The organism is Agriterribacter humi, assembly GCF_009192765.1.
GTDB classification, from domain to species: Bacteria; Bacteroidota; Bacteroidia; order Chitinophagales; family Chitinophagaceae; genus Agriterribacter; species Agriterribacter humi.
Genome location: NZ_VOHQ01000011.1, coordinates 115343 through 173013 on the forward strand (window position 1 = coordinate 115343; position 57671 = coordinate 173013).

The window sequence follows — 57671 nt, forward strand, 5'->3', positions numbered from 1 at the left end:
TCGCCCGTCATTGGCACTATGTCGGCTGCAATGGCAGTTGCTACCAAATCGAGATAATTAAAGCATTCTTTTTCTTCAAGCCCTAAATACGAGGTTAATGCACAAATGAGTTTAAACCCTACCCCGCAACCGCATAATTCTTTGTACGGGTATGGGCAATCTTTTTGTTTGGGATTTAATATGGCAGTTGCCGGCGGAAGTTCCTCATCGGGCAAATGATGATCACAAATAATAAAATCAATACCCACAGACCTGGCATACCGTACAAGTGCTACCGATTTAATGCCACAATCCAGAGCTATAATAAGTGTAATATTATTTTCAAGAGCAAAGTCAATACCTTCTTTGGAAACCCCGTAACCCTCACGATAGCGATGGGGGATATAAAACCGGATGTTTTCCGGAATGTATACTTTTTGCAGAAACCGAAACATGCATGATACTGCCGTAGTGCCGTCTACATCATAATCTCCAAATACAAGGATGTTTTCTTTGTTTTCAAAAGCAGTAAGTATCCTTTGCACCGCCTTAGCCATATCTTTCATTAGCATGGGGTTATGCAGATCAGACAGTTGCGGGCGGAAATAATTTTTAGCCTGATCGTAGGTTTCAATTCCTCTTTGAGACAGTATTTTACAAAGCGCCGGATGTATGGTAAGCGCACTGGATAATTGCTTCACTTTATTTTCCGGCGCCTCAAGTATGTGCCATCGTTTTTCCATTGGTGTTTGTTTGGCTAATGCTTTCTGTCTGTTGTGTAATTTACCATTTCTTCCAATGCATTGCGAATTTCTGATGGAGGAAATTCATGCAAAACCGAAAGTGCCTTTTCCCTGTATTCAAGCATTTTTTGCTCTCCATATTCAATTCCACCCGTTTGCTTTACGTTTTCTATCACATAATTCACTTTCTCTTTTCTGCGGTTCTGGTTCTTTATTATGTATATGAGTTCTCTCCGTTTTGAAGGTGCGGCATGATTTAGTGTATATATTAAAGGAAGCGTAAGTTTCTTTTCTTTTATATCGTTGCCGGTTGGCTTACCAATGCTGTCGGTTCCATAATCAAAAAGATCATCTTTTATTTGGAAAGCTATGCCTGTATATTCTCCAAATTGCCTGAGTTTTTCTGTAATATCTTCATTTTGAGATCCGGACCAGCCTCCTGCGGCACAGGCAGATGCCAGTAAAGAAGCTGTTTTTGTTTTGATAATTTCAAAATAAATATCCTCATTCAGGTTCAGCCCCCGCGCCTTTTCAATTTGTAGAAGTTCTCCTTCGCTCATTTGACGCACTGCATCGGAAAGAATATGCAGTATGCGATAATCTTGTCCGTTCAGTGATAAGAGCAGCCCTTTGCTGAGCAAATAATCGCCCACAAGAACAGAAACCTTGGTTTTCCATAAAGCATATGTAGAAAAAAATCCCCTTCTTTCATACGATTCATCCACAACATCATCATGTACAAGGGTAGCGGTGTGTAACAATTCTACCAGGGAAGCTGCCCGGTAAGTTGAATCATTGATCCCCCCCGCAAGCTTGGCTGAAAGTAAAACAAACATGGGCCTGAGTTGCTTTCCCTTCCGCTTTACAATGTATTGCATTATCCTGTCGAGCAAAGGAACATTGCTTTTTACTGATGCCTTGAATTTTGATTCGAAGATTGCCAGTTCATCCGATATAATTCTCTTTGCTGTATTCATCTGTATAAAAAAGGCATAAATGTTGCAACTAATACGTTCAGTTTGCTGTCTGATGTAAAACACTGCAAGTTAACTGTGTAATTTATTATTTCTAAAAAATTTGGTATTTGACACTCAATCAATACTTTTGCATATAACCTTTTTGTAAGATCACCGTATTCACTCACTAATATTTTAGACATTATGGCAACCAAAAGGATTTTCTTTCTACTGGGGATTTTTACTTTGCTAACCACATACCTGTTTGCCCAGGAAACCACGGGAAGCTACGACTGGAGAGATTCTTCTTTAATTCCTTCCAAAAGACTGGGGCAGCATAACGAGTTTTTGAACAACCAGTATAATTTTCCTGCAAAGCCAAGAAACCAGTGGGAACTGGGGTTAAAAGTAGGTACATTTAATATATTGGGAGATGTGGCATCGCAGTTTCCTACACCAGGGTTTGGCGTACATGTAAGAAAAGCGCTGGGTTACCTGTTTTCTGTACGCGCTGAATACGTGTATGGTATGGCAAGAGGTGTAAACTGGAAAGAAAGAACCAGCGGCTTTGCTGATCATTGGCGTGATGCCGGCTATGGCGCCGGGCAAACCGTTTTCGATAATTATAAAGCCAATGTGCAGGACCTGTCATTACAGGGAGTATTCACTTTTAATAACATCCGTTTTCATAAAGGTAAAACCGGTTTTGTTGTATATGCACTCGCAGGTATAGGCGCCACAGTATATGAAACGAAAACCAACGTTGTATCAGATGCTGGTACAGCATACAATTTCAGTACGATTGGGGTTAACAATGTTTACAAAGAAAGGAGACAAACCATTAAGGACGTTAAAAACCTGTTGGATGCCGGAAGCTACAATACACTTGCCGAAAATGAAGGCAATGCAAGAGCGAAACTTTTTGGCAAAACTCTCCGTTTTTCCAGAACAGTGGGTGCAGGTGTTGCCATTAAACTAAGCGACAGGTTAAACCTGGCTATAGAAGACAGGTTAACTTTTACAGGCGATGACCTGCTGGATGGCGTTCGCTGGCAAAATACAGGGACTCCGGGTAACCCTACTACAGGCAGGGTGCTTTCACCCAGCAATGATATGTATAATTATGCCAGTTTAGGGTTAAATATCAATATAGGCTCTAAGTCTGTTCAGCCTTTGTGGTGGCTCAATCCATTGGATTATGCTTACAGCGAGCTAAACTCTCCCAAGCATATGAAAATACCCAAACCGGTATTGGATGATGCTGATGGAGATGGTGTTTCTGACCAGTTTGATATGGAACCCAATACGCCTGCCGGTGCATCGGTTGATACACATGGTGTGAGCCGGGATACAGATGGCGATGGCGTACCTGACTATAAGGATAAAGAATTGATAACACCTACAGTTTGTCAACCTGTTGATGCTGATGGCGTAGGCAAATGCCCTTGCCCTGATGAGTCATGCTTCGAGGGATATGTTGCTAAAAGAGGCGGCAGCGATTGCGGAATAGGCGATTTACCCAGTATTTCTTTTAATGCCAAAGTCTTTAAGATTTCACAAGATGCCGAAGCTGTGCTGGCTAATGTAGCAGACAGGCTTCGTCAGAACCCCAATTGCAGGGTAGTAGTAACAAGCTATACTTGTGAACCTTCTAAGTCTTCACAGCAATTGAGCTGGGATAGGGTAAATGTGGTGATCAACTACCTTGTTGAAAAACAAGGTATCAGTTCCGACCGCTTAATATTCAAATATGGTGAAACTGGTGGAGATTGTAATACTGTAGATCTCAGATCAGCAGATGTGAGTGATGAAGGTCCTAATACGGTTCCTGCACCACATCCCAACCTGAGAAGAAGGGGTTAATGAGTTGATTTTCAATAGTTAATCATAAATTTTAAAAAACTGGCTCAGCAACAAGCTGTAGCCAGTTTTTTTATCAATACCTTAACGTGTTGCTAAATATCAGAAGTTTATATTTATTCTCTCAGATTGTATTATAAAACAATTATTTTTGCCCGCCTTTTATGAGAATAATCAAATACCTTTTTTTGCTGGTTGGTGCAGTTTGCGTCCTTTCGTCCTGCTCTAAGTTTTCTAAAGTAATGAAAAGCAAGGACTATGAGTATAAGCTCCGGATGGCTGATCAATACTTTGTGAAGAAGAAATATCGCTTTGCGCAGCAGTTGTACGAGGATTTGTTTCCTGTGTTCAAGGGCTCTAACAAATTTGAAGACATTCATTATAAGTTTGCTTATTGCGCCTATTATCTGAAAGATTATATCAGTGCCGAAAACCTTTTTAAAAGTTTTCTTGAATATTTCCCCAATAGTGCTAAAGCGGAAGAAGTGGATTTTATGCATGCATTCTGCTACTTTAAACAATCGCCCAGGCCGGAATTGGACCAAACCAATACTATAAAAGCCATGGGACAAATGCAAACATTTATCAATACACACCCGGGATCTGAACGCAATAAGGAAGCTCAGGAGATTATTGCACAATGTTATAACAAGATGATAACCAAGGACTATAGCAGTGCAGAATTGTATTATAACCTGGGTCAGTACAAAGCAGCAGCTATTTCTTTTTCCACACTGCTCAATAGTTATCCTGATGCACCCAATGCAGATGAGTTTAAGCTTTGGGTAGTAAAGTCTTATTATAAATATGCCTCTATGAGCATACCGGATAAGCAAAATGAGCGTTATGGACAGGCAATAGAGGAGGCCCAGGATTTCCAGGACAGGTTTCCGGAAAGTAAACTATTGAAAGAAGCTGAACGTTACTTAACTTTGTCGCAAAACAATTTAAAAACTATTTCTCAATGAGCAGATTAAGAAAACAATGGGGAGCAAATACTACTGCCAATGTAGTAGAAACGAAGAATGTGGTTGACATTAAGAATAAGACGGGTAATTTATATGAATCTATTGCTATTATCGGCAAAAGAGCCAACCAGATCAATATAGCGCTTAAAGAAGAGCTCCATAATAAATTGGAGGAATTTGCCAGCCATACAGACAGCCTGGAAGAAATTCACGAGAATAAAGAACAAATAGAAATCTCTAAGGCTTATGAAAGGATGCCTAACCCTGCATTGCTGGCAACCCAGGAGTTTTTTGATGATAAAATTTATCATCGTAAAAGCGATAACGACCTGTTCAGTTAAAATTTTTACGGGCTATATCTTTTAAACTCTTTTGCGGCAATTAATACCTGCCGCTTTTGTATTTTTAGGGATAGGCTTTATTCAGATTCCTTATTACAAGAAAAGTTTAAAATGCTAAAGGGGAAAAAAATTGTACTGGGTATCACAGGAAGCATTGCTGCTTACAAAGCTGTGCTCCTGGTAAGAAGTCTTATTAAAGAAGGCGCCGAAGTAAAGGTGATCATGACACCGGCTGCAAAAGATTTTATATCACCGCTAACCTTGTCAACGCTTTCAAAGAACCCTGTACTGATTGACATCTTTAAAGAAGATACCTGGGCCAATCACGTAATGCTGGGCCGCTGGGCCGATATGATGCTGGTAGCCCCGTTGAGTTGTAATACCCTTGCCAAAATGGCTGCAGGGCTTTGCGATAATTTATTATTGTCTGTTTACCTTTCGGCAACTTGCCCCGTAATGCTTGCGCCTGCCATGGATGAAGATATGTGGAAGCACCCGTCTACCCGGCAAAACCTCCAAACCCTTGCGTCTTATGGCAATAGTATTGTACCTGTAACCAATGGCGAACTGGCAAGTGGCTTATTTGGCGAAGGAAGAATGGCTGAGCCGGAAACGATCGTAGAACACCTGCTTCAGCATTTCAAAAATGGCGGAAGGCTAAATGGCAAAAAAGTATTGGTTACAGCCGGTCCAACCTATGAGCATATTGACCCCGTACGTTTTATTGGCAATCATTCCAGTGGAAAAATGGGAGTAGCCATAGCCAGGGAATTTTTAAACAGGGGGGCAGATGTTACTTTAGTATTGGGCCCGGCGCCCGGCGCATTACCATTAGACGGGTTAAATGTAATGCGGGTGCAAACCGCCGGTGAAATGTATGATGCATGCCACCAGGTTTTCGGGGAAACAGATATAGCCATTATGGCCGCTGCGGTAGCGGATTACTCACCCGTTTCTGTAGCCAGTGAAAAAATAAAGAAGAAAGAAGAAAGCTGGTCGGTAGCGCTGAAAAAAACACCTGATATTTTAAAAAGTCTCGGACAGAAGAAAAAAGAGAACCAGGTATTGGCCGGCTTTGCGCTCGAAACCAATAATGAACGCGAAAACGCATTAGCCAAACTACAGCAAAAGAATGCGGACATTATTGTGCTGAACTCATTGCGCGATAAAGATGCAGGTTTTGGAAAGGATACAAACAAGGTGACTATTTTTGACAGAAAAGGCAGAGAAAAAAACTTTGACCTGAAATCCAAAACCGCTGTAGCTAAGGATATTGTTGATTATATAATTGAATACATCCATGCATAAGATTTCAATTTTATTGGTGGGATTGCTGCTGTCCTGCTGCGTTTCAGCACAGGAGTTGAATGCTAAAGTGTCTGTAATGGCCGGACAAATTAAAAGCTCGGTTGATAAAAAAGCATTTCAAACTTTGCAAACGGCATTAACAAACTTTCTCAACAACAGAAAATGGACGAATGATACTTATCAGCAACAGGAAAAAATCGTTTGTAATTTTCTTTTAAATCTCACCCAGGATGTTGAGCCTAATGTGTACAGGGCTGTATTAACCATACAAGCGGGCAGGCCGGTATACAACAGCGGTTATGTTTCACCGCTTATCAACTTCCAGGATAATGATGTAACCTTTAAGTATATCGAATTTCAGCAGGTGGAATTTAATGAGAGCAATGTAATGGGTACAGACCCGGCTGCCGCTAATCTTACAGCCATATTTGCATATTATGTTTACATGATACTTGGGCTGGATTACGACTCTTTTTCACCAAGAGGCGGCGATCCGTACTTTAAAAAAGCACAGAATATAGTAACCAACGCCCCCGATGGCCGTAATATTACCGGCTGGAAAGCCTTTGACGGGCAGCGCAACAGGTATTGGCTGTCTGAAAATTTCAACAACAGTAAATATTCATTGCTGCATGATGCTTATTATGCCTATTACCGGTTGGGTATGGATAAAATGTATGAAGATGAAAATGAAGCACGGCAGCAGATCCTTAACGGGCTTAATCATTTAAATACGCTAAGTACAGATAATCGCAATCTTATGGCGCTCCAGTTTTTCTTCCTGGGAAGAAGTGAGGAATTGTCGAAGCTATTTAAAAAATCACCGCCACAGGAAAGAGTAAGAGCCTCGGATTTGCTGCAAAGACTAGATATTTCAAATGCCGGCCAATATAAACAGGAATTAAAATGAGAAAGGGTTTATATATAGTGCTGGCAGCTGGTTTTTTGTTAACAGGCTGTTCGCAGAACAAAATACCGGCTGGTATTATACAGCCACATGAAATGGGGAATATGCTATTTGAAATAACGATGGCGGAAGAGTTTGTAAATTCCTTTGTAGCGAAGGATTCTTCTAAAAATAAAGAAGCAGAGATTCAGAAAGAATACCAGAAGATTTTTTTATTGCATGAGGTAACAGAAGCGCAATTTAAAGAGAGCTATGATTTTTACAGGTCGCATACCGGCATTTTTAAAACACTGATGGACTCTTTAAATGCCAGGGCTCAGCGGAAAAGAAATGAAGTATACCAAATGCCCAATTGATTGGTGTGTTAATTACAGTGCAGTAGTGAAGATGAAGATTTTTTAAAACTGCATGGTGGTACATTCAGCAATCCATCATACAAAGAAAATTTTTTACGAATGTTTACAAGCAAGGATGATCTTAAGCTGGGATATGGCGTTGATATGGAAATAGGAAAGTTTTTGACTGACCGCAAAGTGCCTGCTGATAATTTATACTGGAAAAACAGGCTATTGTATATTATACCTATGCCAGGCTATTTGTTTATACCCCTGTATATGGATCTGCAACTGAGATTGGGGCTTCCCAAGTCCGGATTGCTATCGGAACCACACCTGCAGTTGCTGGAAAACATATTGCACAGCGCGGCAAAACTCGAGCATAAAGAAATTAATTTTGAAGAACATATTGCGGAATGTATTGCCTTAACAAAGCCGCATTGTAAGAATCCATCCTTCCTGCAGGATCTTATTTATTATTTTTCCGGTGAAAAAGAAAAAGCCGGTGTAGCACTGGGCACGCCATTCAAATCCCTGGCCCGCGCCGACGCCTACCTGTTTAGCCTGTGTTATTTTGAGTTTGATGATACATTAAAAAAGAAGCTGGTGGATGCCTGGTATGCTTTGATCACATATTATCTTATTGTTGACGACCTGGAAGATATTCAGCCGGATTTTGAACAGCAGGAAGAAAATGCGGTATTAGAAGCGGGCTTATCTGATCAGGGCGCAAAAGCAATAGAAGCCCTTATTCACCAAAGCTACCACGTAATGAATGCCGTAAACCCGGTAATTGCCAACCGCATTGACCATAAAAGACAATTCATGAATGTAAAGGGGATTATTGATGCTTTTCTGCAAAAGAAGCAGCAACTTAAGGCTTAGGGCTGCTTTTCCTGTTCAGGAGTACTGCGTCACCGTCAAATTTATCTGGGACTTTACCCCACAATTTTTTACTGCCTTCTTTTAAATCGCCCAATTTATCTTCCGCAAATTCAAACACCTTAAACCTTTCTTATTTTTGTGTCTATATGTTTACCAATTGTACGGAGAAGGAAAGATTCATTTTTAAAAAGATAGCCCATGCTGCGGAATCGCTGAATATGGATTGCTATATTATAGGTGGATTTGTACGCGATAAACTCATTAAGCGCAAAACCAGCGATGCCGACATTGTTTGCGTAGGCGATGGCATAGCCCTGGCACACCAAGTTGCGGCCCAGTTTTCTCCATCGCCCAAAGTTTCTTTTTTTAAAAATTACGGAACAGCACATATCCGGATAGACGGACTTGATATAGAGTTTGTAGGCGCCAGGCGCGAAAGCTATCGCTATCATTCCAGGAACCCCGAAGTAGCGCCCGGTACCCTGCATGATGATCAGAACAGGAGAGACTTTACGATTAATGCGCTGGCTGTAAGCTTAAATAAAGACAGCTATGGTAATCTTATTGATCCTTTTGAGGGAGCAACCGATATGAAAAATAAGGTCATCAAAACACCGCTTGATCCCGCTCAAACCTTTAGTGATGATCCTTTGCGTATGATGAGGGCGATCCGTTTTGCTTCCCAGTTACAATTTACTATTGACGATGGTACATGGCAGGGAATCAGGGATAATGTGGAACGCATACACATTATATCGCAGGAACGTATAACCGATGAACTGAATAAAATATTACTGAGTAAAGAGCCTTCAGTTGGATTGGATTTACTGTACAGGGCCGGGTTAATGCACCTGGTCTTCCCCCAAATGGTTGACCTTGCCGGGGCAGAATACATAGACGGGCTGGGGCACAAAGATAATTTTTATCACACACTCCGGGTCGTGGACAATATTTCTGCGCACACAGATGATCTGTGGTTGAGATGGGCCGCAGTGTTGCATGATATTGGCAAGCCGGCGACAAAAAAATTTGAGGAAGGGCATGGCTGGACATTTCATGGGCACGAAGTGGTGGGAGGAAGAATGGTTCCCAAAATATTTACCAGGCTGCGTCTTCCGCAGGATAATAAAATGCGCTTCGTAAAGAAAATGGTGGAATTGCATTTGCGTCCTATCAGTCTTACCAAAGAAAATATTACAGACTCTGCCATACGCCGCCTTTTATTTGATGCGGGCGACGATATAGAAGCGTTGATGACTTTATGTAAAGCGGATATCACTTCAAAAAACAAACAAAAAGTAAAACGGTATCTCGACAATTTTGAAATGGTGCGGCAGCGTTTGCATGAAGTGGAGGAAAAGGACAGGATACGCAACTGGCAACCACCTATCACCGGCGAAATGATCATGGATATTTTTGGTATTGCTCCCTGTAAGAAAGTAGGCGATATTAAAAGCGCAATAAAAGATGCGATATTGGATGGTGAAATTGAAAATAATTATGACGCGGCATATGATTACATGCTTAAAAAAGCTATGGAGTTAAATCTTGCACCCGTAAAGTAAATGCGCATGGGAAAAGGGTTATACATTAACTCGGGGAATTATGCTACTTTTGACAAATTTTATACGATATTCAACACCTAAAAGATACACATGGCTATTTTAAAATTCAGGGCATATTTTGAAGAAGATGACAGTATTTACAGAGATATTGCCGTAAAGCACACACAATCTTTTTTGGATTTGCACTTTATTATTTTAAAAAGTTTTGAATTTGATAATAAACACCAGGCTACCTTTTACCGGAGCAATGATAAATGGCTGCGCGGACGTGAAATAAGCATTGAAAAATATGATAAGGCATACAAAGCAGAACCGCTTATTATGTCGGTAACCACCGTTGGTTCTGAAATACGCAATCCCAATGAAAAATTCATTTATGTGTATGACTTTACCCGGAACTGGACTTTTCTGGTAGAGCTGATCAGTGTGTCTAAGGATGAAAATCCTAAATTAACCTATCCTGCCATTATCCGCAGTGAAGGGATAGCCCCCAGCCAGTATGGAACGAAAAGCATACTCGGCGACCGGTTTGTAGATGTGGAAGAAAAATACGATCTTACTAAAGGAGTAGAAGGCTTTAGTGAAGAAGGTGGTGTTGCTGATGATGATGCCGCTGATGACACTACGCCGGAAGAAGAAAGCGGAGCAGACGATAAGGAAGAAGTATGATTGTGTATAACGCTCTTGCCACTTACAATTTATCTCTTACCACTTCTTTTGATGTCCGATAAAACCTGCATAATAATCGTTGGTCCTACGGCAGCAGGTAAAACAGAACTGTCTCTGCAATTAGCGGAATATTTTGATACAGCCATTATTTCTGCAGATTCGCGGCAATGCTACCGGGAGCTTGATATTGGTGTCGCCAAACCAGGTGCTGCTGACTTGCAAAAAATCAAACATTATTTCATCAGTTCGCATAGCATACACGAAGTGGTAAATGCAGGCGTGTTTGAAACCTATGCTTTACAAGCTGTACATGAAATTTTTGACAAGCATGATAGCGCTATTATGGCAGGAGGCACCGGGCTGTATATAAAAGTGTTTTGTTCCGGAATGGATGCTATACCGGAAGTTAAAGAAGAAGTGAGGCAATTGGTGCGAAAGCAATACCATGCGCTTGGCATAAGCTGGTTGCAGGAAATGCTGCAGCAGCATGACCCGTTATTTTATACAAAAGGGGAAATACAGAACCCTCAAAGAATGATGAGAGCGCTGGAAATAAAATTGTCATCGGGCACATCTATTTTAAAATGGCATTCATTACCACAAAAGCAAAGAGATTTTTCAATTATCAAAATAGGCGTTGAACTTCCCCGTAAAGAGATATACCACAATATCAATAAAAGGGTAGACGCAATGATGGAGCAGGGATTATTAGAAGAAGTAAAAAGCCTTTACCCTTACCGAAATATCAACGCCTTGCAAACTGTGGGATATAATGAACTGTTCGATTATATAGATGGTAAACTTACACTACAGGAAGCGGTTGATACCATTAAGAAAAATACCAGGCATTATGCAAAAAGACAGATCACGTGGTTTAAAAGAGATGAAACCATTCATTGGTTTGCTCCGGGTAATAAAATTGATATTATAGATTTTATTGAAAAACAGGTACATTAGTCGACAGGCATTGCCCGTAGCACTGATATCTTATCTTTGACCGCTAAAATGCTATCATGGCAGATACAATAAACGAAGTAAAACATTTTTTTGAGCAGTGGGCGAAGCAACCGGTGCGCGAATTGTTTACACTCAAACAGGCCGGCAGCAACCGGCAATATTTCCGGGCGGCAACGGGCGCCAAATCTTTCATTATTACCAGCAATCCCAATAATATTTCCGAAAACAATGCTTTTATAGCTTTTGCCAAACATTTTTACAGCAAACAGCTTGCCGTACCCGAAATACTTTTTGCCAACGGGGAGAAAACGATGTATATACAAACAGACTTTGGCGATATTTCCCTGTTTGATGTAATTAAGCAGGAAGGCTATAGTGCAAGGGTAAAGGAATTATACCGTAAGGCATTTGCGCAACTGGCAAGATTGCAGGTGCAGGGTGGGGAAGGATTAGACTACAACAATTGCATAGCCACAAAATCTTTTGATAAGCAGGCCATTTATTCCGATCTTTTATATTTCCTCTATTATTTTGTGCGGGCACTTGATTTGCCCTACGATAAAAATTTATTACTGAACGATTTTGAATTACTGAGCAGCTATCTCATGCAGGAAGAGGCTAAATATTTCATGCACCGCGATTGCCAGAGCCGCAATGTAATGATCAAGGATGACCGGGTATATTTTATAGATTTCCAGGGTGGCATGCAGGGCGCATTGCAGTACGATGCCGCTTCCATGCTGTGGCAGGCGAGAGCTGCATTGCCGCACGAATGGAAAGAAGAACTGGTGGGCTACTATTTTGAAAAAGTAAACGAATTATTGGATAACAGGCTGAATAAAAAAGACTTTTTAGACAGCTACGATGGGTTTGTGCTGATAAGAATGTTGCAAACGCTTGGCGCCTATGGTTTCAGGGGGCTTTTCGAAAGAAAGCAGCATTTTATTACCAGCATTCCCTTTGCATTGAAACAGTTGCGCTGGTTTTTGGAAAATAAAAAAATACCGATCCGTCTGCCCGAACTGCAAAAAGTATTATGGCATATTGTAGACGATTCGATTATTGAGCGGTATGAAACGGTAAAAGCGGCTCCCGACACTTCGCTGGTGGTGTACATCAACAGCTTCTCCTATCGCAATGGCATACCCGCAAATGATACCGAAAATGGAGGCGGCTTTGTTTTTGATTGCCGCGGCATTTTTAATCCGGGTCGTTTTGAGGAGTTTAAAAAGCTTACGGGCCGCGATAAGGAAGTGCAGGAATTTTTGCTGCACAAAAGCGAAATGCCTTCATTTTTGCAATATGTGTATGGCATAGTGGATATTTCTGTAAGCGATTATATCCGGCGCAATTTCAGCAGCCTGGTAGTGAACTTTGGCTGCACCGGCGGGCAACACCGCAGCGTGTTTGCAGCCGACAGCCTGGCCAAACACCTGCAGGAGAAATTTGGCGTAAAAGTAACCGTGCGTCATTTGGTGCAGGATGAAAAGAATTGGGTGAACGGGTGAGGGGATGAATGGTGAGAAGTGAAAGGTGAAAGGGGAGAAGTGGTTTGTTCAAGGTACAGGTTACAAATTGCAGGGATAAAGTTGCTCACGCTTTTAAAGCAATGATTTTGGTTAATTATGATGCATAATACCAGCGAAAATTTGATACAGTCAAAAAACGGTTTAACTACCGCTATGATCTTTGCCGCTGGTTTGGGTACAAGGTTGAAACCCTGGACAGACCATCATCCCAAAGCATTGGTCTTAGTGAACGGCAAGCCCTTGCTGCAGCGCAATATTGAATACCTGCAGGGATTTGGCATTACGAAGCTGATCATTAACGTACATCATTTTGCTGACCAGGTGATTGACTTTTTAAAAGCGCATGATTATTTCAACTGTAATATCACTGTTTCGCATGAAAAAGAAGAGCCATTAGAAACCGGTGGCGGATTAAAAAAAGCCGCATGGTTTTTACAGCCGCATGATCCCTTTTTTGTGATCAATGCCGATATTTTAACCAGCCTGGATATCAATGCCATGCTGCAATTTCACCGCCTGCATAAACCATTGGTTACGCTGGCTGTAACCAACAGAAAAGCTTCCCGCTCTTTTTTGTTTAATGATAGCGATCAATTGTGCGGATGGCGGAACAATGTTTCAGCACAGGAAAAGATTTCCATTCATGCAACGCCTATTATACCCAAAGCATTCAGTGGTATCCATATTATTGATCCGGCCATTTTTGAATTAATTACTGAAGAAGGAAAATTTTCTTTGGTGGATCTGTATCTCCGCTTGTCACAACATTATTCGATCATGGGCTTTGACCATTCCGGCGATGTATTGATTGATGTGGGCAAACCGGAAGCCATTGAACAGGCAGAACACTATTTCCATTAATTTTGGGGTATGGGTATGAGGTATCGGGTATCAGCTTTCAGATTCAGTGATGAGTGGTAAGCAGCCAGTGGTAAGTAATTACTTACGTATACCCTATTGCCCTACACCTTATGCCTTACCCTGTATAACCTGTAACTTGAAACCTCGCCTCATGCATCCTCCATTAAAACATAGTATATCCGCACAAACCTTATGGTTGAGCGCAGATCGTTCTATTTTCTGGGAAGAACAAAAATCGCTTATTCTTGCCGATCTGCACCTGGGTAAAACAGGGCATTTCCGCAAGTCGGGCATTGGCGTGCCACAAACGGTTTTTAAGGAAGATATGCAGCGCCTGGTTAACCTCGTTCAATTTTTCAAGCCGGAACAACTGGTCATCGTTGGCGATATGTTTCACAGTGAATGTAATAAGGAGCTGGAATTGTTCTGCAGGTGGAGAAGCGATTTCTCTTCCCTTGCCGTTCAGCTTATTAAAGGCAATCATGATATTTTGAAAGAGCAATGGTATGAAAACGTTGCTATTACACTTCACCAGGCCAAATTGGCAATGGGGGAATTTGTTTTTTGTCATGATTATAGTGGCATGCATAAACAGGATCTCATGGAAAAATATATTTTCTCCGGGCATCTTCATCCCGGCGTTTATATAAAGGGACTAGCAAAGCAGGGTTTGCGGTTACCCTGTTTTCACTTTGCTGCAAACTGCTGCACCCTGCCAGCATTTAGCCGGTTTACGGGCGTAGCCAGCATACAAAAGGCAAGGCACGACAAAGTTTTTGCCATAGTGGATGATAAGGTAATGTTGATTTGAGATCTCTTAGCAGTGGCTATCTGGTATAAGGAGATTCCGCAATGGGATATAGGACCTGCCTGCGGACAGGTTTCAAATGGAGCTATTATAGCAACCTAATAAGATGATGGATCTGCTGCATAAAAAATAAAGCCGGTTGATGTACAACCGGCTTTATCTTTGATGGATGGAAATTCCTGTTTGAGGCAGGAGTTTTTGGCGAAGTATTAAACAACCTCTTGTTTTTTTGAATACTGCATTTGTTTTACCTATCTGCTTAGAACTGTTGCTATTTGCTTGATGTAAAGATGCTTCAGCAATCCCATTTATGAAACTTTATTCGCCAGCAAGCCTCATTCCTTCGATCTTAGTATGATTTTTTACGATAAATGATATGCTATTGCAGGGTATAGGCCACTACGTTGTTTTTAAAGAAGGTAGGTACATACACTGTTTTGGTTGCAGGATCGTAACCAATATCGGCCGAATTGATCTTTTGCTCCCTGGTATCCAATAAATGATCTTTTTTGCCATCGGCGTACACATACCATATAGAGCCTGCCCAGCACGATACAATAAAATCTCCATTGCCTACAGCTTCAATACCATCTGTTCCTCCTTCCATGCCATCGGCAATTAATGTTAAAGCGCCTGTTTTTTCCGCCCTGTATAATCCACCTGAATTGGTTAAATACAGGTCGGATCCCACCACCAGTACGCCATTGGGGCCTTTCAGGTTTTCCTGTACTACGGTTGACTTTCCATTTTCAATACGGTGTATTTTTTTGGTTTGCGAGTCCGAAACATAGATCGCTCCTTTGGAGTCAATGCTAACGTCATTCAAACCCTTCGCTCCTTCCACCGCAATCCTTTGTATGATTTTTCCTTTTGCGATATCAATAACCACAACTGCATCCACATCGGCTACATACAATTTACCCGCATGGATGCCCATGCCTTTGGGTGCATTTAAGCCGGTAACCCATTCCGATGCGATGATCTTGCCATCTAATCCTACTTTGCCTATAGAGCCTTTCCCATCTTTTCCCCATGGTTCTCCGTCAATATTGGCGGTATACAACACTTTATTGGCGCCATCAAACCTTACAGATTCGGGCACCTTTAAAAGGGTATCGGTTTCCCATTTTTTTACCAACTGTTTTTCCTGCGACTGTGCTGTGCCGTACAGCAGGATGAAGCTGAAAAGAACGGCGCATAATAAAGAAGGTTTCATGTTCAGAATGGTTTATAGTTTATGAATACATTGTCTTACGGTAAAGATAGCAGTGCAGAATCTTTATCAAATATAAAAAATAAAGCATTGGCAGGTCCGGAATTATTGTCTTAAGAGGGCTCAAATCTTAAATCTCAAACCAGCCTTCCGGCAGGGTAGGTTTCAGATCATCAATCCTTATGCTTTCGTCAGTTCATTATTCACCATTCTCCATATTCCCAGCGGGTTGGCGTCTTTCAGTTCATCGGGCAACAGGTTGTTTGGCCAGTTTTGAAAGCACAAAGGCCGTGCAAACCTTTTAATGCCATCGGCCCCAACAGAAGTAAACCTGGGATCGGTAGTTGCAGGGAAGGGACCGCCGTGCTGCATGCTCAGGCATACTTCCACACCGGTAGGTACACCATTTACAATAATCCTGCCGCAACTGTTTTTGATTTTTTCTACCAATGGGGTATAATGGCGCATATCTGTTTCCGTTGCCATCAGTGTAGAAGTTAACTGTCCTTCCATTCGGGTGGCTATGGCTAACATTTCATTCATATCCCTGCACCGTATTACAAGCGAATAAGGTCCAAACACTTCCTCGTGCAGTACGGGATTATTTAAAAAGGCTTGCCCTGTAGCCGAAGCAATGGTGGGAATGCCCTGGTTTTCATCGGGCTGTTGTTTTGCAACCGCAATGGTGTCCACATGTTCCTGCATCAGTGCTTTGTTGCGGTTGGTTACAAAGGCTTTGGCAATACCGGGGTGCAGCATGGTAGAAGGAGCGATTTGTTCAATCTCGTTACCCAGCGTTGTTATAAATTTTTGAAGTTCTTCGTTATCAATGCCAATGATGAGTCCGGGGTTGGTGCAGAACTGGCCGGTACTGAGGGTAATGGAGCCGGCATACAGTTTGGCCAATTCAACAGGTGATTGCTTTAATTTTTCGGGGAAAAGATAAACCGGGTTAATGCTGCCCATTTCTGCAAAAACCGGTATAGGTTCTTTACGCTGCGCTGCCCAGTCGAACAGGGCCTTGCCACCCCCATAAGAGCCGGTGAAGCCCACCGCTTTGGTATAAGGGTGCATCACCAAAGATTTCCCCACTTCAAAGCCCGCACCATGTACATGAGCAAATATACCCCGGGGCATGTTGCATTCGCGGGCAACTTTTATAATAGCATCCGCTACCATTTCAGATGTTTGCGCATGGGCGGGATGGGCTTTTACAATAACCGGGCAGCCGGCAGCCAACGCACTGGCAGTGTCGCCTCCCGCGGTAGAATAGGCAAAAGGAAAATTACTGGCGCCAAAAACCACAACCGGCCCTAAGGGTACAAGCATTTTCCGCAGATCAGGCTTTGGCGGGTTGCGTTCGGGAATCGCAGTATCAATGCGTGCCTCCAGCCAGTTGCCCTGTTCACAGGCATCTGCATAACTATTCAGCTGAAATATCGTTCTGGTTAATTCATTCATTAACCTGGCTTCCGGAAGATGGGTTTCTTTCATGGCTACGGCAACAATCACTTCACTTATGGAACCGAGTGCTGTAGCTATGGCATGCATAAAGCCGGCTCTTTGCCGAAGCGAAAATGTTCTATAGGTTTCAAATGCGTTCCATGATTGTTCCATTACGGCATTGATCTCTTCTGTTGTAGCATCTTTAAATGTATTCATGATAATAGCTTATTGAATGATGCGGATAAAGTTTCCTGCCTCAAATTTCGGTATTCTTTAATGATAATCACCAACATCTAAATTCTGTATCTTCGCCGCCATGGAAAAAAGCGCAAAGAAACCGGTTGTAATGAGTGGTATCCGTCCTACCGGGATATTGCACCTGGGCAGTTATTTTGGCGCACTGCAGAATTATGTGCGCATGCAAAATGAATATGAATGCTATTTTATGGTGGCCGACCTGCATTCACTCACCACCCATCCCGATACCAAAAGTTTAAGGTCGAACGTACTGCATGTAATATCGGAATACTTAGCCTGCGGGCTCGATCCGGATAAGGCTGCATTGTATTGCCAGAGTGCGGTACACGAAACTTCTGAACTGTATTTGTACCTGAATACCCTGGCCTATAAAGGCGAACTGGAAAAAACCACTACTTTTAAAGATAAGGCCCGGCTGCAGCCACAAAATATTAATGCGGCATTGCTTACTTACCCCTCCTTAATGGCAGCCGATATATTATTGCACCGTGCATTGTACGTGCCGGTGGGTAAAGATCAGGAGCAACATCTTGAGATGGCAAGGAATTTTGCCAGCCGGTTCAATCATCGCTATGGAGAGATTTTTCCCGAACCAGTGGCCTTTAATTTCGGACAGGAACTTGTTAAAGTACCCAGCCTTGATGGTACGGGTAAAATGAGCAAGAGTGAAAATCAAAATGCCACTTTATACCTTTCAGATGACGACGATCTCATCCAGAAAAAAATAATGAAGGCGAAGACCGATGAAGGCCCGAAAGCGCCTCACTCACCCATGCCTAACTATATTGAAAATATATTTCAACTGCTGGCACTTACCAGTACCCGTGATGTGTATGAAAAATTTGAATCTGGCTATAATAACTGTACGATTCGTTATGGCGATTTGAAAAAACAATTAGCGGAGGACATGATACGGTTCATTACCCCCATTCGCGAAAAGGCGCAAGATATACGCAATAATGAAACTTATATGAAAGAAGTAATGGAAAAGGGCGCTGCCAAAGCAGCAGAAAGCGCTAAAAGAACCATGCAACTGACGCGTGAAGCTATAGGGATAAAATATTTTTAAGAAAAACACTGTACGGGGATTTAAAGCAGTTAAATTTATTTATCTTGAACATGCACTTTTATCTGCTATCCCACATTTCAAATTTTGAACACAATCGTAATGGCGAAAACTAAGAAACCCAAACATATTGCAGTAGCAGGAAATATCGGCGCCGGAAAAACTACCCTCACGGAAATGCTGAGCAAGCATTACCGCTGGATACCACAGTTCGAAGATGTGGATCATAATCCGTATCTGTACGATTTTTATGAAGACATGCCCCGATGGAGCTTTAATCTCCAGATCTATTTTTTAAATACCAGGCTCAGGAACCTGCTTGAAATACAAAAAGGAAACGAAACGGTTATACAGGACAGAACTATATATGAAGACGCGCATATATTCGCTCCTAATCTTCATGAGATGGGCCTGATGAGCAAACGCGATTTTGAAAATTATTTCGGTTTTTTTGAAACGCTCAAAACCATGGTCAATCCGCCTGACCTGCTTATATACCTGCAGGCATCTGTGCCTACACTGGTGGGACAAATACAAAAACGCGGAAGGGAGTATGAGGAAAATATACGATTGGATTACCTAAAGCGCCTGAATGAATTTTATAATAAATGGATTGACGGCTACAAGGAAGGCGCACTGCTGGTAATTGATATTGATAAAAACAAGTTCCCCGAAGATGAAGAGCACCTGGGAGAGATCATACATAAAATTGACACGCAGTTGTATGGATTGTTTTGACCTCACCCCCGCCCGACTAAACATCGTTCGGGCGGGCCCATTGGAACGTTTCATCCGGACGGACTCTTTCCCTCTCCGTCATTGCGATCCGCCGCGGCGGAGAAGCAAGAGGGACGGTGCTATGGAATGATACCAAACAATAGATTCTTCCATTTCAAGTATTCAAGAAAGTTACTCACCTGACTGCCGACTGCTGATCGCTCCTGATACCTCCTGCTGACAGTGCCACTTTTTTCGTATTTTTGCAGGCTAATTTGTAAATTATTATGAGCCGTAAAGGAAAAGTTCTGGTGGCAATGAGTGGCGGTATAGACAGTACTGTTGCGGCGCTTATGCTCCATGATGAAGGGTACGAAGTAGTGGGCATTACCATGAAAACATGGGACTATGCCAGCGCGGGCAGCAGTAAAAAAGAAACCGGTTGCTGCAATGTAGACAGCTTTAACGATGCCCGGATGGCGGCGGTAGAACATGGCTTTCCTCATTTTATTCTGGATATAAGAAGCGAGTTCGGAGACGCCGTAATAGAAAATTTTGTGGAAGAATACCTCGCAGGGCGCACCCCCAACCCCTGTGTAATGTGCAATACCCATATTAAATGGCGGGCGCTTTTAAAAAGAGCCGATGCATTGGATTGCGAGTATATCGCTACCGGGCACTATGGTAATATTCACCGGCATTCCAACGGACGATACTATATCAGCAAAGGCGCAGATGAAACCAAAGACCAGAGCTATGTATTGTGGGGCTTGCAGCAGGATCTGTTAAGCCGTACCATGCTGCCGCTGGGTAAATACCGTAAAACAGAGATCAGGCAAATGGCCTTGGATTATGGCTATCCCGAACTGGCTAAGAAAAGTGAAAGCTATGAAATTTGCTTTGTGCCCGATAATGATTACCGCGGCTTTCTGAAACGAAAAGTGGATGGACTGGAGGAAAGGGTAAACGGGGGAAATTTTGTGGATGCAACCGGAAAGATCATTGGCCAGCACAAAGGCTATCCCTTTTATACTATCGGTCAGCGAAAGGGACTGGACATTGCATTGGGAAAACCTGCCTATGTAACACAGATCATACCCGAAACCAATACCGTTGTTTTGGGTGATGAGGAAGGACTGAACCGCCGGGAAATGCTGGTGGGCAAGCTCAACTGGTTAAAGTATGATGGCATTACCGATGGAATGGAAGCCATAACCAAGATCAGGTATAAAGACAGCGGAGCCCTTTCTGCTTTACAAAACCACGAAAAAGGGATACAGGTTGGCTTTTATGATCATGTAAAAGGTATTGCTCCCGGCCAAAGCGCCGTATTTTACGAAGGTGAAGATGTAATTGGCGGGGGAGTGATTTTGAGAGGTGAGAGGTGAAAAGTAAGAGGGTAAAAACAAACACTGATCTCATCATCCGTAGTTTTAGCTCATAGCTGACCGCTGAAAGCTGATAGCCAGCCGGCAATAAAAAGAAAATCAAAACGTTAGCAATCGGAAAGCTTCTTTCCGATTTTTATTTTTAACAGGTATATATGCAACCTTATGCTTTTTTGGATTGCCTGTATTAAAGCTTTTTTCTAATCTTTGTGTATGAGCAAAAGCCGCAAATATTTTTTTCTTATCCTGGCGCTGCCTGTTTTTTTAAGCCTGCAGTTTTGCAAAAAGCAAAAAGACCAATTTTCTGTGACACCGGTTAGTGATTATTACCCTACCCAGGTTGGAAAATATATTGTTTACCAAATGGATTCTACTGTATTTACCAATTTTGAAACAACTAAGGAAATTCACAGTTACCAGGTAAAAGATATGATAGATGCTGAGATAACAGATAATATGGATCGTCCCAGTTACCGTATTCGCAGAATGATCAGGGATTCAGCAGGTGTAAAGCCATGGACAGATATTGCTACGTTTATGGTAACCCCGCTGGCTAACTCGATAGAATACGTTGAAAATAATCTGCGTTACATAAAATTAAAAGCACCTGTAAAAGAAAATTACTTCTGGCAGGGCAACAGCTATATTAATGCAGAGGGGGCTTTAAGCTACCTGAATCTGTGGGAGTACAATTATATCAATGTAGATCAGCCGTATAATATTAATAATATCCTTATTGAAAATACGGTAACTGTTTTACATATTGATGAATCTACAGGCGACCCATTATCATCTCCCAACAATATTGCCTCAAAAAATTATAGCATGGAGGTATATGGAAAAGATATAGGCCTTATTTATAAAGATCTTATTCATTGGCTGTACCAAAAAAATAATACGCTGGGTAACTGCCGGGTAATAGTTGAAGGGCAACCCGATACACCCTGTCCGTATGACGTAAACTGCGATTCGCTTGCCCAAACAATGAGTGGGTACATGAAATGCGATACAGTAGCCAGCCGGTATTCCTATGATGGCTATGGTATTAAGCTAAAGATGATTGAACATAACTAATGCACATCACCTTGTTTCTATGAAAACAATAGCGCCTTTATTGCTTTTTTTTCTCGCATTCGCATTGAATGATGCTTATGCACAATCTTCAAGGTATATTATTGTTTTAAACAACAAGGACAACAACCCTTATACACTTAACAACCCTTCGCAATATTTATCACCTAAAGCCATAGAAAGAAGAACAAGGCAACAGGTTGCCATTGACAGCTCCGACCTTCCCGTTAACCCGGCTTATCTCGACAGCATTCGCCATGCGGGAACGCTGAGCATTCTTAATGTTTCCAAATGGCTGAACCAGGTATTAATACAAACCACCGATCCATCCGCATTACAAAACATAAACAGGTTTTCCTTTGTACAGTCTGTTTCGGGTATCGCACCAAGGGTTTCGGGTTGGGAAAAGGATAAAGAAGATAAATTCAGCGAAATGATCTTTCCTGTAAAACGGAGCCATATGGTACAGGGAGGCAACGATTATTATAGTTACGGCAATATGTATGCGCAGGTAAATATTCATGAAGGAGAATTCTTACACAACAAAGGTTTCCGGGGTGAAGGCATGACCATTGCCATTTTGGATGCAGGCTTTTATCATTACGATACCAACCCCGCGTTCGACAGCGTGCGGCTGAATAACCAGGTGTTGGGCACCTGGGATTTTGTGGCCAATAAAACCAGTGTAACAGAAGAGCATACACATGGAATGGTTTGCTTTTCAACCATAGCGGCAAACCGGCCGGGACTGTTGGTGGGCACAGCGCCCAAAGCAAAATTTTACCTGTTCCGCACAGAAGACGTTGCCTCAGAATATCCGGTGGAAGAACAAAACTGGGTAGCCGCAGCCGAAAGGGCCGATAGCCTGGGTGTTGATCTTATTACATCTTCTCTGGGGTACAATACTTTTACCAATCCTTCCTTAAACCATAGCTATTCCGATATGAATGGCGCGTCTACTATTATTACAAAAGGCGCGGAAATGGCAGCAAAGAAAGGAATATTTGTTACCAACAGTGCAGGTAATTCCGGCACCGATAGCTGGCATTACCTTATAGCCCCTGCTGATGGCGAACATGTGCTTGCCATTGGCGCTGTAAATGCCGGTAAACAGGTAGCTGGCTTTTCAAGCTACGGACCTTCGTACGATGGAAGAATAAAACCCAATGTAGCTTCTGTGGGCTGGGGAACCGTAATTGCAGGTACAGATGGTAATCCTGCCAGTGCCAGTGGCACTTCGGTAGCCAATCCCAACCTGGCAGGTTTAATTACATGCCTGTGGCAGGCATTCCCGGAGTTCAGCAATGCAACCATCTTCGATGCTGTACAAAGAAGTGCGGATAAATATAATAACCCTGATGACCGCGTGGGATACGGTATCCCTAATATGCGTGTAGCATATGAGATATTGGAGAAGAAAAGGCAATTGCAAAATGCTGACCGTATTTTGAACAACGACTGGCTGAAAGCATACCCTGTTCCCTTTGTAAACGATTTTACTGTATTGCTAAAGCCAAAAGTGAATGGCAAAATTTCTTTTTCATTATACGATGCTACAGGTAAAAAACTATTGGTAAAAACAACAGATGCACAACCCGGCGTAGTTCAGTTTTTATCATTCAGCAGCCTGGCTTACCTGCAGCAGGGCGTTTACTGGCTCCATTACTCCGATGGAAAAAATGATCGTATTGTGCCGTTGATGAAGTAGAGGAGGTCTCAGGGTTACAGGGTTCAGGTTGCAAGGGAATTTCCTTACTAACAGCAGAATGATATCCTTTGCCCAAAGCTGATCACTGATAGTTCGATCTCAAATCTTAAATCTCAAATGCATGTTGGCAATGTTAGCAGCGCTGCGAACAAGGTATCGGCCTTCTTATCATATCCTTTCAGCACTTCCATCTTTAATAACTGCAGATTGAATCTTTCTTTTATTTCATCCACCATTGCTTCATTCTCCCTTTTAAAAACGGAACACGTAATATACAGCAAATGGCCGCCAGGCTTTAATGAAGGAATTACATTGGAAAGAATTTTCTTTTGAAGCGCTGTGTAATGATCCAGGTTTTCTTCCTTCCAGTGATACAGTTGTTCCGGTGTTCTTGCCCATGTGCCGCTTCCGGAGCAGGGCGCATCGCATATAATAAGATCAAAAAGTGAGGGGTGAGGGGCGAGGGGTGAATGGTGAGTAGTGAATGGTGAGGGATGAATGGCCAAGGGCGAATGGGTAAGATCGGCTACTTTGGCGGTGTATGTTTTTATACCGGCAGCGGCAAAACGCTTCTCCAGGTTGATGAGTATTGATTTTCGTATATCCGATACCGTAAGGTGAATGTTTTTTAGTGTATCTTTTGCCAGTATGGATTTTCCGCCGCTGGCTGCACAACAGTCCCATACGTTAAGCTGATGATCGCCCTGCAGTGGTTTCAAAAAGTTGGCCACTTGTTGCGAGCTGTAATCCTGTACCACGGCTTCCCTGTCTGCTTCAATCACTGCATCCAGCTTTGTGGTGTTGCTAAAAGCAATACAATTTTCATTGATGAGCCTGTACTGTATTTTACCCGCATCTAACTTTTGCTGCACTGTTGCTTTATACCCGGGCCGGATACGGATAAACAGGTCGGGCTGCACAAAAAAAGAATGGCAAAAAAGAGAATGATCTATTCCCCCGCTCAGTTCTGATTGCCATGGAAATACAAAGAGCGGTGAGCAGTGGGTGGTGAAGGGTGAAGGGTGAATGGTGAGTTGTGAGGTACGCTCGGTATTAAACTTTTTATTTAATACTTCACATTTCTCTTCTATAGAAAGATGCACCTTTTCATTCCACGCCGGCTTTAACTGCTGCAGCATTTCATTAGGTTCTGAACTGCATAAAAATAACCCGGCCAATATATGGGCATGTAAGGTGTCGTTGTCCGCGGATATATTGGACGCATGTATTGGACGCATTTCAGATTGCCACATGGTTTTCGTTACTGTGGGCGGTGAAGACACCGCCCACGGCGGACCGCCCCGGTTGGTGTCCCCACCAACCGGTGACAATTTGAACTTTCCCACTGAAGGTAAATGCACCCTGAACATTTTTCCCGTGCGGTAATAGCAATAGCACAAATGACTGATCTGCTTCCTGTCTTTCGATCCGTATTTTTTATCTGCAGCAAAAAAGTTTTTCAGGAAAGCAGCAAGGGGCTGATCACCATTGTAGCGCTTGATAATACCTGCGGAGGTGTTGAGGTAAGAATGATATCTGCTCACACTGCAAAAGTGAATAATTAAATGCGAAAGAGAAGGTTATTGATAAAAATAGGCGTAATTCATCTTTTCCTGCGTTACGGGATTATTGTACACACCCTTCACAGGCTTATTCAGATCATTGTATTCGTAACTCATATTCCAGGAATGATCCGGTTCCGCAATATCGCTTACACCCGTGAGGCAATGGGGTGAGTTAAATCCGTCCATGATAAATCCGTTTAAAAGCGCTTCATCACCAAAGTTCATAGGCGAAAGTTTATCATTGTATTGAAAACTGATAGTCTGAGGTGGGTTCAGCACACCATAATCGGCAAACTGTATCGTCATCACCGAAATATTTTCCTTTTCATCATAGGTGTAGCCGGTAACTTGCTCATCGGCGTACACATTGCTATTGGACGCTTTCCTGAGTACTTTAACCTGTGCTATGCGTTCTTTGTTGTTATACGTGTAAATAATACTGTCTCTTTCTCCGGTACTGTTTGAAAAAGTTCTGATGCCATGCGTGTATTGCCCGCTTCCGGTAAAATGCAGGTTCAGCGTTGCGCTTTCCTTCAGCAGGAGGTTGCCGCCTTCGTCATAAATATCCTCAATTTGAACCAAACGTTCTATAACACCTTTACTGTTGCGATAGTAAACAATTTCCTGTTCTATATAAGATTCGTCCGCTTCCCCTTCGAGCTTGCTTTTTATATTCAACAGCTTTTTATGATTATCGTATGCCAGCGTAATCACACCGGTATATGTAGCACCCGCAGGCTGCATCGTTACCTTAACCAGCAGCGGACCTTTGTCGTCAATGTCAGCCCTCTTTTTTTCAAAAGATTCTTCTTTGCTGCAGGAAATAAAAACAAAGATGCCTGTCAGCAGTACGAGTAGTGATTTAGGGTTCATATAAAGAAGCAGGGTTTACAGTTTTATAATTCCAGCAGCGTTTTAACGGGATCTTTTCCAAATAACAACAGTTCCGGATTTTCCAGCAATTCTTTTACTCTTACCAAAAAACTTACCGATTCCCTTCCATCAATAATACGGTGATCATAGCTTAACGCAACATACATCATGGGTTTTATGACCACCTGCCCGTTTATGGCCATGGGGCGCTCCTGTATTTTATGCATGCCCAATATGGCCGCCTGGGGTAGATTAATAATTGGCGTGCTCATCAATGAACCAAATACACCACCATTGGTAATGGTAAACGTTCCACCCTGCAATTCATCCATGCTTAATTTATTATCACGGGCTTTATTGGCCAGTTCTATCACTTTCTTTTCAATATCGGCCATGCCCAGGCTTTCTACATTTCGTATAACCGGAACAGTTAGCCCGCGTGGCGTACTTACGGCAATGCTGATATCTGCATAATCATGATACACAAGTTCTTCGCCGTCTATATTGGCGTTTACGGCCGGCCATTCAGACAATGCGATAGCACATGCTTTTGCAAAAAAGCTCATAAATCCCAAACCTACGCCGTGTATTTCCTTAAACTTATCCTTAAATGCCTTCCGGATTTCCATGATGCGGGTCATATCCACTTCATTGAACGTGGTAAGCATGGCAGTGGTATTTTTTGATTCTACCAGCCGCCTGCTGATCGTTTTACGAAGGCTTGTCATTTTTTGGTTACGCACATTACGGGTAAACAGTTCCTGCCCATCGAAAGCTTTTTTGCCCGGGTTGGCCAAGGCGGCCAATACATCGCCTTTTACAATTCTGCCGGCAGTTCCACTGGCCGTTATACTTTTGGGATCAATTTTTTTATCGGCTATAATTGCAGCCGCTACGGGTGTAGCTTTTACATCAGCCGAATGAGTTGCCGCACGCGCGCTAACCGCAGCCTGGGCAGCGGGTTTTGGTTCGGCAACAGCCGGTTGGTGTGCCGCTGCTTTTTGTTCAGCGGGTACGGCAATATCCGTGTCAATTGTGGCTATAACATCCCCTATTTTAACGGTATCTCCTTCCTTTGCCGAAGCCGACAACTTGCCGGCTTCTTCTGCATTGAGCTCAAAAGTGGCCTTTTCACTTTCCAGTTCAGCAATCACTTCATCACGCCTTACCAGGTCGCCATCTTTTTTTGCCCACTTCAATAAGGTAACCTCACTTATAGACTCTCCCACCACAGGCACTTTCACCTGTATTTTGCCCTTGCCAGCCGCTTTGGCTTCTTCAGCAGGTTTTATAACTGCAGGCGCTGCTTTATCTTCAGCTTTACCATTCGTTGCAGGAGCAGGGGCTTCTGCAACTGCCGGTTTAGCCACCGTTTCATCTATTTTAGCCAACACAGAGCCAATGGCAATGGTATCGCCTTCGTTTACCTGTGTTTTTAATACCCCTGCTTTTTCAGCATTCACTTCAAATGTAGCTTTTTCACTTTCCAGCTCCGCAATCACTTCATCCCTTTCAACATATGCACCATCGGGCTTAACCCATTTTAATAAAGTAACTTCGCTTATAGATTCTCCTACTACCGGAACCTTGATGTCAATCATGTTTTTTCAGTTTATGCTGATTTATCCTGTTATAAAGTTAAATGGAAAATGCTGTTTCAATAATTTCCGCCTGCTCCTGTGCATGTATTTTAGTAAACCCCGATGCAGGTGAGGCACTGCTTTCCCTGCTGATTACCCCATAATTCATTTCAGGCAGCCCCATTTGCCTTAAACCGGTATTAAGATTCATTTGCAGAAAGGAGGCGGCGCCCATATTCAGCGGCTCTTCCTGGACCCAATACCATATGGCTTTATTGTACTTACCATACAAAGCAGATAATTGCTTGTAAGGTAATGGATATAATTGTTCTACCCTTACGAGTGCCACATCTTTTCTGCTGTCTTTTTGTTGTTTGGCGGAAAGATCAAAATAAATTTTGCCCGAGCAAAAAATAACTTTTTTTACTGCAGCAGCATCTCCTGTAAAAGCATCATCTATAACTTCCCTGAACCTACCGCTGGTAAATTCATCAGCAGGTGAATAACTGCCCGGGTGACGCAGATTGGCTTTAGGAGAAAAGACGATCAATGGCTTGCGGAAGGGCCATGCCACCTGCCTGCGCAAAGCATGAAAGAAATTAGCGGCTGTAGAAATATTGGTAACTACCATATTTAGCTCGGCACACATTTGTAAAAACCTTTCCATCCTGCCAGAGCTATGCTCCGGACCCTGCCCTTCATAGCCATGAGGCAATAGCATGGTTATGCCATTCATCCTGTTCCATTTTTCTTCGCCCGATGAAATGAACTGGTCAATCATAGGTTGCGCCACATTACAAAAATCTCCAAACTGAGCTTCCCATACCACCAGTGCATTTGGGTTAGCCAGTCCAAAGCCATATTCAAACCCTAATACGCCATATTCACTTAAAAAAGAATTGAAGATCCTGTATTTTCCTTTTGCGCCAGGTATGGTGCTAAGCCGGTTATAAGGTTCATCTGTATTTTCGTCCTGCAAAACTGCATGCCTGTGAGAGAAGGTGCCCCTGCATATATCCTGCCCGCTCATACGCACATCTTTGCCATCGAGCAATATACTTCCATAAGCCAGTAATTCACCCGTAGCCCAGTCTAATTTTTTTTCTTTATCGAATAGCTTTATTTTTTCGTTGATTATTTTCTCCACTTTGCGAAGCGGGGTAAAATTATCCGGCCATTTCATCATCGCATCAAAGACGGCAGTAAAATTTTCACCGGTGATGGCGGTAACAGGCGACTGTTCAAAATCCTCATCTGTAGCTTTCCTCAACTGCTTCCACCACTTGTCTGGCTGCTGGTAAGTATACGGCAATGGGTTTTGCTTCACCTCATCTAAGCGATCCTGCAAATCGTCCCAAAACTTTTTTTCCATACCCTTCGCCAGTTCCTGCGCTTCGGGCTCCCCATGTTCCAGCAGGTATTTTATGTATACTTCCCTTGGGTTAGGATGCTTGTCAATTAAGGCATACAGGGTGGGTTGTGTAAATTTAGGGTCATCGCCCTCATTGTGACCATGTTTGCGGTAACACACCATGTCTATAAATACATCAGACTGAAATTCTTTGCGGTACCGCGCAGCTATTTCGGAGCACTTTACTACAGCTTCGGGGTCGTCGCCATTTACATGCAATACGGGCGCCTGTACCATAGCTGCCAGTGATGTACAGTAATCTGAACTGCGTGCATCATCAAAATCGGTAGTAAATCCAATCTGGTTGTTGATCACAAAATGAATGGTGCCCCCGGTGTTATACCCTTCTAATTTGCACATCTGCAATACCTCATACACAATGCCTTGTCCCGCTATAGAGGCATCTCCATGTATAAGAATGGGCAATACTTTTTCATAATCAGCTTCATGCAAAATATTGGCTCTTCCCCTGGCAAAGCCTACCACCACCGGATCTACAGCTTCAAGATGTGACGGGTTCGGCATGAGCTTTACATACATCACTTTATCACCAGGCGTTTTTACCTCGCTGCCAAACCCGAGGTGATATTTCACATCCCCGCTTCCCATCGTTTGGTCAACCTTGCCCGTGCCCTCAAATTCACTAAATATCTGCTCATAGGTTTTACCCATTATATTGGCTAAAATATTCAGGCGACCGCGGTGCGCCATGCCTATCACTACTTCCTGCACACCAAATTCAGCAGCCTTGTTGATAATAGCGTCTAATGCCGGAATAGTGGTTTCACCCCCTTCTAATGAAAACCTTTTTTGACCTATGTATTTGGTGTGAAGGAACTTTTCAAACATCACACCCTGGTTGATCTTCTCTAATATTCTTTCTTTTTGTTTGAGTGAAAGCGGCTGAATGAAATTCCTTTCCATTTCAGTAGTCAGCCAGTCTACTTTTTTTTGATCGCTGATGTATTTGAATTCTATGCCCACATGCCCTGCATAGCAGGCCTGCAAATGCTCCAGTATTTTTCGCAAAGAAGTGGTACCCAGTCCAATAAGGTTGCCGGCAAAAAAATGCTTATCCATGTCTTCTTCACTGAATCCAAAGAAACCAAGATTAAGATTAGCACCCCTGTCTTTTCGTTTGCGTATCGGATTGGTGTTGGCAATAAGATGCCCTTTATTGCGGTAGCCCAGGATAAGCCGGTAGGCCCCCAATTCCTTTTTCCAGTTCACCCCATCGGTAGTGGTGTAAGGCTGTGCCTGTTTATCTGTGGCTCCATATTCGGCGGCTCCATTTACCGCAGTTTTATTATTGGCAATGGCAAAATCGAATCCCTCAAAAAACTTTTTAAAATCCGGATCTACGCTTTCCGGGTTCTTCACAAAGTCATTATATAAATTTTCTATGTATGCGGGATCTGAGCTGGTTATATACGAAAAATCCTTCATGAGGTTATCTTTTGAAAACAGACACAAACCTACGTGATTTTGGTGATATGATGACTTAAAACAACCGTCAAAAGCAGGCGGTTATATGCTAATTTTGTATTTTTTGAATTGGCATAACGACATATAATTATCATTCATTTTACTTGCTTCAAAAAATGCCAGAATGGTGCCCATGAACACATTAAAACCACTTTTTGATATATAAAATTTGGATTTGAATGTATATCCGCCTACCTTTGCCGTCCAAAATTTTTTAAAAATGGCTAATCATAAAGCTACGAAAAAGGATATGCGGCAGGCCGCAAAACGCAGGGACAGGAACCGTTATTATGGTAAAACCACCCGTAATGCCATACGCGACCTGAAAGTAATCACCGATAAAAAGGGAGCCAAAGAGGAATTTCCTTCCGTAGAAGGCATGATAGATAAGTTGGCTAAACGTGGTATTATACATAAAAACAAGGCCGCCAATCTTAAAAGCAAGTTAGCCAAAAGAGTAAATGCCCTTGCAACAGCCTAAATAGTTTGATCATATATCTTTGACTGCATTCTGTAAAAAGAATGCATTTTTTTTGCCCGCTCTTAAAATCGGCTTCTCCAGGTCCACAGATTGTATCTTGCGGGGAAATTATTTCTCTCCTAAAAATGAATGGTCTTGAAAAAAAATCTCCTCCCTGTACTGCTTTGTTTTTTTTATCTCCAAAGTACAGCCCAGGATATCTTTAAAGGGTATGAGCATCTTTTTACGCCACCCCTGCATTACACGGCTTATCAAATTAATGATGCATTGCATATTGATGGAAAAATGGATGAAAAGGATTGGGGGAAAGCGCCCTGGTCGGTATATTTTTCCGATATTGAAGGAGATAAAAAACCTCGTCCTGCTTTTAAAACGCGTTTTAAAATGCTATGGGATAGGAGCCATCTGTATATTGCTGCTGAACTGGAAGAGCCGCATATATGGGCTACACTAACGCAGCACGACCAGGTTATATTCCACGATAATGATTTTGAAGTATTTATTGATGCCGATGGCGACACCCATGATTATTTTGAAATAGAGATCAATGCCCTGAATACTATTTTCGATCTTTTTTTATCGAGACCTTACCGCAACAGAGGCGTTTTATCAACTGCCTGGAATGCAGCGCATTTAAAAACGGCTGTTCACACAGAGGGAACGCTTAATGATGCCAGTGACAGAGATAAAAAATGGACAGTGGAAATGGCAATCCCATTCGCCGCACTTCAAAAGAATAATGTGCCCCCTGATCCGAAAAAAAATTCATTGTGGCGTGTTAATTTTTCAAGGGTACAATGGGACACTGAAATTGTTGAAGGAAAGTATAAGAAAAGGATTAATCCCCTTACAGGCAAATCATTTCCTGAGCACAACTGGGTGTGGTCGCCGCAGGGTATAATTAATATGCATTACCCGGAAAGGTGGGGTTATCTTAGGTTTGCAGAACAGGAAGCAACAAAAGAACACGATGATTTCGTTCTGCCCCAGTCCGAAGAATTAAAGAAATATCTCTGGCTGCTGTATTACAAGCAGAAGCAATACCTGAGAAGCAATGGTAAATATGCCGGCAGCCTTTCACAACTTGAATTGCCTCCAAACATTGCCAACGTAAAGGGAAATGAATGTACCTTGCAATTAACATCGGCCGGTACGCAATTTAACGCTACCATTATTTGTGATGGTCAAAAAGCAGGCTGGCAAATTGATCAGAACGGTAAAATCATTCATTTAAGTAACGATAATGAATAAACGGAAATTCATAAAATCAGCGCTGGTTGCGGGTGCCGCCACCCTTTCGCTGCCCCTACAACCGTATGCTGCCGAAACACGAAAAGTAGACCAACGAAAAATAAAACGCAAGCATTGGGTATGGATCAATCCCAACCCTGCCGATAAAGAAGAAGACCTGCAAAATCTGTATGCCGGATACCATGACGCCGGCATAAGAGGTATTTTTTTTGAAGCAGACAGTGAAAAGCATTATCGCATCGCAAAAAGTAAAAAATTAGAAGCCCATCGCTGGATGTGGATCATGAACAGGGGAGAAAAAGAATTGCTGCAAACCCATCCGGAATGGTATTCCAAAAACAGGAACGGGGATTCCTGCGCTGATAAACCGCCCTACGTAAATTATTACCGCTGGCTTTGCCCTTCCCGGGAGGAGGTTAAAACGTATTTGGAAGATCAGGTAAAAGCTGCACTGGCAAAAGATTACGTGGATGGCATTCACTTAGATTATATCCGTTACTGCGATGTAATTTTGCCCGTTAACCTGTGGAGCAAATATGGCATTGAACAAAACAAAGAATTACCGGAATATGATTTTTGCTATTGTGAAGTGTGCAGGAATAATTTCAAATCATTAAAGGGTATAGATCCGCTGGACATGCGATACCCCGACCAGAGCCCTTCGTGGAGAAAGTTCCGGTACGACAATATAACGGAAGTGGTTAACCGCTTATCTGCTGTAGCGCATTCCTATAAAAAACGCATTACCGCCGCGGTATTTCCTACCCCTGAAATAGCCAAACGAATCGTGCGCCAGGATTGGGTAAACTGGAATTTAGATGGGATTTGCCCGATGATCTATCATGGATTTTACAAAGAAAATACAGCCTGGATCGGCGATGCCGTAGATGAAGGCGTAAAAGGATTAAATGGCCGGTTTCCATTATACGCCGGACTATTCCTTCCTGATTTTAAAAATGATGACGATCTCAAAATGGGCATTCAATATGCATTAAACAATGGCGCCGCGGGTGTTTCTTTTTTTGGAAAAGTAGATGAAAAAATACTGGCATTGCTTAAAAGCATTCCTGCGTAATACAAATAACAAAGGTTGCCAACCCTTTTATGATGCTCACTTCTTTGTAAAGGATTAGCAACCCTGTATCCTCCGGCTTTTGCCGTCAGGGTTTTGGAGCTTCGGGGGCATCTTTTACCATCACCGGCCAAACACCCGGTGCAGGCACGCTCACCCCCTTGTTCAATCCTCTTTGCATATTATCCGCACCAAAATAATACATTGGCCATCCTTTATAAGTAAGCTGTTTTTTGCCAAATACATCTATAGCGGTAAACAACGTTTTATCTAATATAGAAGGTACAACTACCTGGTCCGTTTCATAAATAGGCCATACAGGATTATTAGAAAAATCTGCTTTGGTAAATTTATTTATATTAAAGCTATCAATGGCAAACCCATACAATGTAACGCCTTTGGGATCTGAAAAATACAGTGTTTTGCCAGTGCCTTCCGTATAATCGCTTTTGTACGTTTTCCCGTCGTTGCCTGTTAACTGCGCGTTTACCAGCATGATGCTATAATCTGGTTTAGCCACAAACCACACATTGCCGAAGGCTTCTCCTTTTGTTTCGCCCGGCGCCTCGCGAACATTTGCGCCACCCACCACAGGAGCATAATAGTATAAAGGCCAGGTTTTATACGTAGTTTGTTTTCCTGCGGGTGTTGTTATGGTTCCGAAATCTGCAATATCAAGTCCTGATACCAAACTGGCCTGTGCAAGATTATCACCGGCATAGTATATAGGCCAAAGGGCAAGGCACCCGCCTGCACAATTGGATTGTCCGTTATAATCATTGGAAAAATAATAGAGTGTATTGCCCAGTGTATCTGTAAGGTAAGAACCTAAAGCAGCACTGGTAGCAAGCTGAACAGCAGGCTTTTTTTCGGGTGGTGTGGGCTCACTATCCTTACTGCAGGAAACAGTTAATACCACACATGCAATCAAAATCATACCGGCGCGGCTTACCGGCTTCATAACAAAAAGGTTTGAAGCCCGTTTTGAGTACAACATATACAAATCAGGTTTAAAAATGAAATGATGGTTTATCGTTCCAATAAGGAGCAGCGTTGAATGGTATATACTTCGTAATTAGAGGATCAAAGGTTGCCTGGACGAGAAATAAAATACGATGGCAGTTTATTCCGAAACCTGTTTCTGCGTTCAAATTTTCGATACCCCCTCTTCTTCTTTCCCCTGTTTAATCACTCCATTTTATATATTTTTACAACATGAAGACCTGCATGCTTTCTTTTTTTATTTTACTGTTCTTTTACGGCCATGCCCAGGACACCATAGCCTGTTATTTTGATGAAGAACTGTCGCTAACTACTAAAAAACACGGCACATATCCGGGAACAATAACAGCGCACGGGAATGGCTGGGAAGCTGTTGCATTTTACAGCAACGGAAATCCTTTAATGCAGGGTTTATTTAAAGACAAAAAATTAAAAACCAAACAGGGATATTATACCCTCTATTATCCCAATGGAAACCGCCGGGCTTTTACTTATTTCAACAACAATACGGCGGATAGTACTTTTATGGGATGGCATGCAAACGGACAACTAAGCGATTCGGGATTAATACGTCAGCAACTGCGTACAGGTACATGGAAAACCTGGTATTCCAATGGCCAACAGGAATCATCGGGCAATTTTCTTAATGGAGCACCAGATGGCATATGGCTTTGGTATTATGCCAATGGCAAGCCGGCAACCATAGAAACTTATGGCAATAACAAATTGCAGGACCTTACCTGCTTCGACACACTGGGTATTGCAACTGGCAGCAATTGCCGGATAGAAAAAAAGCCCTGTCCTAAAAAAGCCTACGACTTTGAAACATTCATCATAGAAAATTTATTATATCCAAAGGATGCGTTAAAAAAGGGCATTGAAGGAGAGGTGTCTTTTGAGTTTTTTATTACCAAAGAAGGAAAGCTTACCAATATTAATTTTACCAATGAAGCCAATACATTACTGCAGGAAGAAGTGGTGCGGTTGCTAAAATCGGTTCCTGCGTGGGAACCCGCAGTTTCGCATAACCGGAATATAGATTACCTGTATACTTATACTGTTCCTTTTTATTTACCGGATTAGGAAATGATTTGTGGCTATGAGCTATCAGTAGAGTTATTACTAACGATAGGATAAATACTCCTTCTTTGTACTGCCCAGGCTCATAGACTGCTGATAGCCTCCGAATTTCAGATTGCCCAGCTTTGGATTTTTCATATCACTGGCAGTAAAAAATAAGGGCCCTTAAGCACTTTGAAAACGACATGGTATAGCCGGGCGTAAGCATTGTTAGAGGACCCTGAAGGCTCGCTCTATGGTTTTTATAAACCTTATATACCTTCGGGACAGAGATGAGCTATATTGAAGTACTTCGGTACAGCCTATATCTGTATCTATTTGTTTCTTGTGTTTTGTTTTTTGGTTCTTATTGTATTCCTTTGGATTCGCGGTTACCAGCTTATTTCCACTGTAATTCCTTCGGGGCTATTGTTGAAACCCAATAGCAATGTGTGCGAAGCTGCATCCCATTCTTTTTTAATATCAGGGAGCGACTCTTTTTTATCATTTGTTACACTTATCTTTTTAGGATTTGCCGGCAGTAAGATCCGCATCCGGTTTACGGTATTAAGCGGGCTCTTACAAACAAAAGAATAGGATTTTGCACCGGTCTTTTGATCGTATACCCTGCAGGCTGATGCCAGCACCTGCGGCTGCTTTTTATTTTTGATCCTTGAAATATTGTATAAAAAAGCCTGATGTCCGGGGTTTACAATTTTTTCCGGCAATACCGGTAGTTCCGGATCAAATAAATCTACTACCAGGCCATTCACTGTATATGGCTGTGCATTTGTACTTTCGTCCATTACAGATACAATATCATAAGGACCACGTTGCAGGTAAAAATTGTTTTTTAGCTGCAGCTCACCTTCTTTCGCGTCTGTTTGATAAGCTTTCTTTATGATACGCATATAGTCTTCATCGCCATTGCTTTCCATTACAAAAACTTTGGGATTCTGTCGCAGGATGTACACTTTACCTTTACCCACAACTGCTTCCTGGCTCTTGTCAGTTGGTTTTATCTGCAACAGTTCAAACAGGTGTTGGGAAGGCGCTGAATATTTGTTGCTGCCCGTATTCCACCACTCCATTACGGATTGATAAGGATCATCATCGCGCCCGCAATAAACCAGTACACCACCTTGTTTCACCCAATCCGCCAGGTGCTGATGTATATTGGCCGAAACAGGCTTCATATTGGAATAACTCATCACCAGCACTTTTATATCCTTTAAGGTATTGGTATACTCCAGGTTTTCCATGTGAACGGTTTGTACAGGTGTGCCCCGCTTTACTAACGGTAATGTTTGACCGTAGAAATTGGAAAACTGCGGATCTTCAAAACCATTGTGTACCGGGAACCGCTGAAACATCAGTGAATTGCCCATCAATACTCCGATACCGTTTGATCCGGTAACCTTATTGCGCGACACCTGTATATCATTCAGCGCATTTACCATTACCTGCATCTGCGTGGAATAATATTTCGGGATCAATACTTTTTCATCGCTGTTGGCAAGCTTATAGGGGCGTGTATAGATCCTTTCGGGCCATGGCATTACTTCGTAGTTGGCTACTGTTGGATAGAGTAACTGGGCAGTAAATGTAGCCTCGTAATTTCTCTTATAATCAGCCCAGTCTCGCGGCCAATCTTCAATAGGGTCTGTAAGGAAGAAAAGCTTACGTCCTGTTGGCGCTGTCATAGATACCATAGAACCGTATTCTAAGAATGCATTTTCAAAAACGCGTTCTTTTTCTAATCCGTTAAAGTACGTTGGCTCTCTTGATGTGCCAGTCCATACCTGCGCAATATATCCGTCAATGCCGGGCAATGAAGCTAGGCTGGCTTCGGGGCTTACGATCTGCCATGAGGAATAATTCACCAGCGAATGTGTAGGTATATACACTTTTACGTCCATCCCTTTTGTTTTTCCGTATTCCTTTGCATACGCTGAAACCTGGTCAATGGCATGGTAATACAAATGATACTTCAGCTTGCCGGACAGGTAAGTGTTTTCGGGCGACTCGTGTTGCGGTCGCCAGGGAAAACCATAATAGCTTTGCCACTCTTTTTTAAATGACTCGCTGTAGCCCGCTCTTGCCCAAAATTCAGGCTCTTCAAGATAAATGGAGCTGATGCCTGCATCAATCACTCTTTTGATCACCTTTTGCTTCATGTATTCTATGAAGGATGCAACGGGTACTACATAGGGAATGTTTCTCCCATGCCAGATCGTGTCGCCTTTTACGGTTTGCTGTCCTTCTCCCAGGTGATTCTTTCCATCCCATTTACCCAGAAAATAATCATCATACTGCCCCCAGGCTATGCCCGTCATGAAATGCGTTTGATACCCGCGATCCCGCCACGATTTTACTCTTTCTTCAAACGACATTTTTCCTCTTTCGCTTACCCCGTATACAATAGCGATATCGGAACGTACATCAATTTCCGGTATCCAGTTATGCGCTGTCTGAAAAGCCGTTTTTTCCTGGGCCACGGCGGTAATAAATAATACATTCGAAATGAGTAAGCCCGATAATATGTTCCTGAATTTCATCCGTATATTTTTAGTTTTTAAGGCAAATCTACCCTCACCGCTTCGTTATAATTGTGCCGCCTGATATTTTCGGTAGCATAATTGATTCTTGCTGCCGCCCTTATAAATACTGTTCTTCCCGGTGGAATGTTGCCCTGTGTAGTGATTGTTATGGGTTGACCCAACGATGCATTAAACGAATCTCCGGGATAATCTATGATGGTAGTATAGCGATTGTCCCATTCCCTGTAACCTACAAACGGCATCTGGCTTACAAATAAACGCACATCCGTAATATTAAGAAAATCATCGCTATAGTTTCCCATAGGTTCAACCTTAGCTTTAAAATCTTCAGGGCTTACTCCCCGTGTAACAATTACTGTTGCTGTAATTTTGCCATCACTCAACGTTGGAGATCCTGCCCATTCTAATTTGAGGAATGGCTGTACTTTAAACTCAACTTCAGTTACACCATTGATGTCAAGCGTCTTCGACTCGTCTGCAAGTGTATCTCCATCTGTATTTAACCGAACAATGGGAATAAATGCGCCATCCACTCTGACGTTGTAGTTGCCTTTAAAAACTTTTGTATTCTGAAACACGCCTTCTTTCATACAAAAGAAGTCAAGATTTTCAGGTGCAGACGCTTTCCAGCTCAACTCCCGCATCCTTACTCTTGTCCCTTCACTTCCCTGGTCTGTAAGTACCGGTTCACCTGTAACGGCGTCTACTACAGTCCCTTTTAAAGTTTCTCCCGGCTCGGCGTAATTATCAATTTTTGCGCAGGAAAAAGTTCCTGCCACGATGATCAAATTCATTATATAATAAAAAAACTTTTTCATTCGTATATTTTTTATTTTTTACATTTTTGTCGGATGGAACGCCCTTTATACATTCCCATGCTGTGAAAAAAAATTACAAGGGCGTTTCATGCTTTTACTTTTAATCATTTACAATTGGCAGCTATCTGCCTGGTTGCTGGTCTATAACCTGACTTTTTGTTACTTCGGCGCCGGGTATTGCGAAATAATATTCCTGCTCTGTTAGCCTGAAGCGCTTTCTTGCTTCTTCAAATCCTGCATCAAAAAACCATTTACCCGCTACAGCCGAATAAAAAGGGTATAACCCGCGATAATAGGCGCCATCGGATTGTCTGAAGCCATTTAACATGTCTGAATGTTGTGTTCTCCACCTGCGTATATCCCACAAAATTTTATGCTCAAAAGCCAGTTCCTTTCTGCGTTCTTTCCGGATTACCTGCAATCCCTGCTCCCCGGCTATATCTGAAATTCCAGCCAGGGGATCGGCTCCGGCTCTTTCCCTGATGCTTCGGATGGCTTCATACGCAACTGTATTCAAATCATCTCCATCCGGTGAACTTACGCCTGCCAGCATCAGCTCAGCCGCTGCTTCCGCTGCATTTAACAACACTTCAGCATATCGCATTAAAATAAAAGATTGCTCTGACCTTCCTTCCAGCACCAATGCCTGGGGAAGGTTAGGATTAATCCATTTACGAACAGCAAAGCCTGTAAATGCAGCCGTTAAATCTGAAGTACCGAACGGGCCGTTTTTGCCGCCTCCATTCATCTTTGTTCCATCAGGTAAGGTAACCACCTCATGGGTTGTACCATTTTGAGACAAAAACAAAGATTTGTTTCCTGCAAAAGCACCACTGGCTGTATAAGCATCCGTTTGGTTGTATGTTTGCGGTCCTCCGATAGAATAGTTTGTTGTACCGTTTACAGTACGCAATGGTGCAATTCCGCCTGCAACGCTACCGGTATATACACCTCTTCTTATTTCCATTACCTGCCCTTTAAGAACATCACCCGGAAAAATAACATAAGCCCTCAAACGTGGTTCTGCATTTGCAAAAATATCAGTAGGCTGATCGTATAAGATGTATTTTTCATTCGCATCCCATACCTTAATCGTACCATCCGGATTTTTATCAATTCCGTCAAATAGCTCCACGAAATCAAGTGTTGGACAATTGCCTGCCGAATATCCATTACCGCCCATTAGCTGGCGTGGAATATTATAAGAATCGTAGCCATGGGCAAGGTCCGGCCATTTATAATCTTTGGTATAAATATTTTCGGGACTCGAGGCGTCAAAAAACATGTCAACCATATTTTGGTATTGAGCCTCTTTGTCGCCTGCAGACCATTTCTTTTTGTAAAGAGAATATTTACCCGATTTGATGATACTATTTGCCGATGTATACGCCTCGGTAAAATATTTTGCCGAAGCGGCTGCGGCAGTGGCGGGATCAAACCCTATTACACGTACTTTGGTTTTTTGTCCAAACCCTGTTATCGTATTGTATTTTGCAACGCTACCTGCAAACAGCATAGCCTCCGATTTAAATGCCAAGGCCACATATTTATTGGCATAGCCTTTAACAGGACTGGTTTCAAACAGGTTTGCCACGGCCATATCAAAATCTGCAAGTACCTGATTCCATGTTTCCTCCTCAGTTGCACGGGGAACCTCTAAAGCTGTGGCATCTTTTTCGGGATATTGAAGCAGGGAGGTTACCAATGGTACACCTCCATATCTTTTTGCCAGCGCATAAAACACTATCGCCCGGGTAAAATAGGCTTCGCCGATGTATTGGGTATATTCTGTTTCGTTAAAGTTGTCTTTATAAGCAGGGAGCTTCTCTAAAAGATTATTGGCATCTCTGAGCAAATTAAATGCACGCCCCCAATAGGCTCCGTTACGCGCCCATCCTTCGGAGGTCATTGCTTCACCGGCATCCCTTCCAAGCGATGAACCTTCATTTGTACCTGGCGTTACCAACCAGTCATCAAAGAATTGCCTTGCCGGTGAATATTTAAAATCTTCAAATGGCATCTGGCTGTACATTCTTGACAGGTAAAGCTGCATTCCCTTTGAGTTAGAAAAAAGGTCTGCTTCATTAACAATGTTCTTTGGTGGAACATCAAGATATTTTTTGCAGGAGCTGAATAGGAAGAAGGCTCCCAAAATAATGTATAGAAAATAATATTTAGATTTCATGATGATCATATTAAAATGTAACATTTAGGCCAACGGAAACCGTTTTATTTAACGGATATAAATAACCGTACGTATCATTAGGATGTTCAGGATCAATATACTTTACCTTAGTTGCGGTTAATAAATTATATGCGTTAATATAAAAACGCGTGTTTTTTATGCCTGCTCTTTTGGTCCAGGTTTCCGGCAACGTATATCCCAGTTCAATTGTTTTTAATCTTAAATAAGCCCCGTTCACAGAATTATAAGAAGAAGATACATCCGCCAGCGATCCGGTATAACCATAATATCCCGGCACCCATTCTGTAGCCGGGTCATAAGGATCTGCCGCTGGGTCCTTAGGATGCCAGCGGTCCATAAACTGCACCATAGCGCCGGATTCACTGTTGCCCCATAATGGCATATACAACTGTTCCACATATTGAACGGTTGATAGTGCGGAGCCCTGAAACAGGATGAACAGATCAATTCCTTTATAAGAGAGATTGGCCGAAAGACCATAATTGATCCACGGTGTGGAGCTTAACTGAAAAGGATGCCGGTCTAAATCATTAATTTCACCATCGCCATTCCAGTCTTCGTAACGGTAATCACCGGGCAGCGTTCCGCGTCCTGTGTATACGGGGCTGTTCCAGATGTCTTCCCAGGATTCATACCTGCCATTACCGGTATATCCCCACCATACATTCTGAAGACGGTCGTTTTGATTGTTTCTCCAGTTCCAGTAAGAGCTTCCGTTCGCCCCCCTTTCAACATACAGGGCTTTCACCCGTGCATATGAAAAAATTCCTTTAAGGCTATAAGCAAGCGCGCCAATGTTGTTATTGTGTGTAACTTCAAAATCGTATCCATAGGTAACATCGCTGTTCAAGTTCTCCTGTGGAAGCGCGGCACCTACAACTGTGGGAATCCCGCCATTTCTTTGCGCAAGCAGGCCGTCCCGCTTTCTTACAAAATAATCGAACGTAACGCCAAGCAGGCCGTTCCATCCAACAAAATCTAATCCCGCATCAAAAGTGTGTGAAGTAAACCATGTAATGGCAGGGTTAATGATTCCTTTATTGCTTGCACTGGCAATAAAGTTTCCATCAAATACATATCCGCCGGTAAAATTCCTGGAATCGGAACCTGTTGGATAATTGTAACCACTTGCCCATTGATAATCAACTGCGCCATCATCGCCTGTAATGCCATAAGAGGCGCGCAGTTTCAATTGTTGTACAAACGACAGCGTACTGGAATTCCTGAAAAAATTTTCTTCTGAAATACGCCACCCTACTGAGCCTCCGGGAAAGAATCCCCAGCGATACCCATTGCCGAATTTTGATGTTCCATCGTATCTGAATAAAAATTCTGCGAGGTATTTACCCTGAAACCCATAGTTCAACCTTCCGGCCAATGCCATGTTGGTATTTTCATAAAGATCGCCTGATCCCGTATTCATTCTTCCAGCCTGGTTCAACGGAACGCCGGCAAATAAGTAGGGCAGCGGTAACGCCAGGTCTCTTTGCGCAATAAGGTTATCTCCCTCTCTCTTTTGCGCTTCCCAGATAAGCGCAGCGTCAACTTTATGTGCGCCTGCAAAATTGTTGCTGTAGTTTAAGGAGCTTTGACTTAAAAGCTGTGAATAAAAATATGCTTCGCGTGTTACCCTGTTGGGAGATTGCCTGGCAAAAGAAGTATAGGTTTGCGAAGCTTCATCGTAACGATATTGCTGGTATTCTTCCTGAAAATAATTCCTGTTGGATAAGGAGTAGTCGTAACTAAACAGGGTTTTTGCATATAAGCCCGGTATCGCCGGGATATCGTATTGAAGGCTCAGCACAGGCTGTATCCAGCTATTTTTAAACACCCGGTATCCGCTGATATCTTTATCCATAAAAGATATGGGATTATCGCCTTCTATCAAGCCATGATAGGGCCTGGCAGGATCATCGTTTGCATAAGCCGGGATTTGCGGACCCTGGCGCCAGAACGACCTGATGATCCACCATGCACTCTGGTAGGGCTGATTGGTGGTTTCTGTAACCAGGTTAATGTTTGCATCCAACGTAAATCGTTTTGCGATTTTTGCAGTAATACTTGTGCGGAGGTTATACTTATTATAATTAAGATCGTTTGTTTTAAAAAAACTTCCCTGGCTCATGTATCCGCCACCAACATAATATTGAATTTTATCGTTACCACCGGTAATGCTTAAATTATGTTGTGTTTGAGGAGCATAATTTGCCCATACCAACGGGTACCAATCGTAACTTTTTCTTGTTCCGTTTCTGTACTCTTCGAAAATCTCATCGCTATATACAGGAGTGCCGCCATTGATATTATGCATAGCCGCTTCATTCCGGAGTGTCATATACTGGTAAATGTCAACTGTTTTGGGTAAGCCGGACGGGAACTGCCAGGTGAAGCCTCCGTCATAAGATAAAACGCTCTCATTGTTTTTTCCCTTTTTAGTGGTAATCAGAACCACCCCGTTGGCAGAGCGCACACCGTAAATGGCGGCTGATGCATCTTTCAAAACAGATATATTATCAATATCGTTTGCATTTAATCGCTGGAAATCTGCATTGGAACGGGGTATCCCGTCAATAATGATAAGGGGAGCGCCAAAGCCGCGGATATCAAATGTGTTATTAAATGCCCCTGGTTCAGCGCTTCTTTGTGCAACCCTTACACCGGAAACCTTTCCCGTCAGCATATTCTGCGGGTTTTCATTTTTGGTAGTAATCATGGCCGACCCGCTGATAGATGACACCGCACCGGTAAGTGTTTTCTTTTTCTGGCTTGCGTAACCTACGATAATGGTGTTTTCAAGTTCAGAAACGGCTACTTTCAAAGAAATCTCTATCACTTGTTGCAGAGAAGTGATTTTTACTGTTTGTGGCTCGAATCCTACGGACGAAATTTCGAGCACATCATTTATTTCCACCTCAATGGAAAAAACTCCATTGATGTCGGTGGCAATTCCTTTGCCTGTTCTCCTGTTTTTTACCGAGGCGCCGGCCAGGGAGTTGCCTTCGTTATCCCTGATCTGTCCTTTGATCTCTGCCGCAGGCGCCAAAACATCCATTTCATTAAGCGGTTGAAGCGCTTTCTTTTTAATGATAATGGTTTTTTCGATAATAGCGTAGGTAAGCGGCAATTGCTTAAAGCATTCATCAAGCAAAGATTCAACCGTGGCGTTTTTTACATTTACATCTACTGTTCCTAAGTTCTGGAGCAGTTCGTCTTTGTAAAAGAAATGATAAGCGGTTTGCTGTTCAATGACTTTGAAGATCTTCTGTACCGGTACATTTTTTTCCTTTACCGTCAGCTTTTGTGCATAACCTTCGGCGTGCAACTGCAGGCATGCGGCTATCAGCAAAACAACCGTAAGTTTCATAATCAGTAGCACCTGCCTCACCGGCAGGCAGGTTTTGGTAAGCAGGGGCCGCATACCGGGCGGAACCCTTAAAACGACTTTAAAGTTCATACATTTGTAATGTTTGGGTTATGAAAAACAATCCTTCGACCGATTGTATAAAAATGATTAACCCTTCGCCAGGGGTGCTTCAACCATCCCTGGTTCTTTGGATAACCAGCATTATCAAATTTGATCTTCGTTCAAGGTGGGTCAAAATAAATGCAAATGGTATTGTCTCTTTCTCTCAACAAATACTGAATACCATTTTTTAAAAATCACTGTTTGGGTTATTGCTACGGGAGTATAGTTAGCGTTTTGTCCTGTATTTTAAAATGAAGCCCGCTTTCTTCTAAAATTTTTAATACGGTTGAGAGTTTGCTATCCCTGTTCACAACACCGCTATAGTGCCCGTCCGGTATTTTACCGGCATAGATGGCATTCACATCATACCATCTTTCCAACTGCCGCATGATGTGTTGTATATCATCGCTGCTAAACCGGAACAATCCGTTTTTCCAGGCAACGGCCGATTCTACATTTGCATTCTGCACTTTAATCTCTGCATTGTCTTTCTGCAATAAAGCCTGCTGACCCGGAGCTATTTTTACTGCCTGTTGCTTTCCGTTACCGGATGTTGAAAAATTAACCGAACCTTCCAGTAAGCTGGTATGAATCGCTTTCTCATTTTCATAGGCCATAATATTAAAATGTGTGCCAAGCACTTCAACCTGCCAGCCGGTTGCCCCGGCATTTTGCCTACCATCGCGTACCATAAAGGTCCGCTTTTCACCGGTGCTCATTTTTGATGGCGCTATCTCAAAATAGGCTTCTCCTGTTAATTCTACCACCCGTTCTTTTTCGGGAAAAGCAACGGGAAAACGAAGAGAGGAAGCCGCGTTGAGCCATACTTTGCTTCCATCCGGAAGCACCAGTTGGTATTGGCCGCCCCTGGGTGTTGATAGTGTATTATACACAACCACTGATGAAGCTCCGGAGGCAGCCTGGTAAGACAATTGCCCTTTGCCGGTTTTAAGCACCTTTACGTCAGCTTGCCGGGTTAGCATGCCTGCACCAGCACTGTCCAGCATCAGCTCTTTTCCATCTGCCAGTTTTAAAATGGCCCTGTCTGTGCCGGGCTCAGCATCTGTAACGAAAGCTGGATGTACTGTCTTATTGATCGTAACCGCGGGAGGCGTTTGTTGTTTTGTGAAAAAAAAATAGATGATACCTGATATACTCATCAGTACAGAAGCGGCCACCATCCAGCGCAGGATGCGGATACGATTGCGGCTGCCCGGCATATGCATTTCCGGCTGCCCGGTCACCACGTTATTCTGCGTGATTTGTGCCTGCTGTAAAATTCTTTGGAAGATTTTTTCCGACCTCGACTCATCGGAAAGCCCCTTGAAATTGTCGTCCTGCAATGCCTGCTCCACTACCTGCTCCAACTGCCCTGTATTATTATATAGGCGCAAGTAATGAATAAATTGAGGGAACTCTTCAGGAGTTAGCCTGTCGTTAATATAATGCTCCAGCAGAATGTTGAATTGCACCTCGTTCATATAGCAGTCAGATGTAAATAATGAGCTTTTCCAAAATAAAGACGCAAAAAAAGAGAGGTGGTATGAGTTGTCTCATAAAAAAAATCCCATGTGCTAAAGCTGCAACCGGCTAAAGTGTTTAGATAAGTTATAAGATACCGGATACCAGGCAATATAAAATAGTAAATGCCACTGCCCCCGAATGTGTATGAAGGTATTGCCGGATAAAATGCAGTGCTTTGCTCAAGTGCGATTTCACCGTGTTTTTTGATATAGAAAGCCTTGCGGCAATTTCATCAAGACTAAGACCCTGCTGCCGGCTCAGGGAATATACAAGCTGCTGTTGAGACGGTAATTTTTCCAGCGCCTGTAAAACAAGCGCCTCCGTTTCTCTGCACAATAACTGCTGATCGGGAAGATTGCAGGATTCTTTGAAATAATCGGCCAGGTGATCAGTAAATGGCTCCTCCATTATTTTCTTTCGCAGTACGCTTAATATATGATTTCTTGCAATAATAAAAAGATAGTCACTGAATTTTCTGATGGTACTCAACTGGGTTCTGTTGAGCCATATTTTTACAAACACATCCTGTACCATTTCTTCGGCTATCACCGCCGATTTGGTAAACGTAAAAGCAACACTGTAAATTCTATCCCAGTTGGCATCAAACAATTGTCTGAATGCAGCTTCATCCCCCCTGGCGGTGTTTAAAAGCAGTGTAGTTTCATCATATGGCTTAAAGGCATGCAACCTGGCAGTAATTAAGTTTTGATAAGCGAAAGTAAACAATCATTGTTGTTTGAGAAAATTCCCGCGGGCATTCCAAACTTTGGCGCTTGTACTGCGGGGTATGTTTTTGATACGCACTGGAGTGTATGGAAGTTAGCAGTTCTCTTGCCCGAGAATCATATTGCGCAAACGATTGATATTCCGAAAATGTATGTTTATAACAAACAGGTAATATGCGCCTTTAAAATTTACACGGCTATTTATATACTTTTACATCATGAGAACTGGCGAAAAGGTCAAATCTTTATTTTTTGACGTTTGCTCTAATGGGAATATGGAGTCGTTCAACTCGTTATACCGGATGTTGTGCAGCAAACTCATACACTTTTCTGCTGCCATTACCGGTTCTTTTCATGTGGCTGAAGAAATTGTTTCCGATTTGTTTATAATGCTATGGCAAAAAAGAGAACAACTTTCCAGCGTACAGCAGCCACTGGTTTATATTTATGTATGTACGCGCAATTTATCATTGAACAGTTTAGGTCAACGAAAAAAACATATCGATTATGAATCATTAGACAGGGACGCCCTGGCAATGGCTCCTGATGTGGAAGACCGGCTTATTTCTACGGAAGTGGCTCAGCTTATTGAAAAAGCCATTCGGGAACTTCCTGCCCGTTGCCAGCTCATTTTCCGCCTTGTAAAAATGGATGGGCTCTCTTATAAAGAAGTTGCCGGGCTCCTGGAAATTTCTTCAAAAACGGTTGATGCCCAACTGGCTATTGCCATAAAAAAGCTTTCCTTAACGATACGGTTAGACATTCCTGAAGAGCTTATCAATTCCTATTTTCATCGCGAATGAAATTATTTTAAAAATCTTTAGGGAATTATTGTTTGCTATCCTGTCTTATATTTTTATGGCTTATGTATCATGACAAAAATGAAAGGATATGGCATCTTCTCGCCCGGAAAACGGCAAAGGAAATATCTGCGGAAGAGATAAAGGAACTGGAACGTTTGCTGCAGCAGTATCCGTATGCACTATATATGCAGGAACTAATGAACCAGGAATGGCGCGATACATATAAATCCTTTAATACCGGGGATATAACCCTGCTGGTGGAAAAACACAAACAGCGTTTGCATGCTGCACAACAATCAAATGAGGTTATTAGTATGAAAAGCACTGCGGCTAAACCCATTCCGCGGATACTTTTACGCTTTGCCACTATAGCGGCAAGTGTTTTATTGCTGGCGTTTGCAGGTTGGAAATGGGGGATAGGGCACTCAGAAAAAGACCCGGCCCCCTTATTACAACACCTGGCGACTCAAATGGGTTCCCGTTCGGAAGTATTGCTTCCGGATGGAACAAAAGTGCGGCTTAATGCCGGAAGTTCATTAGACTACCCTAAACAGTTTAATGGTAAAACCCGTGAGGTGAAATTAATTGGGGAAGCATATTTTGATGTAGCCAAAGACAGCGCTAAACCTTTTTTTGTTCATACCAAAGCCTTTACCATAAAAGTAACAGGCACCGTGTTCAATGTAAGGGCTTATAGCGATGAAGACAGTGCGGTAGCTTCGCTTATCCACGGGTCTGTTGAGGTACAGTTTGATAAAAACAAGGATAATATAATAATGCTGCGTCCGAATGAAAAATTAACGGTAGCGATGCCTGCAGTTCGGCCTGATGAAAACAAGAACGCTATTCCGGAAAACCACAGTAAAGAAGAAAAGATATACGTTAAAAGAGGGGCAATTACAACCATGAACGACAGCACTATTGCTGAAACGGCATGGGTACAAAATAAACTGGCATTTAAAAACATTTCCTTTGAAAAAATTGCAGCATCCCTCGAAAAATGGTTTGGCGCTGATATTCGTTTTAAAACCGAAGGTAAAAAACTGCTAAACCTTACGGGAACTTTTGAAGGAGAAAGCCTGGAAGAAGTATTGCGTGCTTTTCAATTAACGGGAACCCGTTTCCGGTATAGTAAAGACAGCGAAGGTGTGATTTGGATAGAGTAAGAATTTTATAACCAAAACTACATTTTATATGAACCAACCCCAATCCTCTTAACAATCAAGCGCTCATAGTAATCCGGTTCGTATAGTCATAAAAACGGGAAATGGAGCAAGCATTTCCCGCGCAATGAAGGCTACAAGGATTTTTGTCCAAACATTCAAACAAAAACTTTCACCAACAAACCAAAGGTATGCAAAAAACCCTACTGCTTAACCGGCTTCGCTATAGGCGGAGCCTACGTAAATTTTTCATGATCATGAAATTTACCGCCTTCTTTCTGCTTGTGTTTTGTATGCATGTGAGTGCAGATGTGCATTCCCAGAAAATCTCTGTTAATTTTTCTAAAACCAGCCTGGAAAAGGCGTTTTCTGTCATTGAAAAAAATACAAACTATCGTTTTGTATACAATGATGATTACCTGCCTTTTAATCACAGGGTAACTGTTAATGCTAAAAATATTTCTATTGCTGAGCTATTAAAGGAAATATTAAATGATACCAGGCTGAGTTATCGTATGCTTTCAGAAAATTTAGTTGTAATAGCCCCAAAGGGAACCGAAAAAAATGATGTGGTAGTAAAAGGTAAAGTAATCAACTCATTAGGCGAAGCATTACCGGGCGTAAGTGTACAATTAAAGAATACCAATATAGGCACCACCACAGGTGTTGACGGCGATTTTGAAATTAAGGCGCCGGAGAACGCCATTCTTGTTTTTTCTTTTATCGGGCATGAGCCACAGGAAATAGCAATAGAAGGCAGAGTGTCTTTAACGGTTACGCTTTTGCCTGTAGAAAATTCTTTAAATGAAGTGGTGGTAGTGGGTTATGGCTCCGAAAAGAAGATTAACATTACCGGTGCGGTAGATCAGATATCAGGCAAGGAACTGGCCGAGCGCCCTATTGCTAACCTGTTCCAGGGATTGCAGGGGTTAAGCCCGGGACTGAATATTTCTTACCCCGGTGGCAAACCCGGCGCCACGCCCAATATTAATATTCGGGGTATAACAACGCTTACCGGCGGCGGAGCTTCACCGCTTGTTATTATTGATGGAATTGCATCCACTACAGATGATATTTTACGCCTGAATCCACAGGATATCGGTTCATTAAGCGTTTTGCGCGATGCGGCTTCGGCAGCTATTTATGGAGCGAGGGCGGCTTTTGGCGTTATCTTAATCACTACCAAACAGGGCGCCAGCGGCGGTAAACAGCGGGTAACTTACAATAACTATTTTTCATGGTCGCGGCGCACAGTATTGCCCGACCAGATAACGGATCCCTATATTTATTCGCGTGTGCTGGAAACCTCTACCGATAATACACCCTGGGACTATGTAAATTATTCGGATTACCAGTATCAATGGGCTAAGGAAAGATCAGAAAATCCTTCTGTTGAAGATGTAAGAAAAGACCCTAATAACCCCAATGCCTGGATATACATGGGCAATAATAACTGGAATGATTACTTCTTCAATAAAATGAGTTCTTCCCAGAACCATAGTATTTCTTTTAGCGGGGGTTCGGAAATAGGTAAAGGCAAACCGTTCGGGTATTTGCTATCCGCCGACTGGACCAAAGAAAATGGGTTGAATAAACTGTCGAAGGATGACTGGAACCGATATGGTTTGAGAGCAAAAATTAATTTTACGCCTTTAAGCTGGCTAAAAATAGAAAACAACCTGAATATTTATCAAACCATAACAGATGCGCCTTCATACACAATCACGGATCTGTATTATTTGCAACCCACGCAGGTAGCAAAAAACCCTGATGGATCATGGGCAAATACCGGTGCAGGCAGATTAGGCGCCCAGTTAACCGATGGCGGAAGAGATGAGCAAACAAGATTTGGTTTTCAAAATATTTCCCGTGCAGTAGCTACTTTTTTAAATGGTGATCTTCAGGTTACCGGCAGTGCCAGTTTTAAGAGAGAGATATGGAAGTATAATACCAATTTTAAAAAGTTTGAGATTGGCTTTGGCGAGGGTGATATCCGGGAAGAAGGTGGCAACGGCTCCGTTCTGGTTAGAAATGGAATTGTTAAGCATGATGTATACGACCTGTTTGCCAATTACAACAAACAAATAGGGTCCGATCATGCCTTCAAAGTAATTGCCGGCTATAACCAGGAAGAATACGTTTGGTCGTATGAAGGTGTGTCAAGGGACAGGCTGATTTCTTCTTCCCTTCCTTATATTGGCCTCACCACAGGGGAAAACCCCAGTGTTCTGGCAGATTATACTACCTATGCGCTTCGCAGCGTGTTCGGGCGTTTGAATTATACATTCAAGGGACGATATATTATTGAAGGCAACGGACGGTATGACGGCTCATCAAGGTTTCCAAAAGAACGGAGATGGGGATTTTTTCCTTCTGTTTCCGCGGCATGGATAGCCAGCGAAGAACCTTTTTTTAAAAGTATAGCCAAACAGGTGTCAACGCTTAAATTCCGTATTTCCTATGGCGATCTTGGCAACCAGAGTGTAAGTGACTTTGGATACATACAAACTCTGCCTACGGGAAGAGCTTCTTATATTATTAACAACTCTTTTCCTTCTGTTATTACTGGTGCGCCTAGTTTGAGTGTTGATCCGGACACCTATACATGGGAGAAAGTTACCACTTTTAATGTGGGTGCAGATATTGGCTTGTTACAAAACCGGGTACAGGGCGGCTTTGATTATTTTGTACGCAACACCATAGGCATGCTTGGACCTGTTGCTGAATTGCCGGGTGTATTAGGAACAAGTCCTCCTACTCAAAATGTAGCAGATCTTTCTACAAAGGGCTGGGAATTATCACTGGCATACCGCGATAATTTTGACATGGCTTCAAAACCTTTTTCCTTTGGTGTAAAATTCATTCTTTCTGATTCGCGTACTAAAATTACCAAATATAAGAACGATCAGTTATTGCTCAACAGTTACAGGGTAGGACAGGAAATAGGAGAGATATGGGGATTGGAGGGTGATGGTTATTTTAAAACGCAGGAAGAAATAGACGCATTGGATGAATTTGCTATTGTGCCATGGGGTGCATTGGAAATTGTTGAAGGATGGCCTAAATATGTTGACCAGGATAAAGATGGCAAGATAGAGCAGGGCAATACGCAAACAGATCCCAAAGACCTTAAAATAATCGGCAATAACAGTACGAGGTACCGTTATGGAATAAATCTTGATTTCGATTGGTATAATTTTGATTTTTCTGTATTCCTGCAAGGCGTAGGAAAAAAAGATTTCTATCCTAAACATTATTTATTCTGGGGGCCTTATCAGCAACCTTACGCCGGTATTTATGAATGGAACCTCGATTACTACCGCGGCGCTTCTGAAACCGGAACAGACAGGGACAGGCATTCCGCTTCTTATATAGCCGCCGGTTTAGCAGATGCCAATACCGATTCCTATTTTCCTGTTTTGCAGGCCTGGATGGCCGATGCCAATTATGGTTCAGGACTTGATTTGCCGCAAACCAAATATTTGCTTAATGCAGCTTACCTAAGGGTCAAAAATGTTACCCTTGGTTATACGTTACCTGCTTCACTTACTAAAAAAGTTAAAGTAAGCCGGCTGAGATTATTTGTTACCGGGGAAAACCTGTATGAATTTTCTTCTATAAAAAAATACATTGATCCCGAAGCCGTGGCAGATGGTTATGGCTGGGCATATCCTTACCAGAGAAAATATGCAGTAGGTCTTAACCTGGATTTTTAAGGATGCTTCCTTGGCCAATACGTTACAGGCATGTGTTAAATCAAAAAAATTGAATGTATGAAAAAAGTAAAATATTTATATACATTGCTTGCCGGAATGTTAATGCTGGCAGCAATCTCGTGCAAGAAAGATTTTATGGACAGGTACCCGCAAACCTCGGTTCCGCCGGATCGGTTCTTTAACTCCGAAGAAGATCTGGCTTCCTATATCAATGGTTTATTGAGTATTCCCGGTGCCGGGCAATATGCCAGCGACCAGGGAACGGATGATAAGGCAACTACCGCTGCTGTGGAGATCAAATCCATGATGACGGGAACGCCCACTTCTCAAAATATAACAGGTGGCTGGAGCTGGGGCAGGCTTAGAAATATTAATTATTTCCTGGAAAATTATGACAAGGCCAAAGTATCACAGGAAGTAAAAAATCATTATGCCGGTTTGGCGAGGTTTTACCGTGCACAATTTTACGTGGATATGGTAAGCAGGTATTCGGATGTACCGTGGTATTCACAAACATTAAATCCCGCAGACAGTGGCGGTCTATATAAACCACGTGATCCACGTGCATTGGTAATGGACAGCGTGATGGCGGACCTTGCTTTTGCTTCTGCCAATGTAAAAGAATCGGTTCCTGAAGGTACTCCCGGTGTGTGGGTGGTGAAACTGATATATGCGAGAACTGCCTTGTATGAAGGAACTTACCGGAAATATCATTCCGAACTGGACTTACAAGCTTCGGCCGATGCGTTCTTGCAAATAGCGCAGCAGGTAGCAGGAGAAATTATCAGTTCGGGGAACTATGAAATATATAATACTGGTAAACCTGATGCAGATTATCTCACTTTATTTACCAGTCTTAGTCTTGCCGGTAACCCGGAAGTATTGTTAGCCAATATCTATGATCAGGACCTGAACAGGAGTGGAGATAATAAGTACAGCATTAATGATTACGAACAATCGCCTTCACGCGAGCTGATCCAAACTTATTTAATGAAAGATGGTTCAAGGTTTACAGACCAAAGCGGCTATCAAACCTTTGGTTTTGTAAAGGAATTTGAAAACCGTGATCCAAGGCTTTCGCAAACTTTTTTATATCCCGGATTTATTTTAGCCAGCAATGCTCCCAACCCCACGCCGTATATTCAACGGCTCAATAAAAATTTCACCGGCTACCACCAGTTAAAAGGCTATATCAACAGTACTGATCAAAAAGCGGTGGCCGGAACAGATTTTCCTGCCTACCGCTATGCCGAAGTGTTGTTAACGTATGCTGAGGCATTGGCGGAACTAGGCACTGTAACACAGGCTGATTTGGATATGTCTGTTAATTTGCTGAGGAGCAGGGCTGGTTTGCCGGCACTTATCCTGACAGCGGCTAATGCCAATGCAGATCCTGTGCTTGCCGCCCAATATCCTGCCGTCAGTGGTGCCAACCAGGGTATTATTCTTGAGATCAGGCGTGAACGAAGAGTGGAGTTTGCATTGGAAGGATACCGCTATAATGATTTGATGAGATGGGCTGCAGGCAAGCGGTTGGAAATTATACCCGACGGCATGTATTTTCCGGGATTGGGAAAATATGATCTTACAGGCGATGCTGTTCCGGATATTATTTTAATTGATAAAACGGCCTCCATACCACCTGCTGAACAGCAGGAAGAAAATACACTCGGAATAAAGCTGGTCTATTATAAAGCAGGAAATTTTGGCGATGATGTAACCGTATATCTTAAAAATGGCAATAGCGGTGGCACCATTGTTACCGAAACAACAACAAGACAGTTTATTGATCCGCAGTATTATTACCGGCCTATTCCATTTAACCAGGTCACTTTAAATCCCGCGTTAAAACAAATATTCGGCTGGAACTAATTTTATATCATGGGCATCGTTTGTATTACCGGTAAATAAAAAAAGTTTTCCGGTAATACTATTCTTTAAAAAATAAGGATGAAAAGAAGGTCTTTGTTAAAGCAGGCGGGATGGCTAACAGCAGGTTCAATGCTTACCGGAAGTATGGCCGCTGCCACAATAAGTAATAAAAACAAAAAGCCTGTACTCACTATTGCACATATTACTGATGTGCACATCCGGCCGGAAGAAAATATTCCACAGCGCTATAAAAAATGTTTGGATGATGTAAAAAAACACAGAATAGATTTTATATTGAATGGTGGCGATTCCATACATGCTGCTGACTATCCCGATATTACACGGGAACGGGTAACCGAACAATGGGCGGCGTGGGATGAGTGTATGAGCAGTGTGAAAGCGTATGAACTGTTCAGTTGCATTGGCAACCACGATCCCTGGTGGGCGTCGCCATCGCCGGAACATGAAATGCATGGAAAAACATATGTGGTTAAACGGTTGAATATTCCTCACCGCTATTATAGTTTTAGCCGCAAAGGCTGGCATTTTATTGTATTAGACGGCAATAATAAAAACATTTCGCTCGATGATGAACAATACAACTGGCTGGTAGCCGACCTTGAAAAAACGGCTACTGGAACACCCACGTTGTTAATGTCGCATTACCCGGTATTTGGCGCTACACCTATTCTGGTGGGTGGTAATCATTCCGACAATAAAAAACTAAAGGATCTTTTTTACACGCACCGCGATAAGGTAAGGGTAATGCTGAGCGGGCATAATCACCTGTACGATAAAACGCTTTATAATGAAGTGTGGTATTGCTGCAATGGTGCTATGAGCGGCTATTGGTGGGGCAAAGGTGATAAGGAGTCGGCGGGTGAAGGGTACTACCTGGAAACGCCTCCGGGTTTTGCCATTTTAAAATTATACAGCGATGGATCGGTGGAGAATAATTATTATCCCCATCATTCCTGATAAACAACGGCTTGAACTTGGAATTCTTAATGTATCTTAAATGACCTATTAAATTTGTTGGTATGAAACAATATTTCTTATTTATATTATTGATGGGCTGTTGTATGGGCGTCCGCGGACAATCCAATAAAAAGGCCATATTCGTTATTGTAGATGGGATAGCTGCAGATGTAATTGAAAAATTGAACACACCTGCTTTAGATGCTATCGCCAAAGAGGGCGGATATACCAGGGCACATGTGGGTGGTGAAAAAGGCGGCTATTCGGAAACGCCCACCATTTCGGCCGTTGGCTACAATAGTTTACTTACCGGCACATGGGTGAACAAGCACAATGTTTGGGATAATGATATTGCTGCTCCCAATTATAATTACCGGACCATCTTCCGTTTTTTAGAAGCGCAGTATCCCGATAAAAAGACAGCTATATTTTCCAGTTGGGAAGATAACCGTACCAAATTAGTGGGAGAAAATTTGCCTGCTACAGGAAATATAAAATTGGATTATCACTTCGACGGGCTGGAATTAGATACTTTAAATTATCCTCATGATAAAGGAAGGGATTTTATGCATCGTATAGATGAAGCCGTTGTAAATAACGCTGTGGATTATATTAAAAAGAAAGCGCCTGATCTTTCATGGGTGTACTTAGAGTATACAGATGATATGGGGCATATGTATGGCGACAGTGAGCAGTTTTATAAAGCGGTAACCATGATGGATGATCAGATGGGAAGGCTGTGGCAGGCGATTCAATACCGGAAACAAAATTTTAAAGAAGACTGGGTCATCTATATCACTACTGACCATGGCAGAAGCGCTGATAATGGAAAAGGGCACGGCGGGCAGTCGGACAGGGAAAGAAGCACCTGGATTGTAACCAATGCCAAAGGATTAAATCATTATTTTAAAACAGGCAACCCCGGTATTGTGGATATAATGCCTTCCATTGCCAAATTTTTAAACATCTCTATACCGCGTGACCAGTTAATGGAAATTGATGGTGTGCCTTTAACCGGGAAATTGTATGCAACAACTCCCGATATGGCACTGCAAAATGATAAGCTCCGCGTTACCTGGAAGGCGCTCGAAAAAAAGGGAAATGTGAAGATATGGCTGAGCGCAACCAATCATTTTAAAGAAGGAGGAAAGGATGAATATACTTTACATGCTACAGTACCTTTGGCGAAGCAGGAAGCGATAATAGATGTAAGCAAACTGCCTTCCTCTTTTTATAAAGTAGTTATTGAAACGCCGGGTAATATGCTGAACAGGTGGGTGACGGAGAGGAATTAACGGGAAGTTTATGGTTTGTAGTTTTGAAGTTTGTATGGCATCGTTTACAAGATGATTAATCATTAGATCAGGCTTTCTTTGCGGCCCTTGGTGCTTTGCGCCTTTTTGAATAACCGTTTTTATTTTATGAATATCCGTCGGGTAAAATGCAGTTTTATAATTTTATTTTTTCTATTAACAGCAGCAGGCTCATGTAAGGTGCAGCGCACAACTGCTGTTAATACCCAAACTTCATTGGTTACGCAGGGTCCGCTATGGGGAGCCGTATGGCAGCAAAAAGCTTCTGAATATAAAGCCTTATGTTACCAGGCTTACAATACCGCAAGAATGCAGTTGGATGTTTTACTGCAGCAATCTTACAGCAAACCCCTGGCATTGGTAACCGACATTGACGAAACGATATTAGACAATAGTCCTTACCAGGTGCATATCGCTTTGCAGCATGAAGAATATGCAGATGCTTCGTGGATGGAGTGGACAAAAAAAGTGGATTGCGATACAGTGCCCGGCGCCTTATCTTTTTTCGGGTATGCCAAAAGCAGGGGTGTGGATGTGTTTTATATTACCAACCGCCTGGAAACCGAGCGGGACGCTACTTTAAAGGATATTCAACGCTGGGGTTTTCCCGATGCGGTGAACAGCCACCTTACTTTCAAAACCACCACTTCCGGCAAGGAGCCACGCCGGCAAATTGTCGCGGATACGCACGAAATCATTATGCTCTTTGGCGATAACCTCAGCGACTTCAGCGCAGTTTTCGATAAGCAGCCTGCGGATATCCGCAACGCAGCCACGCGTGATAATGCCGCGCTATTCGGCACAAAATTCATTGTATTGCCCAATGCCATGTACGGCGATTGGGAAGGGATGCTATACCAATACAAACACACACTGCCCCCGGCAACAAAAGATAGCATTATCATCGGGGGACTGAAAAAGTATTAAAGGTTGGCAACCTTAGCCTGTTACGAAATCGTTTGCATTTATATTCTTGCTTTAAATAGAATGGTTGAAGAAAAGATTACCTGCCCGGCTGGCGCCGGTTGCATAGAAAATAGTAATTTGTTCCCGCATGCAAGACGAACTGCAATTACAATACTGGGTTGAACAGGTTGCCTTATTTAATGACCAGGCGGCATACGAAAAGATATTCCTGCATTTTAATGACGGACTATACCATCTCGCTTTTTCCTTTGTAAAAGATGAGCAGGTTGCCGAAGAAATTGT

45 protein-coding genes (2 of these 45 running past the window's edge) are annotated in these 57671 nt (G+C 42.5%); 30 read left to right on the forward strand and 15 right to left on the reverse strand.

Annotation, left to right across the window (positions count from 1 at the left end):
- Both recJ and FRX45_RS17365 read right to left on the reverse strand, forming a co-directional pair.
- On the reverse strand, positions 1–722 hold the 5' portion of the coding sequence (gene recJ, locus FRX45_RS17360; RefSeq protein WP_152269721.1) for a single-stranded-DNA-specific exonuclease RecJ. Its footprint begins 988 nt before the window's first position; the window shows 722 of its 1710 coding nt (coding positions 1–722); it begins with the start codon at positions 720–722; its stop codon lies beyond the left edge, outside the window.
- Positions 723–736: 14 nt separating this feature from the next.
- Positions 737–1699, reverse strand: coding sequence for a polyprenyl synthetase family protein (locus tag FRX45_RS17365; RefSeq protein ID WP_152269722.1), 963 nt, complete (start codon positions 1697–1699; stop codon positions 737–739).
- Between the two features lie 183 nt (positions 1700–1882).
- Here FRX45_RS17365 and FRX45_RS17370 point away from each other — a divergent pair, with 183 nt between their 5' ends.
- The 13 genes from FRX45_RS17370 to pdeM all read left to right on the forward strand — a co-directional run bounded on the left by FRX45_RS17370 (position 1883) and on the right by pdeM (position 14674).
- Positions 1883–3541: an OmpA family protein gene (locus FRX45_RS17370; RefSeq protein WP_152269723.1), complete on the forward strand. Its 1659-nt coding sequence runs from the start codon at positions 1883–1885 to the stop codon at positions 3539–3541.
- Between the two features lie 161 nt (positions 3542–3702).
- Positions 3703–4506, forward strand: a complete 804-nt coding sequence (locus tag FRX45_RS17375; protein ID WP_226805430.1) for an outer membrane protein assembly factor BamD — start codon at positions 3703–3705, stop codon at positions 4504–4506.
- Complete coding sequence (locus FRX45_RS17380; protein ID WP_152269725.1) at positions 4503–4847, forward strand: DNA-directed RNA polymerase subunit omega; 345 nt, start codon at positions 4503–4505, stop codon at positions 4845–4847. The genes FRX45_RS17375 and FRX45_RS17380 overlap by 4 nt, the downstream gene beginning before the upstream one ends.
- Before the next feature lie 111 nt (positions 4848–4958).
- Positions 4959–6155 (forward strand): bifunctional phosphopantothenoylcysteine decarboxylase/phosphopantothenate--cysteine ligase CoaBC, encoded by a 1197-nt coding sequence (gene coaBC, locus FRX45_RS17385; protein WP_152269726.1) that lies wholly within the window; start codon positions 4959–4961, stop codon positions 6153–6155.
- Positions 6148–7065: a type IX secretion system protein PorD gene (gene porD / locus FRX45_RS17390; RefSeq protein WP_152269728.1), complete on the forward strand. Its 918-nt coding sequence runs from the start codon at positions 6148–6150 to the stop codon at positions 7063–7065. Before coaBC ends, porD begins: the two co-directional genes overlap by 8 nt.
- Complete coding sequence (locus FRX45_RS17395) at positions 7062–7418, forward strand: DUF4296 domain-containing protein (RefSeq protein ID WP_152269729.1); 357 nt, start codon at positions 7062–7064, stop codon at positions 7416–7418. The genes porD and FRX45_RS17395 overlap by 4 nt, the downstream gene beginning before the upstream one ends.
- Before the next feature lie 99 nt (positions 7419–7517).
- A complete protein-coding gene (locus tag FRX45_RS17400) occupies positions 7518–8282 on the forward strand; it encodes a hypothetical protein (protein ID WP_152269731.1) in 765 nt (254 codons plus the stop codon).
- 146 nt (positions 8283–8428) lie between these two features.
- The gene (locus FRX45_RS17405) at positions 8429–9847 is read left to right on the forward strand and encodes a CCA tRNA nucleotidyltransferase (RefSeq protein ID WP_152269732.1); all 1419 of its coding nucleotides are present in this window, start codon (positions 8429–8431) and stop codon (positions 9845–9847) included.
- Between the two features lie 90 nt (positions 9848–9937).
- The gene (locus tag FRX45_RS17410) at positions 9938–10516 is read left to right on the forward strand and encodes an IS1096 element passenger TnpR family protein (RefSeq protein WP_152269734.1); all 579 of its coding nucleotides are present in this window, start codon (positions 9938–9940) and stop codon (positions 10514–10516) included.
- Between the two features lie 51 nt (positions 10517–10567).
- A complete protein-coding gene (gene miaA / locus FRX45_RS17415; RefSeq protein WP_152269736.1) occupies positions 10568–11473 on the forward strand; it encodes a tRNA (adenosine(37)-N6)-dimethylallyltransferase MiaA in 906 nt (301 codons plus the stop codon).
- A gap of 56 nt (positions 11474–11529) precedes the next feature.
- Entirely contained in the window at positions 11530–12981 is a 1452-nt protein-coding gene (locus tag FRX45_RS17420) for a RapZ C-terminal domain-containing protein (RefSeq protein ID WP_152269737.1), read from the forward strand.
- A gap of 117 nt (positions 12982–13098) precedes the next feature.
- The gene (locus FRX45_RS17425) at positions 13099–13863 is read left to right on the forward strand and encodes a nucleotidyltransferase family protein (RefSeq protein ID WP_226805431.1); all 765 of its coding nucleotides are present in this window, start codon (positions 13099–13101) and stop codon (positions 13861–13863) included.
- A gap of 151 nt (positions 13864–14014) precedes the next feature.
- Positions 14015–14674, forward strand: coding sequence for a ligase-associated DNA damage response endonuclease PdeM (pdeM, locus tag FRX45_RS17430; protein WP_152269739.1), 660 nt, complete (start codon positions 14015–14017; stop codon positions 14672–14674).
- Between the two features lie 376 nt (positions 14675–15050).
- Here the strand turns inward: pdeM and FRX45_RS17435 are convergent, their stop codons facing one another.
- Positions 15051–15887, reverse strand: coding sequence for an SMP-30/gluconolactonase/LRE family protein (locus tag FRX45_RS17435; protein WP_226805432.1), 837 nt, complete (start codon positions 15885–15887; stop codon positions 15051–15053).
- A gap of 177 nt (positions 15888–16064) precedes the next feature.
- Positions 16065–17546: an aldehyde dehydrogenase (NADP(+)) gene (locus FRX45_RS17440; RefSeq protein WP_152269741.1), complete on the reverse strand. Its 1482-nt coding sequence runs from the start codon at positions 17544–17546 to the stop codon at positions 16065–16067.
- Positions 17547–17646: 100 nt separating this feature from the next.
- Between FRX45_RS17440 and trpS the strand changes: the two genes are divergently transcribed.
- The 5 genes from trpS to FRX45_RS17465 all read left to right on the forward strand — a co-directional run bounded on the left by trpS (position 17647) and on the right by FRX45_RS17465 (position 23538).
- Positions 17647–18657 carry a tryptophan--tRNA ligase gene (gene trpS, locus FRX45_RS17445; protein ID WP_226805433.1) on the forward strand — a complete coding sequence of 337 codons (1011 nt, stop codon included), beginning with the start codon at positions 17647–17649 and terminating at the stop codon, positions 18655–18657.
- A gap of 99 nt (positions 18658–18756) precedes the next feature.
- A complete protein-coding gene (locus FRX45_RS17450) occupies positions 18757–19392 on the forward strand; it encodes a deoxynucleoside kinase (protein ID WP_152269742.1) in 636 nt (211 codons plus the stop codon).
- 266 nt (positions 19393–19658) lie between these two features.
- Entirely contained in the window at positions 19659–20759 is a 1101-nt protein-coding gene (gene mnmA / locus FRX45_RS17455; protein WP_152269743.1) for a tRNA 2-thiouridine(34) synthase MnmA, read from the forward strand.
- Positions 20760–20972: 213 nt separating this feature from the next.
- Positions 20973–21833, forward strand: a complete 861-nt coding sequence (locus tag FRX45_RS17460) for a hypothetical protein (protein WP_152269744.1) — start codon at positions 20973–20975, stop codon at positions 21831–21833.
- A gap of 19 nt (positions 21834–21852) precedes the next feature.
- Complete coding sequence (locus FRX45_RS17465; RefSeq protein ID WP_152269745.1) at positions 21853–23538, forward strand: S8 family serine peptidase; 1686 nt, start codon at positions 21853–21855, stop codon at positions 23536–23538.
- 113 nt (positions 23539–23651) lie between these two features.
- Here FRX45_RS17465 and FRX45_RS17470 read toward each other — a convergent pair whose 3' ends face one another.
- The 4 genes from FRX45_RS17470 to FRX45_RS17485 are packed head-to-tail and all read right to left on the reverse strand — an operon-like array spanning position 23652 to position 30413.
- Positions 23652–25082 (reverse strand): RsmB/NOP family class I SAM-dependent RNA methyltransferase, encoded by a 1431-nt coding sequence (locus FRX45_RS17470; RefSeq protein ID WP_152269746.1) that lies wholly within the window; start codon positions 25080–25082, stop codon positions 23652–23654.
- A gap of 36 nt (positions 25083–25118) precedes the next feature.
- Positions 25119–25976 (reverse strand): hypothetical protein, encoded by an 858-nt coding sequence (locus tag FRX45_RS17475; protein WP_152269747.1) that lies wholly within the window; start codon positions 25974–25976, stop codon positions 25119–25121.
- 23 nt (positions 25977–25999) lie between these two features.
- Complete coding sequence (gene odhB, locus FRX45_RS17480; RefSeq protein WP_152269748.1) at positions 26000–27577, reverse strand: 2-oxoglutarate dehydrogenase complex dihydrolipoyllysine-residue succinyltransferase; 1578 nt, start codon at positions 27575–27577, stop codon at positions 26000–26002.
- A gap of 37 nt (positions 27578–27614) precedes the next feature.
- Positions 27615–30413, reverse strand: a complete 2799-nt coding sequence (locus FRX45_RS17485) for a 2-oxoglutarate dehydrogenase E1 component (RefSeq protein ID WP_152269749.1) — start codon at positions 30411–30413, stop codon at positions 27615–27617.
- Positions 30414–30672: 259 nt separating this feature from the next.
- Here FRX45_RS17485 and rpsT point away from each other — a divergent pair, with 259 nt between their 5' ends.
- From rpsT to FRX45_RS17500, 3 genes are all read left to right on the forward strand, one after another.
- Positions 30673–30933: a 30S ribosomal protein S20 gene (rpsT, locus tag FRX45_RS17490; protein WP_152269750.1), complete on the forward strand. Its 261-nt coding sequence runs from the start codon at positions 30673–30675 to the stop codon at positions 30931–30933.
- A 135-nt stretch (positions 30934–31068) separates the two neighbouring features.
- Entirely contained in the window at positions 31069–32184 is a 1116-nt protein-coding gene (locus tag FRX45_RS17495; RefSeq protein WP_226805434.1) for a carbohydrate-binding family 9-like protein, read from the forward strand.
- The gene (locus FRX45_RS17500) at positions 32177–33259 is read left to right on the forward strand and encodes a family 10 glycosylhydrolase (RefSeq protein ID WP_193311757.1); all 1083 of its coding nucleotides are present in this window, start codon (positions 32177–32179) and stop codon (positions 33257–33259) included. Before FRX45_RS17495 ends, FRX45_RS17500 begins: the two co-directional genes overlap by 8 nt.
- 85 nt (positions 33260–33344) lie before the next feature.
- On the opposite strand, the gene FRX45_RS17505 is transcribed toward FRX45_RS17500, so the two are convergent.
- On the reverse strand, positions 33345–34217 hold the full coding sequence (locus FRX45_RS17505; protein WP_152269755.1) for a COG4315 family predicted lipoprotein: 873 nt from the start codon (positions 34215–34217) through the stop codon (positions 33345–33347).
- Positions 34218–34471: 254 nt separating this feature from the next.
- Between FRX45_RS17505 and FRX45_RS17510 the strand changes: the two genes are divergently transcribed.
- The gene (locus FRX45_RS17510; RefSeq protein WP_152269757.1) at positions 34472–35341 is read left to right on the forward strand and encodes an energy transducer TonB; all 870 of its coding nucleotides are present in this window, start codon (positions 34472–34474) and stop codon (positions 35339–35341) included.
- A gap of 368 nt (positions 35342–35709) precedes the next feature.
- Here FRX45_RS17510 and FRX45_RS17515 read toward each other — a convergent pair whose 3' ends face one another.
- From FRX45_RS17515 to FRX45_RS17540, 6 genes are all read right to left on the reverse strand, one after another.
- The gene (locus FRX45_RS17515; protein WP_152269758.1) at positions 35710–37875 is read right to left on the reverse strand and encodes a hypothetical protein; all 2166 of its coding nucleotides are present in this window, start codon (positions 37873–37875) and stop codon (positions 35710–35712) included.
- A gap of 17 nt (positions 37876–37892) precedes the next feature.
- Positions 37893–38696 carry a DUF3823 domain-containing protein gene (locus tag FRX45_RS17520; RefSeq protein WP_152269759.1) on the reverse strand — a complete coding sequence of 268 codons (804 nt, stop codon included), beginning with the start codon at positions 38694–38696 and terminating at the stop codon, positions 37893–37895.
- Positions 38697–38817: 121 nt separating this feature from the next.
- Entirely contained in the window at positions 38818–40881 is a 2064-nt protein-coding gene (locus FRX45_RS17525) for a RagB/SusD family nutrient uptake outer membrane protein (protein WP_152269761.1), read from the reverse strand.
- 10 nt (positions 40882–40891) lie between these two features.
- Entirely contained in the window at positions 40892–44356 is a 3465-nt protein-coding gene (locus tag FRX45_RS17530) for a TonB-dependent receptor (protein ID WP_152269762.1), read from the reverse strand.
- A gap of 224 nt (positions 44357–44580) precedes the next feature.
- Entirely contained in the window at positions 44581–45849 is a 1269-nt protein-coding gene (locus FRX45_RS17535; RefSeq protein ID WP_152269764.1) for a FecR family protein, read from the reverse strand.
- A 127-nt stretch (positions 45850–45976) separates the two neighbouring features.
- A complete protein-coding gene (locus tag FRX45_RS17540) occupies positions 45977–46618 on the reverse strand; it encodes an RNA polymerase sigma factor (protein ID WP_152269766.1) in 642 nt (213 codons plus the stop codon).
- 217 nt (positions 46619–46835) lie between these two features.
- Here FRX45_RS17540 and FRX45_RS17545 point away from each other — a divergent pair, with 217 nt between their 5' ends.
- From FRX45_RS17545 to FRX45_RS17580, 8 genes are all read left to right on the forward strand, one after another.
- The gene (locus FRX45_RS17545) at positions 46836–47420 is read left to right on the forward strand and encodes an RNA polymerase sigma-70 factor (RefSeq protein WP_152269768.1); all 585 of its coding nucleotides are present in this window, start codon (positions 46836–46838) and stop codon (positions 47418–47420) included.
- Between the two features lie 62 nt (positions 47421–47482).
- Complete coding sequence (locus tag FRX45_RS17550; RefSeq protein ID WP_152269769.1) at positions 47483–48586, forward strand: FecR family protein; 1104 nt, start codon at positions 47483–47485, stop codon at positions 48584–48586.
- Positions 48587–48840: 254 nt separating this feature from the next.
- Positions 48841–52299, forward strand: a complete 3459-nt coding sequence (locus FRX45_RS17555; protein WP_226805435.1) for a SusC/RagA family TonB-linked outer membrane protein — start codon at positions 48841–48843, stop codon at positions 52297–52299.
- Positions 52300–52356: 57 nt separating this feature from the next.
- On the forward strand, positions 52357–54171 hold the full coding sequence (locus tag FRX45_RS17560; protein WP_152269771.1) for a RagB/SusD family nutrient uptake outer membrane protein: 1815 nt from the start codon (positions 52357–52359) through the stop codon (positions 54169–54171).
- A gap of 78 nt (positions 54172–54249) precedes the next feature.
- Positions 54250–55149, forward strand: a complete 900-nt coding sequence (locus FRX45_RS17565) for a metallophosphoesterase family protein (RefSeq protein ID WP_152269772.1) — start codon at positions 54250–54252, stop codon at positions 55147–55149.
- A gap of 62 nt (positions 55150–55211) precedes the next feature.
- On the forward strand, positions 55212–56444 hold the full coding sequence (locus tag FRX45_RS17570) for an alkaline phosphatase family protein (RefSeq protein ID WP_152269774.1): 1233 nt from the start codon (positions 55212–55214) through the stop codon (positions 56442–56444).
- A 126-nt stretch (positions 56445–56570) separates the two neighbouring features.
- Positions 56571–57389 carry a 5'-nucleotidase, lipoprotein e(P4) family gene (locus FRX45_RS17575; protein ID WP_152269775.1) on the forward strand — a complete coding sequence of 273 codons (819 nt, stop codon included), beginning with the start codon at positions 56571–56573 and terminating at the stop codon, positions 57387–57389.
- Positions 57390–57516: 127 nt separating this feature from the next.
- A protein-coding gene (locus tag FRX45_RS17580; protein WP_152269776.1) for an RNA polymerase sigma-70 factor crosses the window boundary here: on the forward strand, positions 57517–57671 show its 5' end (the start). It continues 409 nt past the right edge of the window; the window shows 155 of its 564 coding nt (coding positions 1–155); it begins with the start codon at positions 57517–57519; its stop codon lies off the right edge, out of view.

Excerpts from the sequence above, each read along its gene's own strand:
- FRX45_RS17365 (WP_152269722.1), bottom strand. The coding sequence starts at position 1,699 with ATGAATACAGCAAAGAGAATTATATCGGATGAACTGGCAATCTTCGAA.
- FRX45_RS17370 (WP_152269723.1), top strand. The coding sequence starts at position 1,883 with ATGGCAACCAAAAGGATTTTCTTTCTACTGGGGATTTTTACTTTGCTA.
- FRX45_RS17375 (WP_226805430.1), top strand. The coding sequence starts at position 3,703 with ATGAGAATAATCAAATACCTTTTTTTGCTGGTTGGTGCAGTTTGCGTC.
- FRX45_RS17380 (WP_152269725.1), top strand. The coding sequence starts at position 4,503 with ATGAGCAGATTAAGAAAACAATGGGGAGCAAATACTACTGCCAATGTA.
- coaBC (WP_152269726.1), top strand. The coding sequence starts at position 4,959 with ATGCTAAAGGGGAAAAAAATTGTACTGGGTATCACAGGAAGCATTGCT.
- porD (WP_152269728.1), top strand. The coding sequence starts at position 6,148 with ATGCATAAGATTTCAATTTTATTGGTGGGATTGCTGCTGTCCTGCTGC.
- FRX45_RS17395 (WP_152269729.1), top strand. The coding sequence starts at position 7,062 with ATGAGAAAGGGTTTATATATAGTGCTGGCAGCTGGTTTTTTGTTAACA.
- FRX45_RS17400 (WP_152269731.1), top strand. The coding sequence starts at position 7,518 with ATGTTTACAAGCAAGGATGATCTTAAGCTGGGATATGGCGTTGATATG.
- FRX45_RS17405 (WP_152269732.1), top strand. The coding sequence starts at position 8,429 with ATGTTTACCAATTGTACGGAGAAGGAAAGATTCATTTTTAAAAAGATA.
- FRX45_RS17410 (WP_152269734.1), top strand. The coding sequence starts at position 9,938 with ATGGCTATTTTAAAATTCAGGGCATATTTTGAAGAAGATGACAGTATT.
- miaA (WP_152269736.1), top strand. The coding sequence starts at position 10,568 with ATGTCCGATAAAACCTGCATAATAATCGTTGGTCCTACGGCAGCAGGT.
- FRX45_RS17420 (WP_152269737.1), top strand. The coding sequence starts at position 11,530 with ATGGCAGATACAATAAACGAAGTAAAACATTTTTTTGAGCAGTGGGCG.
- FRX45_RS17425 (WP_226805431.1), top strand. The coding sequence starts at position 13,099 with ATGATGCATAATACCAGCGAAAATTTGATACAGTCAAAAAACGGTTTA.
- pdeM (WP_152269739.1), top strand. The coding sequence starts at position 14,015 with ATGCATCCTCCATTAAAACATAGTATATCCGCACAAACCTTATGGTTG.
- FRX45_RS17435 (WP_226805432.1), bottom strand. The coding sequence starts at position 15,887 with ATGAAACCTTCTTTATTATGCGCCGTTCTTTTCAGCTTCATCCTGCTG.
- FRX45_RS17440 (WP_152269741.1), bottom strand. The coding sequence starts at position 17,546 with ATGAATACATTTAAAGATGCTACAACAGAAGAGATCAATGCCGTAATG.
- trpS (WP_226805433.1), top strand. The coding sequence starts at position 17,647 with ATGGAAAAAAGCGCAAAGAAACCGGTTGTAATGAGTGGTATCCGTCCT.
- FRX45_RS17450 (WP_152269742.1), top strand. The coding sequence starts at position 18,757 with ATGGCGAAAACTAAGAAACCCAAACATATTGCAGTAGCAGGAAATATC.
- mnmA (WP_152269743.1), top strand. The coding sequence starts at position 19,659 with ATGAGCCGTAAAGGAAAAGTTCTGGTGGCAATGAGTGGCGGTATAGAC.
- FRX45_RS17460 (WP_152269744.1), top strand. The coding sequence starts at position 20,973 with ATGAGCAAAAGCCGCAAATATTTTTTTCTTATCCTGGCGCTGCCTGTT.
- FRX45_RS17465 (WP_152269745.1), top strand. The coding sequence starts at position 21,853 with ATGAAAACAATAGCGCCTTTATTGCTTTTTTTTCTCGCATTCGCATTG.
- FRX45_RS17475 (WP_152269747.1), bottom strand. The coding sequence starts at position 25,976 with ATGAACCCTAAATCACTACTCGTACTGCTGACAGGCATCTTTGTTTTT.
- odhB (WP_152269748.1), bottom strand. The coding sequence starts at position 27,577 with ATGATTGACATCAAGGTTCCGGTAGTAGGAGAATCTATAAGCGAAGTT.
- FRX45_RS17485 (WP_152269749.1), bottom strand. The coding sequence starts at position 30,413 with ATGAAGGATTTTTCGTATATAACCAGCTCAGATCCCGCATACATAGAA.
- rpsT (WP_152269750.1), top strand. The coding sequence starts at position 30,673 with ATGGCTAATCATAAAGCTACGAAAAAGGATATGCGGCAGGCCGCAAAA.
- FRX45_RS17500 (WP_193311757.1), top strand. The coding sequence starts at position 32,177 with ATGAATAAACGGAAATTCATAAAATCAGCGCTGGTTGCGGGTGCCGCC.
- FRX45_RS17505 (WP_152269755.1), bottom strand. The coding sequence starts at position 34,217 with ATGAAGCCGGTAAGCCGCGCCGGTATGATTTTGATTGCATGTGTGGTA.
- FRX45_RS17510 (WP_152269757.1), top strand. The coding sequence starts at position 34,472 with ATGAAGACCTGCATGCTTTCTTTTTTTATTTTACTGTTCTTTTACGGC.
- FRX45_RS17515 (WP_152269758.1), bottom strand. The coding sequence starts at position 37,875 with ATGAAATTCAGGAACATATTATCGGGCTTACTCATTTCGAATGTATTA.
- FRX45_RS17520 (WP_152269759.1), bottom strand. The coding sequence starts at position 38,696 with ATGAAAAAGTTTTTTTATTATATAATGAATTTGATCATCGTGGCAGGA.
- FRX45_RS17525 (WP_152269761.1), bottom strand. The coding sequence starts at position 40,881 with ATGAAATCTAAATATTATTTTCTATACATTATTTTGGGAGCCTTCTTC.
- FRX45_RS17530 (WP_152269762.1), bottom strand. The coding sequence starts at position 44,356 with ATGAACTTTAAAGTCGTTTTAAGGGTTCCGCCCGGTATGCGGCCCCTG.
- FRX45_RS17535 (WP_152269764.1), bottom strand. The coding sequence starts at position 45,849 with ATGAACGAGGTGCAATTCAACATTCTGCTGGAGCATTATATTAACGAC.
- FRX45_RS17545 (WP_152269768.1), top strand. The coding sequence starts at position 46,836 with ATGAGAACTGGCGAAAAGGTCAAATCTTTATTTTTTGACGTTTGCTCT.
- FRX45_RS17550 (WP_152269769.1), top strand. The coding sequence starts at position 47,483 with ATGTATCATGACAAAAATGAAAGGATATGGCATCTTCTCGCCCGGAAA.
- FRX45_RS17555 (WP_226805435.1), top strand. The coding sequence starts at position 48,841 with ATGAAATTTACCGCCTTCTTTCTGCTTGTGTTTTGTATGCATGTGAGT.
- FRX45_RS17560 (WP_152269771.1), top strand. The coding sequence starts at position 52,357 with ATGAAAAAAGTAAAATATTTATATACATTGCTTGCCGGAATGTTAATG.
- FRX45_RS17565 (WP_152269772.1), top strand. The coding sequence starts at position 54,250 with ATGAAAAGAAGGTCTTTGTTAAAGCAGGCGGGATGGCTAACAGCAGGT.
- FRX45_RS17570 (WP_152269774.1), top strand. The coding sequence starts at position 55,212 with ATGAAACAATATTTCTTATTTATATTATTGATGGGCTGTTGTATGGGC.
- FRX45_RS17575 (WP_152269775.1), top strand. The coding sequence starts at position 56,571 with ATGAATATCCGTCGGGTAAAATGCAGTTTTATAATTTTATTTTTTCTA.